Origin of the sequence: Streptococcus sp. HMSC068F04 (assembly GCF_001837455.1) — a bacterium.
GTDB lineage: Bacteria > Bacillota > Bacilli > Lactobacillales > Streptococcaceae > Streptococcus > Streptococcus salivarius_D.
On sequence record NZ_KV832457.1, the window covers coordinates 1 to 42,870 of the forward strand.

The 42,870-nt window shown below is 36.2% G+C and carries 42 protein-coding genes and 1 other annotated feature; of the genes, 12 read left to right on the forward strand and 30 right to left on the reverse strand.

Going from position 1 to position 42,870, the window contains the following annotated elements:
• Nucleotides 1–62: 62 nt before the first annotated feature.
• On the reverse strand, nucleotides 63–671 hold the full coding sequence (locus HMPREF2571_RS00485; protein WP_013991324.1) for an NUDIX hydrolase: 609 nt from the start codon (nucleotides 669–671) through the stop codon (nucleotides 63–65).
• 162 nt (nucleotides 672–833) lie between these two features.
• Here HMPREF2571_RS00485 and HMPREF2571_RS00490 point away from each other — a divergent pair, with 162 nt between their 5' ends.
• Genes HMPREF2571_RS00490 through HMPREF2571_RS00500 form a run of 3 tightly spaced genes read left to right on the forward strand, consistent with a single transcriptional unit; the run spans nucleotide 834 to nucleotide 2,573 of the window.
• The gene (locus HMPREF2571_RS00490; protein ID WP_013991325.1) at nucleotides 834–1,160 is read left to right on the forward strand and encodes a PadR family transcriptional regulator; all 327 of its coding nucleotides are present in this window, start codon (nucleotides 834–836) and stop codon (nucleotides 1,158–1,160) included.
• Nucleotides 1,147–1,731, forward strand: a complete 585-nt coding sequence (locus tag HMPREF2571_RS00495; RefSeq protein WP_013991326.1) for a DUF1700 domain-containing protein — start codon at nucleotides 1,147–1,149, stop codon at nucleotides 1,729–1,731. Before HMPREF2571_RS00490 ends, HMPREF2571_RS00495 begins: the two co-directional genes overlap by 14 nt.
• The gene (locus HMPREF2571_RS00500) at nucleotides 1,728–2,573 is read left to right on the forward strand and encodes a DUF4097 family beta strand repeat-containing protein (RefSeq protein ID WP_013991327.1); all 846 of its coding nucleotides are present in this window, start codon (nucleotides 1,728–1,730) and stop codon (nucleotides 2,571–2,573) included. The genes HMPREF2571_RS00495 and HMPREF2571_RS00500 overlap by 4 nt, the downstream gene beginning before the upstream one ends.
• Before the next feature lie 37 nt (nucleotides 2,574–2,610).
• On the opposite strand, the gene HMPREF2571_RS00505 is transcribed toward HMPREF2571_RS00500, so the two are convergent.
• Entirely contained in the window at nucleotides 2,611–4,980 is a 2,370-nt protein-coding gene (locus HMPREF2571_RS00505) for a YhgE/Pip domain-containing protein (RefSeq protein ID WP_070846949.1), read from the reverse strand.
• A gap of 128 nt (nucleotides 4,981–5,108) precedes the next feature.
• On the opposite strand from HMPREF2571_RS00505, the gene HMPREF2571_RS00510 reads away from it, so the two are divergent.
• The gene (locus HMPREF2571_RS00510) at nucleotides 5,109–5,648 is read left to right on the forward strand and encodes a TetR/AcrR family transcriptional regulator (RefSeq protein WP_002885702.1); all 540 of its coding nucleotides are present in this window, start codon (nucleotides 5,109–5,111) and stop codon (nucleotides 5,646–5,648) included.
• A gap of 76 nt (nucleotides 5,649–5,724) precedes the next feature.
• On the opposite strand, the gene HMPREF2571_RS00515 is transcribed toward HMPREF2571_RS00510, so the two are convergent.
• Nucleotides 5,725–6,087: a DUF1304 domain-containing protein gene (locus HMPREF2571_RS00515; RefSeq protein WP_013991329.1), complete on the reverse strand. Its 363-nt coding sequence runs from the start codon at nucleotides 6,085–6,087 to the stop codon at nucleotides 5,725–5,727.
• A gap of 115 nt (nucleotides 6,088–6,202) precedes the next feature.
• Here HMPREF2571_RS00515 and HMPREF2571_RS00520 point away from each other — a divergent pair, with 115 nt between their 5' ends.
• The gene (locus HMPREF2571_RS00520; protein ID WP_002885644.1) at nucleotides 6,203–6,391 is read left to right on the forward strand and encodes a hypothetical protein; all 189 of its coding nucleotides are present in this window, start codon (nucleotides 6,203–6,205) and stop codon (nucleotides 6,389–6,391) included.
• A gap of 647 nt (nucleotides 6,392–7,038) precedes the next feature.
• On the opposite strand, the gene HMPREF2571_RS00525 is transcribed toward HMPREF2571_RS00520, so the two are convergent.
• From HMPREF2571_RS00525 to HMPREF2571_RS00555, 7 genes are all read right to left on the reverse strand, one after another.
• Nucleotides 7,039–7,725 carry a DUF3800 domain-containing protein gene (locus HMPREF2571_RS00525; protein WP_070846950.1) on the reverse strand — a complete coding sequence of 229 codons (687 nt, stop codon included), beginning with the start codon at nucleotides 7,723–7,725 and terminating at the stop codon, nucleotides 7,039–7,041.
• Nucleotides 7,726–8,045: 320 nt separating this feature from the next.
• Nucleotides 8,046–8,645 (reverse strand): DUF2207 domain-containing protein, encoded by a 600-nt coding sequence (locus HMPREF2571_RS00530; protein WP_070846952.1) that lies wholly within the window; start codon nucleotides 8,643–8,645, stop codon nucleotides 8,046–8,048.
• A 2-nt stretch (nucleotides 8,646–8,647) separates the two neighbouring features.
• Nucleotides 8,648–9,709 (reverse strand): SPFH domain-containing protein, encoded by a 1,062-nt coding sequence (locus HMPREF2571_RS00535; RefSeq protein ID WP_070846954.1) that lies wholly within the window; start codon nucleotides 9,707–9,709, stop codon nucleotides 8,648–8,650.
• A gap of 573 nt (nucleotides 9,710–10,282) precedes the next feature.
• Nucleotides 10,283–10,753 (reverse strand): hypothetical protein, encoded by a 471-nt coding sequence (locus HMPREF2571_RS00540; protein ID WP_176745581.1) that lies wholly within the window; start codon nucleotides 10,751–10,753, stop codon nucleotides 10,283–10,285.
• Entirely contained in the window at nucleotides 10,743–11,018 is a 276-nt protein-coding gene (locus HMPREF2571_RS00545; protein ID WP_070846958.1) for a transcriptional regulator, read from the reverse strand. Before HMPREF2571_RS00545 ends, HMPREF2571_RS00540 begins: the two co-directional genes overlap by 11 nt.
• A 228-nt stretch (nucleotides 11,019–11,246) precedes the next feature.
• Nucleotides 11,247–11,528 (reverse strand): hypothetical protein, encoded by a 282-nt coding sequence (locus tag HMPREF2571_RS00550; RefSeq protein ID WP_070846960.1) that lies wholly within the window; start codon nucleotides 11,526–11,528, stop codon nucleotides 11,247–11,249.
• Nucleotides 11,529–11,544: 16 nt separating this feature from the next.
• Nucleotides 11,545–11,727 carry a hypothetical protein gene (locus HMPREF2571_RS00555; protein WP_003094720.1) on the reverse strand — a complete coding sequence of 61 codons (183 nt, stop codon included), beginning with the start codon at nucleotides 11,725–11,727 and terminating at the stop codon, nucleotides 11,545–11,547.
• 166 nt (nucleotides 11,728–11,893) lie between these two features.
• On the opposite strand from HMPREF2571_RS00555, the gene HMPREF2571_RS00560 reads away from it, so the two are divergent.
• Together HMPREF2571_RS00560 and HMPREF2571_RS00565 are read left to right on the forward strand one after the other, a co-directional pair.
• Nucleotides 11,894–12,379 carry a helix-turn-helix transcriptional regulator gene (locus HMPREF2571_RS00560; protein ID WP_003093519.1) on the forward strand — a complete coding sequence of 162 codons (486 nt, stop codon included), beginning with the start codon at nucleotides 11,894–11,896 and terminating at the stop codon, nucleotides 12,377–12,379.
• 63 nt (nucleotides 12,380–12,442) lie between these two features.
• Entirely contained in the window at nucleotides 12,443–13,609 is a 1,167-nt protein-coding gene (locus HMPREF2571_RS00565; protein WP_070846962.1) for a tyrosine-type recombinase/integrase, read from the forward strand.
• A gap of 95 nt (nucleotides 13,610–13,704) precedes the next feature.
• Here the strand turns inward: HMPREF2571_RS00565 and rpsD are convergent, their stop codons facing one another.
• The 18 genes from rpsD to yfmF form a co-directional block, all read right to left on the reverse strand.
• Nucleotides 13,705–14,316 carry a 30S ribosomal protein S4 gene (gene rpsD / locus HMPREF2571_RS00570; protein WP_002885833.1) on the reverse strand — a complete coding sequence of 204 codons (612 nt, stop codon included), beginning with the start codon at nucleotides 14,314–14,316 and terminating at the stop codon, nucleotides 13,705–13,707.
• A gap of 197 nt (nucleotides 14,317–14,513) precedes the next feature.
• Entirely contained in the window at nucleotides 14,514–14,816 is a 303-nt protein-coding gene (locus HMPREF2571_RS00575; protein WP_002885699.1) for a Veg family protein, read from the reverse strand.
• Nucleotides 14,817–14,845: 29 nt separating this feature from the next.
• A complete protein-coding gene (gene dnaB, locus HMPREF2571_RS00580; RefSeq protein WP_002885809.1) occupies nucleotides 14,846–16,207 on the reverse strand; it encodes a replicative DNA helicase in 1,362 nt (453 codons plus the stop codon).
• 43 nt (nucleotides 16,208–16,250) lie between these two features.
• On the reverse strand, nucleotides 16,251–16,709 hold the full coding sequence (gene rplI / locus HMPREF2571_RS00585) for a 50S ribosomal protein L9 (RefSeq protein ID WP_002885729.1): 459 nt from the start codon (nucleotides 16,707–16,709) through the stop codon (nucleotides 16,251–16,253).
• 1 nt (nucleotide 16,710) lies between these two features.
• Nucleotides 16,711–18,675, reverse strand: a complete 1,965-nt coding sequence (locus HMPREF2571_RS00590) for a DHH family phosphoesterase (RefSeq protein ID WP_013991330.1) — start codon at nucleotides 18,673–18,675, stop codon at nucleotides 16,711–16,713.
• A gap of 73 nt (nucleotides 18,676–18,748) precedes the next feature.
• Nucleotides 18,749–20,650 (reverse strand): tRNA uridine-5-carboxymethylaminomethyl(34) synthesis enzyme MnmG, encoded by a 1,902-nt coding sequence (mnmG, locus tag HMPREF2571_RS00595; protein WP_002885840.1) that lies wholly within the window; start codon nucleotides 20,648–20,650, stop codon nucleotides 18,749–18,751.
• A 177-nt stretch (nucleotides 20,651–20,827) separates the two neighbouring features.
• Nucleotides 20,828–21,442: a MarC family protein gene (locus tag HMPREF2571_RS00600; protein WP_002887106.1), complete on the reverse strand. Its 615-nt coding sequence runs from the start codon at nucleotides 21,440–21,442 to the stop codon at nucleotides 20,828–20,830.
• A 19-nt stretch (nucleotides 21,443–21,461) separates the two neighbouring features.
• The gene (gene mnmA / locus HMPREF2571_RS00605; RefSeq protein WP_070846965.1) at nucleotides 21,462–22,583 is read right to left on the reverse strand and encodes a tRNA 2-thiouridine(34) synthase MnmA; all 1,122 of its coding nucleotides are present in this window, start codon (nucleotides 22,581–22,583) and stop codon (nucleotides 21,462–21,464) included.
• 144 nt (nucleotides 22,584–22,727) lie between these two features.
• On the reverse strand, nucleotides 22,728–24,437 hold the full coding sequence (locus HMPREF2571_RS00610; protein ID WP_070846967.1) for a glycosyltransferase family protein: 1,710 nt from the start codon (nucleotides 24,435–24,437) through the stop codon (nucleotides 22,728–22,730).
• A 129-nt stretch (nucleotides 24,438–24,566) separates the two neighbouring features.
• Nucleotides 24,567–25,265: a transglycosylase SLT domain-containing protein gene (locus tag HMPREF2571_RS00615; protein ID WP_002887109.1), complete on the reverse strand. Its 699-nt coding sequence runs from the start codon at nucleotides 25,263–25,265 to the stop codon at nucleotides 24,567–24,569.
• A gap of 183 nt (nucleotides 25,266–25,448) precedes the next feature.
• Nucleotides 25,449–26,030 (reverse strand): aggregation-promoting factor, encoded by a 582-nt coding sequence (locus tag HMPREF2571_RS00620; protein WP_070846969.1) that lies wholly within the window; start codon nucleotides 26,028–26,030, stop codon nucleotides 25,449–25,451.
• A 300-nt stretch (nucleotides 26,031–26,330) separates the two neighbouring features.
• On the reverse strand, nucleotides 26,331–27,125 hold the full coding sequence (locus HMPREF2571_RS00625) for an energy-coupling factor transporter transmembrane component T family protein (protein WP_070846971.1): 795 nt from the start codon (nucleotides 27,123–27,125) through the stop codon (nucleotides 26,331–26,333).
• The gene (locus HMPREF2571_RS00630; protein WP_014632481.1) at nucleotides 27,118–27,960 is read right to left on the reverse strand and encodes an energy-coupling factor transporter ATPase; all 843 of its coding nucleotides are present in this window, start codon (nucleotides 27,958–27,960) and stop codon (nucleotides 27,118–27,120) included. Before HMPREF2571_RS00630 ends, HMPREF2571_RS00625 begins: the two co-directional genes overlap by 8 nt.
• Nucleotides 27,936–28,766 (reverse strand): energy-coupling factor ABC transporter ATP-binding protein, encoded by an 831-nt coding sequence (locus HMPREF2571_RS00635; protein ID WP_048790841.1) that lies wholly within the window; start codon nucleotides 28,764–28,766, stop codon nucleotides 27,936–27,938. Before HMPREF2571_RS00635 ends, HMPREF2571_RS00630 begins: the two co-directional genes overlap by 25 nt.
• A 12-nt stretch (nucleotides 28,767–28,778) precedes the next feature.
• Entirely contained in the window at nucleotides 28,779–29,321 is a 543-nt protein-coding gene (pgsA, locus tag HMPREF2571_RS00640; RefSeq protein WP_002885640.1) for a CDP-diacylglycerol--glycerol-3-phosphate 3-phosphatidyltransferase, read from the reverse strand.
• A 12-nt stretch (nucleotides 29,322–29,333) separates the two neighbouring features.
• Nucleotides 29,334–30,191 (reverse strand): helix-turn-helix domain-containing protein, encoded by an 858-nt coding sequence (locus tag HMPREF2571_RS00645; RefSeq protein WP_070846973.1) that lies wholly within the window; start codon nucleotides 30,189–30,191, stop codon nucleotides 29,334–29,336.
• Nucleotides 30,192–30,249: 58 nt separating this feature from the next.
• Nucleotides 30,250–31,527 (reverse strand): EF-P 5-aminopentanol modification-associated protein YfmH, encoded by a 1,278-nt coding sequence (gene yfmH, locus HMPREF2571_RS00650; protein WP_070846975.1) that lies wholly within the window; start codon nucleotides 31,525–31,527, stop codon nucleotides 30,250–30,252.
• Nucleotide 31,528: 1 nt separating this feature from the next.
• Nucleotides 31,529–32,779, reverse strand: coding sequence for an EF-P 5-aminopentanol modification-associated protein YfmF (gene yfmF / locus HMPREF2571_RS00655; protein ID WP_013991338.1), 1,251 nt, complete (start codon nucleotides 32,777–32,779; stop codon nucleotides 31,529–31,531).
• Between the two features lie 77 nt (nucleotides 32,780–32,856).
• Here yfmF and yaaA point away from each other — a divergent pair, with 77 nt between their 5' ends.
• Together yaaA and recF are read left to right on the forward strand one after the other, a co-directional pair.
• Nucleotides 32,857–33,234: a S4 domain-containing protein YaaA gene (gene yaaA, locus HMPREF2571_RS00660; protein WP_013991339.1), complete on the forward strand. Its 378-nt coding sequence runs from the start codon at nucleotides 32,857–32,859 to the stop codon at nucleotides 33,232–33,234.
• Between the two features lie 2 nt (nucleotides 33,235–33,236).
• The gene (gene recF / locus HMPREF2571_RS00665) at nucleotides 33,237–34,337 is read left to right on the forward strand and encodes a DNA replication/repair protein RecF (RefSeq protein WP_013991340.1); all 1,101 of its coding nucleotides are present in this window, start codon (nucleotides 33,237–33,239) and stop codon (nucleotides 34,335–34,337) included.
• A 181-nt stretch (nucleotides 34,338–34,518) separates the two neighbouring features.
• On the opposite strand, the gene guaB is transcribed toward recF, so the two are convergent.
• Both guaB and trpS read right to left on the reverse strand, forming a co-directional pair.
• Nucleotides 34,519–36,000 (reverse strand): IMP dehydrogenase, encoded by a 1,482-nt coding sequence (gene guaB / locus HMPREF2571_RS00670; RefSeq protein ID WP_070846977.1) that lies wholly within the window; start codon nucleotides 35,998–36,000, stop codon nucleotides 34,519–34,521.
• A 178-nt stretch (nucleotides 36,001–36,178) separates the two neighbouring features.
• Complete coding sequence (trpS, locus tag HMPREF2571_RS00675; RefSeq protein ID WP_014632478.1) at nucleotides 36,179–37,201, reverse strand: tryptophan--tRNA ligase; 1,023 nt, start codon at nucleotides 37,199–37,201, stop codon at nucleotides 36,179–36,181.
• 44 nt (nucleotides 37,202–37,245) lie between these two features.
• Nucleotides 37,246–37,485 (reverse strand) — a binding site (T-box leader).
• A 144-nt stretch (nucleotides 37,486–37,629) separates the two neighbouring features.
• Here trpS and HMPREF2571_RS00680 point away from each other — a divergent pair.
• The 3 genes from HMPREF2571_RS00680 (at nucleotide 37,630) to HMPREF2571_RS00690 (ending at nucleotide 42,835) form a co-directional block, all read left to right on the forward strand.
• Nucleotides 37,630–38,502, forward strand: coding sequence for a YitT family protein (locus HMPREF2571_RS00680; protein WP_014632477.1), 873 nt, complete (start codon nucleotides 37,630–37,632; stop codon nucleotides 38,500–38,502).
• Nucleotides 38,503–38,568: 66 nt separating this feature from the next.
• Nucleotides 38,569–40,191 carry an ABC-F family ATP-binding cassette domain-containing protein gene (locus HMPREF2571_RS00685; protein WP_014632476.1) on the forward strand — a complete coding sequence of 541 codons (1,623 nt, stop codon included), beginning with the start codon at nucleotides 38,569–38,571 and terminating at the stop codon, nucleotides 40,189–40,191.
• Between the two features lie 49 nt (nucleotides 40,192–40,240).
• The gene (locus HMPREF2571_RS00690; RefSeq protein ID WP_013991344.1) at nucleotides 40,241–42,835 is read left to right on the forward strand and encodes a YfhO family protein; all 2,595 of its coding nucleotides are present in this window, start codon (nucleotides 40,241–40,243) and stop codon (nucleotides 42,833–42,835) included.
• Nucleotides 42,836–42,870 lie beyond the last annotated feature (35 nt).

Here is a 42,870-nt window from a genome sequence, read left to right on the forward strand (position 1 = left end):
CATCAAAAACGATGTTTGTCTTCATTCTGAAAGATCAACAATAATATGTTGATCTTTTATTTTTACTCTAAATCTTTCAGAATGTCTGTAAACCTATGCGTAAACATAGCTGTCATTCCCCATATATTTTCTGTCAAGTTTCTGTAAAAAGGAATATGACGTTCACTATACCCAAAATTGTATTTTTCTCTGTTTTTTACCAGGAAAAATGGGAAATCTTTCGCATCACTCAAGATAGAAGTCACTTTATAATAAATCGGATCCCCTGTCAACAAGGTGTCAACATAAACTGTAAACAACCGTTTCACTTCTTCATTCGGATGAATATCCTCCCAATTTTCTATATTTATCTTTCCAACAAAGCAATGGGTGGTTCTCCCCTGATGAATCAGATAATCAATCTCTCCCCAAATGTCAATTTGATCAGGAATTAAGTTTAGTTCCTCACAAGTTTCTCGTATAGCAGCTTCTTTAAAAGTCTCACCGTCTTCGACACGCCCACCTGGAAAAGAGACCTCACCTGGTTGAGAAATATGCTCACTTCGTACTTGGTAAAGGATTTGATACTTATCAGTTTTTACATCATATATCAAGGGTAAGAGCACTGCATAGCGTCCTTTCTCCCCTAGTGGTTTCGGCTCGTAATGAGCTAGTTTATCTTTAATAGTCATAAGAACTCCTTGACTTCATATTATCATAAAAAAGAAGTTATCCCTATTATATAAAATTTTTATATATAAAATATTGACATATCTTTCTAAAAGAGATACACTCAATGTGTAAAATAATTATATATAATTTTTATACATATCCTAAAAGTAAAGGAGCAAACTATGTATTTTCCAACATCGTCAATCCTAATAGAATTCTTAATATTAGCTATTATTAATCAAGAAGACTCTTATGGCTATGAGATTAGTCAAACCATAAAGCTTGCGGCTAATATCAAGGAGTCAACACTTTATCCTATTCTAAAAAAGCTTGAAAAAGCAGGCTATATGACCACCTATAGCCAAGCGTATCAAGGGCGTAAACGTAAATATTACAGTATTACCCAAGAGGGAAAAAATCAACTTCAATTTCTTAATGAAGAATGGTTAACCTATAAAGAAACTCTGGATGGTATTGTAGAAGGGAGATTAAGACATGACAAGGACTGAATATATAGCCAAATTAACAAAATATCTACGAAAATTACCACAAAAGGACTACGAAGAGGCCCTCGAATATTTCATGGAATATTTTGAAGAGGCCGGACCTGAAAATGAAGCTCAGGTTATTGCAGAATTGGGTACACCTAAGGAAGCAGCACATGAAGTCATTAGTCGTCTTCTAGACGAAAAGATTATTGAGGATAAGAGTAGCTTACGTAATAAAACAACTATCCTCTGGATTGCGATTCTAGCTGTTTTAGCCAGTCCAGTCGCCTTACCAATTCTACTATTCTTCCTAGCTATGCTATTGACACTTCTTTTGATCATTTTTGCAGTCATAGTGACTGCCTTAGCTCTTACTTTTGCCTTGCTCATTAGTGGTGTTTACACTTTCTTTACAAGCTTCTCTCTCTTAAATGTTTCACTAGCTTCAACACTGTTTGGAGTGGGTCTAGGTCTATTGATATTTGGAGGAGCACTCTTACTGCTTTTGATTTCATTTGAAATCTGTAAACTTATTGTAAAGCTAATTACCCTATTGATTAAATGGCTCATCAAGAAAGGAAGAAAATCATGAAAACTTGGAAAAAGATTGTCCTCGGAGTGTCTCTTATCTCTCTATTTTTAGGAGGAGGATTAGTAGCTTGGGGTTATAGCCAAGGTGGCTTAACAGATTTACAAAATAAAACTATAAGTGAGCAAGATTATGTCAAGAAAGAAGTTAAGGACTTCAATAAAATTGATATTAAAAGTAGTAGCTACAATGTGCTTATAAAAAATGGTGACGTTGACAAAGCAACGCTTTCTTACTACCAAAAAACAAAAAATCCAATTGACACATCTGTAAAGGATGGTCAATTGACTATCAATGATAACAACTCTGAATTAGATTCAACTTCTAACAAACATATTAACTTTTTCGGATTAAAAGATTTAGTAAGGCTTTCTATTCTCAACGAGGAAGTCAGAAATAAAACCATTGTCATTACACTCCCTAAAAAACAAACGATTGATTTTTTAAAGGTTGATTTAGCAACTGGAAATCTAGATTTAAGTAATAGCACTATCAAACAAGCAGACATCAATCTAAATGTCGGGGACCTAACTTTTACTAAAATGATTGTCAGCAACCTAAAAGCTAATCTTGATGTTGGTAGTGTTGATAGTTATCATACACTTTTTACTAACTCAGATTTATCTATTGCAATGGGAGATTACTCTGGAGATAACCTGATTTTCAATAGTCACAATAAACTTGATGTTACATCCGGTAATATTGAAATAGCTCTTAAAGATTACACGCTCAATGTTCAAGCCGATAGTCATTCAGGAGAGGTGGACATCACAAATAACCTTAAGATTTCAAAGGATAACACACTAACCATTACCTCAGACCTCGGTGATATAACTGTTGAATAACATAAAAAGCCAGCTCACATTAGAGCTGGCCTTTAGTTTATTCATTTTCAGACTTTGGTCTATAAATAATAATACCTACAACTACAAAAATAAGTAAGAAAATGAATAACATACGTACTTGATCTGAGATCTGTCCTGTCATTGAAATAGTTTGACGAAGACCTGATACCGAGTAGGACATTGGTAAGAATGGTTGGACGACCTTAAAGAACTTAGGACTAAGTTCAATTGGATAAGTCCCTGCACTAGAACCTAGCTGCAAAAGGAGCATAATCATGGAAGCAAATGCACCATATCTATCATCCCAACCCACAAGGGCTGTAACAAGCGCCATTAAAGTCCATGCTGCAAGGAGAATCATACCAAATGTAGCTAATGGATGATTTGGTTCAACTCCCACAAATCGAATGGCAATATAAAGGGCAATTGCAGCCAAAGTCGTAATGATACCATTGATAAAGAACTTATTCTTAGCCCAATCAAAGCGGCTCGTAAAGTTCCTTCCTGTCAAGCTCTTAGCAAAGATAACATTAGTTGAAAGAGCGACAACCATAAGAGAAACAGAAATCATATATGGAGCCATCCCCACACCATTAGTGTCAACCTTATCCTTATCAGTTTTCTTCTCTTTAAGCGGAGCACTAACCATTTTTGCATTGTCTGAGTTTACAGAAACAAGAGATAGTTGCTGATTAGCCTTATTTAATGAATCAGACAATGTGGAAAGGTTAGTTGACAAACTTGTCAACCCATTTGTTAAGGTATTTCCTCCAGTTGCTAATTGTTGAGCTCCTGTATTGAGAGCACTTGTACCACTCTGAAGAGTAGCAAAACCAGTCATTAAACTACTACTGTTAGCATCTAGAGTTTGAGCACCACTGGCAATCGTTGACACTGCACCAGTATAAGTTGACAAACCAGTTGAAAGTGCACTTGCACCTGTTGCTAGAGTATTTTGAGCGGTTGATACACCTGAAGCCACTTGAGTTGCTCCTGGTGATAATTGATTGACAAGTACTGAATTGACATTAGCAATATTAGCTTGCATTGATGATACCGTTGATGAAGCTACAGGGAGAAGAGCATTCGCCGAACTTGCAATGCCTGAAATAGACGTTTGTAGAGAAGCCAAACTACTTGAATCTCCGCTACTAGTTGTTGTCGTACCTGTCAAGCTAGATAAAGCAGTTGACATACTTGACACATCAGATGCAATAGTTGAAGCATAACTACTAGCTGTAGAGCCTGCATTACTAATTGCCGATGTAATCTCTGCTTGTTGATCTGCGGTCAAGCTTTGATAAGCAGCTGTTCCTTGTACCGCAGCCAAATCATTTGCTTTATCAGTTGCACTAGCTGTAGCTATAGAGCTAGCTGCAGAAGAAATATTTGAAAGATAAGTCGCTATTGAACTTGTATCTACTGATGTTGTTGATGTTCCACTTGGTAATGATGTGTTACTTATCGCTGTATTAAGATTTTGAATTGCTGTATTTAAATCAGTTAAATTAGTTGATAGGGTTGACAACTGTGCTTGCTGTTCTTCAGATAAACTTGTTGCTGTAGCCATTTGACTGAGCGCTGTTGACAACGAATCTGCACCTGTAACTAAGGTATTCATGGCCTCTGCTCCTGATACAAATTGACCTGCAGCAGAATTAACAGCCTCAGAGTTCGCATTTAACTGTGACAAAGCGCCTGACAAAGTTGACACACCTGAAGTATAGGCAGACGCGCCTGAACTCAAGGTATCAACACCTGTAGCCAATGTTTGTGTAGATCCAGCAAGAGTTCCTAAGCCATTTGATAAGGTCTGACTCCCTGACTGAAGTGCGCCTGCACCTGCATATAATTGCCTAGCCCCATTCGCTGCAGTTCCCATACCACCCTGAAGTTGAGACATACTCCTAAAGACAGCTCCAACATAAGTTGATGTAATATTTTTAGAAACAGTATCCTTCAACTTAGACATGGCAGAATCGCTCATTTTTGAAGAAACGAAGCTATGTCCTGCTGTTGTTTGATAAGAAATTTCCAGTTTCTTAGGATCATTTGTCAAAAGACTTGCTGCATTACTTGAGAGGTTTTCTGGAAAAGTGATTACCATATAGTAATCACCATCCTCAATTCCTTTTTGGGCTTCATTTTCAGTCACAAAGTGATAGTCTAGATTTTTGTTTTTAGACATATTGTCTACCATATCATGACCAATATTCAGAATCTTATTCTGGAAACTAGCACTCTTATCTTTGTTCACTACTGCCACTGGTAAGTGTTTGACATTACCATAAGGATTCCACATAGAAGACAAAAAGATTAGATTATATAAAGCAGGTATCAATGAGACACCAATAATTGTTATCCAGAGCTTTGGACTTTTAAGAAGAGCCTTTAATTCTGCTAACATATTTCTCCTTTTTAGACATTGTGTTTATTTTTATGATATAATCAATTATAAACTCATTTACCTGAAAATCAATGTTAAACAATCGATTTTTGGACACATAGTCTAAAAGTGTATAAAAGGAGATTTGTATGTCAAAAGATCAAAGACGCGCGCAAACAAAAAAAGCTCTTTTAGATGCTTTAGTAATATGTCTTGAAGACCAAGATTTCAATGATATTACTACCATTCGTCTGGTTCAAACAGCTGGGATTAGCCGTTCGAGTTTTTATACCCACTACAAAGATAAGTATGAAATGATTGATAGTTATCAGAAAGAGCTTTTCCACAAGCTAGAGTATATCTTCGATAAATATGAAGGAAAGAAAGAGGGAGCCTTTCTCGAAATCTTTGAATTTCTCACTCGTGAAAAGCTCCTATCAGCTCTATTGTCTACCAATGGATCAAAAGAAATTCAAGATTTTCTGATACATAAACTTCAGCGTATGATAGCTGAGGACTTCATTGATCCCACTGCTGAAGAAAGAGCTCTTAAAGGATTCGAGAAAGACTATGCCAGTATTTATTTTGCACATGCTATTTTTGGTGCTTGTCAAGCCTGGATAAATAAAGGTAAAAAAGAATCACCTCAAGAAATGACAGACTTTCTTCTACGATTTATTCCACAATAAAATCACTTCAAAAGCATAAAAAAGCTGCAAACCATTTCAATAGTTAAAGCAGCTTTTTTCTTTTACAATAAAATCCTTAAAATAAGGAAATGATAAGTGAAAGCAAGGTCAAAATTGCGGGTCCGCCTTGCGTTAAAATAATTTTCTTATTGGCAGTTATAGCACCATAAATAGCAGCAAAGAAAACATTGAGTACAAAAACAGTTACAAGTAACTGACTATTTGTAAAAATCCCATATAAGAGGAATATAGCAATCAAACCATTGTAAATCCCTTGATTTTTAAATAAGTTTGTAATAGAATCACGTTGAAGTTCTTCTTTGCTCATATTGAAAACACGACTAGTCGTGTCTGAATGTGTCGCAAAAGTTTCCAAATACATGATATAGAGATGCTCCAAAGCAACAATCCCAGCTAAAATTAGTGTAATAATAGACATAGTAGCCTCCTTCTTAAATAACTTTGACAGTATATCAAAAGTGAACCTTTAAAACAACATGCATGCTTCATACAATTTGAAATATGGTAAAATAAAGAATGAAAGAGAGGTTCTTATGACAAAGACAGAAGTAATCCAACGTCTCCAAAAAGATCTGGGAATTCCTAGATTTCAGGCTTATATAGAGGATAAAGATTACTCCGAAGAGGAGTACGACCAACTAAAAAAAGATTTTGAAGCCTATTTCACCAACTACGTTTCAAATGTTTCAGCAGATTTTGAAGGCGGATTGGATAATAAATAATTTATACCTCAAAATCATCTATTATCATATTACGCCCCCTAGTCACTTGTATTAGACTAGGGACTTTTTTTATTAGAAAACAAACTTGTAACTAAACAAATAACTGAACAAACTCAAAAATCAATGATTTAAGATAAACAAAAAAGCCCATAACAACGGGCTTTTTGCAAAATGAATTTTAAAATTAAAGCATTTTGTTGTATTACTTAAAAACGATTACTTATATTCATCTTTGGTGTCCTTAATCCTTATTACATAAGCTTTTATGTCAAATATAAGTACCCTAACAATCATTAAAGCTCCTTAGTTGTTCCACAAAAAGGGGAACAAATTTGGACATATTTCAATGAGTTTAGCAGGCAAGAAATCAGTACCTTTCTAGGTGCTTTTTTGTAGATATTTTACCCTATAATTATGGATTCCAGTAATATATATTGAATCAACTTTTTCATTACAGCTACAATGTTTTTATTGTTAAGTTCCTAAATAATTCATTAACAAAAAAAGCACCTCACGGTGCTTTCCCATCTGAGTGCGACGTACTTAACATACGCTTAATTGCTTTAATCACAGTTCAGATGTTTGAACAGTGTACATATACCTGTAATTGTATTATACGCAATACCTATTACTTTTTCAAGCAAAAACTACGGTAAATATAAAAAAATATGATTAGGTATCCGCCTTAGTTTACTCTTCTGTTTCTCATAAGAGTTCCATATTCTATTAGCTAAGATATCTGCAGCCTGTATTAAGTAATCATTTTCAGATACACATGATTTAGTATGAACCATAAATTTTCCCTCTAAAATTGGAGGGTAATATGTTCCATAATTGAAATTAGTGATACCATACTTCAATTCTTCTAAGATACCATCTCCCAGTCCGTATAAACCATTAGTAGCAAAACCTTGCTGGTCAATGTTCACAAACAGTTCAATATCATCATTCTTACTAATTATTTCTTGCTCTATTAATTTTTTAAATAAGTTTTTTACTACTCTTTTGAGAGCATAGTCCTTAAAGCGCTGACGTGATTTTTTATCCATCATTATACTTGATTGAATACTTGATAATTCCACTGTCACAGAAAAGCTAATTTCACCTTTGAGAACCTTAAAAAGAGCATCTTTATGCTTCCTCTCAATTTTTGAAGCTTTTAGTTCCCCCTCAATACCTTTAGACTGTTTTATTTTAGTATTAAGGGAACGATAGCGTTTTTTAGCAGATATCTTATCTTCATCAGAAATAAAACAAAAACCTGCATAAACAAAATAATTATGGTTGGAGTGAAATACTCCTGAATCATCTATAAAAATTGAAATTTTTTTCAATTACTTGTCCTCGTCTTTTATCTATAAAGCTAATTATATCACAGCAATCCACCAAAATATAATCTAAAAAACATGATTTGTTTTATTTTCTATAGCTTGTAACTTTTTGTTTCTCATCCTATTTATCTTTTCTATTATCCTCAAACTCTCTAATCTTTCATAAATTAGCATGTAAAAAACAGTACACTAGTAAAGGTACTGTTTTCTTTAGATATTGATAGGATTACCAAAATTCATTTGCAAAGTTGTTATAACGGTAGCTACAAAATTTTCAGATATATAGTTATGATTCATAAAAAAGAGATATAACAACTATTGTTTCACTGCAATACCGTTCCACAAAAATCACATTCTTTTGTTTGACCAATAATCTCATTAGTAGCACCACAGTTAGGACAGAGCACGCGCCTTGCATCTTGTAAAATTACTTCTCCAATTAATGGTGAAGTAATTAGACGTCTAGAGTGATTGATGTATGTCTTCTCCAAAATTCCTCGGTTAATAAGAAATTCAATATCTGAAACTACAGTCTCATATGGATAACCAAGTGATGCCGAAATAGCATCCAATGAACCATTTTTACTATCAGCAATACAAGCAAAATAATTCGGTAAACGTTTATACATTGGCATTCTTGTAAGTTCAATAATTATCAATACCAATCCAACTACAGTAAATACTATACTTATAAGAATAGTAATCCAATTAAATGCTATAGCTAAAACACTTAGTCCCCAAAATATAATCAAACCACCAATAATTGCGAATATGCCTTTTAGATTTCTCGATTCATATTTTTTTTGAACTTTTAAGAGCATATCTGCCTTTTCTTTAGAAAAAAGATTAAATCCAAGAGACTGCCCCAAGTCTTTCATATTACCTGTTACTTCTGTTACTTTATTTTTCAAATCATCTAGCATTTTTATCCTCCTTGTAGATTTTGTCCACAGTTTGAACAGAATTTCATTCCCAGTTCAACTTTTTGCTGACATTGAGGACATGATAAATCTTGTTTTTGCCCACATTCTAGGCAAAATTTAGCTTCAATTTGTAAAGGTGTATGACATCTAATACAATTCTTAGTCGTTTGATTATCTACCTGAGAATTGAGAGTTTGAGAAAGGCTTGCAAAGTTATTTACCATATTTCCACCAAGACCTACACCCATTGCCATTCCTAAGCCTGCACCCATAATAGAACTTGCATCTGAACCTGTGTTTTTAGCAGCACCCTCCAATGTATCAAATGAGCGTTCTTGATGATAATCATATCCTAAAAGATTCATCTCGGCACGTTTTGAAAGCGCTGATTTTAATTGCTTAACTCCTTCATCAATCTCTGGAACACTGATATCATTAATATAGAAACTGATTAAACTAATACCGTAGTCCTCCAAGAAAGGATGAAGGTCAGCCTTTAGGAAGTTTGACAAATCATTCAAATGAGCATTTATTTCCAAAATACCAACATTTTTCTTTACAAGATATGAGGCAATAGTATCCTTTACTTTAGTAACATAAACTCCTCTAAAAAAATTAGTAACATTCGTAGCATTGAATACCGACAACGTTCCAACAAATTTTCTTAAAAACTTTTCTGAATCTGTGATTCTAATACCAAAAATACCATTAGCTCTGACTGGAGCAAAGATACCAAATTTAGGGTCTTGTAGTTGAATAGGTGAAGGAGTACCCCACTTAATATCTAGGCTATAAGCCTTATTAACATACCAAACCTCTGCCTTAAATGGTGACTCTCCACCAAAAGGAAGATTGATAATATTATTAAGAATTGGAATGTTTGCTGTTGTCAGTCTATACCTTCCTGCTTTAAAAATGTCTGCAAATTGTCCATCTTTCACTAAGATAGCTTCTTGAGACTCATTCACAATCAGTTGTGTAAAGGTACTAAGCTCATCACTTGGAAATTTCCAAGCAAATACATTTGGACCACCATTGTATTTTACAACATCAATTAAAGCCAAATTAAAATTCCTCCAAAATTAATTTATACAACCATACACTAAAAACCTTTTATATAAGCCATATTATGCTATTCTATCAAAATATAAAAGTTCTCAACAATATCATAATCTTGTATTGTCTAATAATTCGATTTATATGACAGAAATATTATAGCACAAAAGTTCTATAAATAGAATATTATGTAAAAAAGTTCCTATTCTAACTCCACTGATATTATAATTAACTAAAGGATAAAAGTAAGATGAATAAAGCAATCTATATTTGTTTATGATAATTATAACTTGAACAGAAACTATCATAAGAAAATTTATCGTAGATGTAATACTATCTATTAAATGCATGGTATAGTTAGAGAACTACAATTCCTTGTAGCTGTATCAAATCATCTCAAAGCAAAATTTTTTAGAAGTATTCAATAATGAAATAACAACCCTACCTATCAAATAAGTAGAGCTGTTTATATTTTGAACCATTGCACAACCTGTAGTTTATTATTTTCATAAATTCTACTGCTTAGACATGAGAGCTACATAAAGGTACAGATAAAATATATTGTTTTTAGTTTTGAAAACTCATTTAGCATTACTAAATTTTATCTTAAAACTAGTTTCACTTGTATCATCTTGCTTTTTCTTACTCTTATTTTGAATTTTATTATCTTTATTTATATTAGCCACGTCATTGCTATGCAAGTTACATGACTTTTCAGAGTTAGTGTTAGAACTTGAACACTCAGTTTCTGCAAGGAGGTTATGATAGATACTTGGATGATACCTTCTACCATCAATACTATTCTGCTCTCTGAAATCAACCACATAATAAACCAGTTCATTATTTAATTTCCTAATAAAGCGAGACTTCTCAAGTAAATCTAAGATATCCTCCCCCAAGCTCAAAAGTCTGAGATGAGGGAAGGCCTCTGTGATACCATCATCATCAGTATGTTGTAACATATGGAAGTACAAAACCTGTGCTTCTATTGGTAAAGTTAAAAAACGTTGTGAAGCTGTGATTGTTTTGCTCATCATTCTCCTATTTCCCATAATACCCTCCCAAAAATTGTAAAATATCAGTTTTTTTGTAGTAAATCTTTCGACTATCAACTATAGGTGGCTTGTATCTTTTTAAACCTGCTTTTTCCCATTCTGTTAAAGTTTTACGTCCTATTTGCAACTCTTCTTGTACTTGTTTAGGTGACATTAATCCCAATGTACTTTTGTGAGTTTCATAGTTATCTAAAAATGTAGAAACCAACTCAAGTATAGTTACTTTGATTTCTATTTCGCTTTCTCTACTTAAAGTAAACATACTACCTCCTTATATTTTTATCTTATAATAGCTTGCCTGCTGTTGTTATAATACGTTATTTGCTATAATCTAATTCTAGAGCTGTCATTACTTATGTCTCACTGAATAAGTAATGACTTTTTTTGTCCAATTTTCTGAACGATATAGATTGACAACCCTCTTTCTATAAGGTAATTAGGATATTAACTATATAATCCTAAATTTCACCTATTTCTAGAGTAACTTTTATTAATTATTCGATTTTAAACGATTAACTAAATCACTTTTTTCTTTACTAGATAACCGTTTTCTAACTTTTATAGAGGGGTTAAATGCAAATCTCTCCAAATCAGAAAGCTTTGCAACAATAGAGATTACCTTGCCATCCTCCTCCTCCTTTTCAATCCACTCAAAATAATCCTCTTTTTTAAGAAACTTGTTGATATGCTTTCTAACATTAGTTTGAATGCTCCAAGAATTCTCTTGTTCAGAAAATAATATAACTGTTTCTCTCTCTTCTTTAAAATACAATGTAAAACTCCTCCTCTTAATCTACTAACCATTCCATAACAGAATGATAAATCCGTTTTGACGTATCATAGTTACCTTGCTCAATTTTAGCAAGAGTTCTACGGTCAACATTTAGTACACTTGCAAGCTGTGTTTTCGTCAAACATTCAACTGCTCTTTTTTTGCGTACAGTAACTGCCATATTTTCAGAAATTAGCATATAGCTTCACCTCCTCTCTTTGAATCCAGACATTTTATGTCCGAACACGAGAAAAGTATAGTACGTTTTTTGTCCATTGTCAAGATTTTTTTGAACATAAATGGACTTTTTTTGTCCGTAAAAGACATTTTATGGTATAATATGTACCAAATAGAGAGGTGATTTGATGAATAATCTTAAAAAATTGAGACAAAGCATAGGTTTATCACAAAATGAACTTGCTAAAATCTTTAATGTTTCTGAAAAGACTATACTTAGATGGGAAAAAGGTCTCACAGATATAAAGTCTACAAAAGCTGAACAACTCGCAAAGTATTTTGAAGTATCTGTTCCTTACCTCCTTGGATTTAGTAATTATAAGAATAAATTCGAAGTTGAGATTGATAATGAAAATGGAATTCTTGATAATAAATTTTTAGAAAGAATAATTGAGGTAGTTGGTGAAGAGAGTATCCCAATTATCGAAAAAAATTACATAGAGGATTCAAACTCACCTGAACCTGATTATAGCGAATTAGCTTCATTACGGAATGCTGTGGTTAGCCTTCAGAACACTGATGAGGAAAAACTCTTATTGCATTTCGCTATTCTGTCAGAGAGTGATAAATCATTAGTTCTAGATTTAATTGGTAGATTATCCAATACTAGATAATAAAATCTAGCTATTATATAAACCTTAAACTAGCTTGCCTGCTGATGTTTAGAAAGGTTTATCATGAAATTAAAACAAATTACTAAGAAAGACGGTTCTACCGTTTATCGCTCAACTATTTATCTAGGTATAGACCAAGTAACAGGAAAAAAGGTAAAAACTAGCATAACAGGACGAACTCAAAAAGAGGTCAAACAGAAATCTCAGCAAGCTATTACAACATTCAGAGAAAATGGCTCTACCAGAGTTCAAGCCTCAACCATTACTACATATAAAGAACTGGCAAACCTCTGGTGGGAAAGCTACAAACATACTGTGAAGCCAAATACTCAGGACTATACAAGAAAGGTACTTAATACACATATTCTGCCACTCTTTGGTGATTATAAGCTAAACAAACTGACAACACCACTCATTCAGTCAATTATCAATAAGATAGCAGAAAAAACTAATAAAGGAGAACCTGGAGCATATCTCCATTATGACAAAATACACGCTTTAAACAAACGTATTTTACAGTATGGTGTAGTTATGCAAGCTTTACCATTTAACCCAGCTCGTGAGGTTATATTACCCCGAAACAGTCAAAAATCAAAGCATCAAAAGATTAAGCATTTTGATAATCAAGAACTAAAGACTTTCCTTGATTACCTAAATAGCTTAGATAGTAACAAATACCGTCTATATTATGAAGTAACACTATACAAATTTCTACTTGCCACTGGTTGCCGTATCAATGAAGCACTAGCTCTGTCATGGTCTGATATAGACTTTGATAATGCTATTGTCCATATTACTAAGACACTTAACTATAAGCAGGAAATTAATAGCCCTAAATCACACTCAAGCTATCGAGATATAGATATAGATATCCAGACCATAAATATGCTAAGACAGTACAAACTACGACAAACACAAGAGGCTTGGAAATTAGGGCGTTCGGAAATGGTAGTGTTTTCTGACTTTATTCATGAGTATCCAAATAACAGAACACTTCAAACTAGGTTAAGAACTCATTTCAAACACGCTAAAGTCAATAATATAGGCTTTCATGGTTTCCGACATACTCATGCTAGTTTACTGCTAAACTCTGGAATTCCTTACAAGGAACTACAGCACCGTTTAGGTCATTCTCAACTATCTATGACCATGGATATCTATAGTCACCTTTCTAAAGAAAATGCTAAAAAAGCTGTCTCCTATTTTGAAACAGCTCTAGAAAATCTTTAGAGGGGGAATAAAAAGGGGAATAAATTCAGAAATAATATTTTAGAACAAACAAAAAAGCCCATAACAACGGGCTTTTCGATATAATAATCTTAAAATTAAAGCATTTTGTTGTAGAATTCAACGACAAGTGCTTCGTTGATTTCTGGGTTGATTTCATCACGTTCTGGAAGACGTGTCAATGAACCTTCAAGTTTTTCAGCATCGAATGATACAAATGCTGGACGTCCGATAGTAGCTTCTACTGCTTCAAGGATAGCAGGAACTTTAGCTGATTTTTCACGAACTGAGATTACTTGACCAACTTCAACGCGGTATGATGGGATATCAACACGTTTACCGTCAACAAGGATGTGACCGTGGTTTACGAATTGACGTGCTTGACGACGAGTAGTTGCAAGACCGAGACGGTAAACAACGTTGTCAAGACGACGTTCCAAAAGAACCATAAAGTTGAAACCAAGTGTTCCACCTTTAACTTTAGTAGCTTGTACGAACAAGTTACGGAATTGTTTTTCACCCAAACCGTATGAGAAACGAAGTTTTTGTTTCTCAGCCAATTGCAAACCGTACTCTGAAAGTTTTGAACGGTTGTTTGGACCGTGTTGACCTGGTACGTAGTTACGACGTGCCAATTCTTTACCTGTGCCTGTAAGTGAGAAACCAAGGCGACGTGATTGTTTCCATGATGGACCTGTATAACGTGACATTAATAATGTCCTCCTATAAAAAATATTTTTAGGAAATAACGTTTTAGATAAACCTGATTCGTTCAGAAAGACTTCGCCCAAACAGCAAAGGTTACTTTTCTAGCCGACTTCCTGTTGACGAGCTTCATTTTATCCTGCTATTATTTCACATACTTTAACATTTTACCACGAAAAAAAGCCCAAGTAAAGGCTTTTTCTTATTTATTTTCGATTTCAGCTTGTTCCTCAGGACTCAAATAACGAATGAGAGTCTTCTCAGTCAAAATATCTGAATAAGTGTAAGATTCAACATAACTATTATTAATAGCTCCTGCTTGAGAACTGAAGTCTTGATATTCAACAATAAACAATGATGGATAAACTTCTGTCAATCGACCAATTTTATTCTTTTCACGTTTACGTCCATTCTCTAGGGTTAATTCTACTAGCTGACCTTCATGTGACTTAATAGCTTCCTTTATGTTTTTCATCTTCGCAACATCTGCAAATGCATCACTCATATGTATATATATCTCCTTAAATCTGAAAATTATGATTCCTCAAACTGAGCAATCGATGAAAATTTATTGTATTCTTTTTGGAATAGTAACTTGACTGTTCCACGCGCACCAGCACGGTTTTTTTCTAGGATAACTTCGATTGTATTATCTTCAATCGCATTCTCTGGTTCTTCACCTTCTTTTCGGTAGTAATCATCACGATATAAGAAGGCTACAATATCGGCATCCTGCTCGATAGATCCTGACTCACGAATATCAGACAAGACTGGACGTTTATCCTGACGTTGTTCAACCCCACGAGATAACTGACTCAAGGCAATTACAGGAACTTTAAGCTCCTTGGCCAGAATTTTTAACTGTCTTGAAATATCTGAAACCTCTTGTTGGCGATTTTCTGGTCGCGTCCCTGTAATCAACTGCAAATAGTCGATCACAATAAGACCGAGACCACCCTCTACTTCTTGTGACAATTTACGGGACCGTGCACGAATCTCAGTAATCTTTATACCAGGGGTATCATCTATATAAATAGGTGCCTCAGCCAATGCCCCTTGAGCAATCATCACATTATTCCAATCTTGCTCTGTCAATTGACCTGTACGTAAAGCATGGGAATCAATCATCCCTTCAGCTGCCAACATACGATCAACCAAGCTTTCTGCCCCCATCTCTAGTGAAAAGACTGCAACAGCTTTATTTTGCTTGGTGCCAACATTCTGAGCAATGTTCAACACAAAGGCCGTTTTACCAACTGCGGGACGAGCTGCTAAAATAATTAATTGATCAGGGTGTAAACCTGTTGTAATCTTGTCAAGGTCACGGAAACCTGTTGGTAACCCAGTAACATCTGATGTTTGCTGTGAACGCATCTCCAAAGTATTAAAATTGACATCAAGAACTTCAGATATTTTGCGGAAACCACTACGATTGCTATGCTCTGAAACATCAACTAGGGCTTTCTCAGCATTCGCAATAATTTCATCCGATTCAGTTGCACCCTCATATGCTTGGTTGACAGTCTCTGTCAATCTATTTATAATACGGCGAAGCATGGCTTTCTCAGCCACAATCTTAGCATAATACTCAGCATTTGCGGATGTTGGGACACTATTGACCAAATCTACAAGATAAGAAATACCCCCTATATTTTGGAGGTCATCTTGGTCATCTAGAATGGTGCGTACTGTCGTGGCATCAATGGCATCATTTCGATCCGACAGCGTTACCATTGCTTTAAAAATGACACGATGGGAATACTTGTAAAAGTCGTCTGCTTCGATAAATTCTCGAACTGTAATCAACTTTTCCGGGTTAATGAAAATAGCCCCTAGAACAGACTGTTCCGCTACTAAATCATGAGGTTGCACTCTTAATTCTTGAGCTTCTGCCACAATTATTCCCTCCTTTACAAGATTTACTTATAGTGTCAACGAATTACTCAGCACTATTTTTGATGTTAAGTTTAATTTGTGCACTCACTTCTTTATGAAGCTTTACAGGAACCTCAATTAGACCAATCGCACGAATAGGATGTTCAAGTTCAATATGGCGTTTATCAACTTTGATACCAAATTGTTTTTGAAGTCCTTCTGCAATCTTTTTGGCTGTAATTGAACCAAAAGTACGTCCGTCTGGTCCGACCTTCTCAGTAAATTGAAGACGATTTTCTTCTTTTTCAAGTTGCTCTTTAACTTGCTTCGCTTCAGCCAACAACTCTGCTGCATGTTTTTCTTCAGATTTTTGCTTACCTTTCAACTCACCGATAGCTTGGTTTGTCGCTTCCTTGGCAAGATTCTTTTTAATCAAGAAGTTTTGAGCGTAACCTGATGGTACTTCTTTAATTTCGCCTTTTTTACCTTTACCTTTAACGTCTTGTAAGAAAATAACTTTCATTTTAGTCCTCCTTGGGAGCCAATTCTCCCATAATAGTTTCAATCAATTTATTTTTTGCTTGAGCAACACTACAGTCTCGCAATTGGCAGGCCGCTAAGTTGAAATGGCCTCCACCACCCATTTTCTCCATAATACGTTGTACATTAATCGTTTTATGGCTTCGAGCAGATATATTCACAGTAGAATCACTGGTCCTAGCGACAACAAAAGTTGCTTCGATACCTGCCATGGCAAGCATCGTATCTGCTGCCTTAGAAATCACAACATTATTATAACATTTAGGATTATCACCTGAGGCAACAATGATATCATCTGTAATACGTTCACCTGCTAGAATTAGCTCATTGATACGTCGATACTCTTCAAAATCAGTAGCAGAGATCGTTTGGATTTCTCCACTATCACTTCCTAAACTACGCAGATAAGAGGCGACATCAAAGGTTCGACTAGTCACACGAGTTGAGAAATTTTTAGTATCCAACATGATACCTGCCATAAGGATAGAGGCTTGGATTTTACTCAAACGTTCTGGGGCACCTTGGAATTGCAACAACTCCGTAACCAATTCACAAGCTGAGCTCGCCCCACTTTCAATAAAGGTCAAAACAGCATTTTCAGGAAAATCATCATCTCGACGGTGATGGTCTACGACAATAACTTCATTAAATCGATCATAAAAATCCTTAGATAAAGTTAAATTGATTTTAGAATGGTCAACCATAATTAGTAACGAATGTTGGTTGACTAGCTCCTCAGCCTCTGAAAGTGTAATAAGAGGTGACTGACCATCTTCTTTTAAACGTTCGACTGCACGCTCAATATCTGCATTCATAGCCGTATCATCGTAAACAGCATAGCTTTTTCGAACAATTTGACTGGCAAAATGAGCCATACCGACCGTTGCCCCTAGAGCATCCATATCGAGATTCTTATGTCCGACAACAAACACTTTTTCGACTGTTTTCAACTTATCAGAGATTGCAGTCATCATGGCCCTTGTTCTTGTACGAGAACGTTTTACTGTTGAAACAGAACCTCCTCCAAAATAAAGAAGTTCCTTGTGATCATCGTTTTCCTTGACAACAGCTTGATCTCCACCGCGAACTAGTGCGATATTCAGATTCTGCAAGGCAACCTGACCGATTTGATCATGCTTAAGCGTACCAAATGAAATTCCCATGCTCAAAGTCAGTGGTAATCCACGCTCCTGAGCCTGCTGACGGAAGTCATCCAAGACTGAAAACTTTTGATCCATGAATTCTGTCAAAACACTGTAGTTGGTGAAGAAATAAAAACGATCGCCTTCAATACGTCGATAATGAATATGCTTGGCCTTAGCAAACTCAGAAATAAACCCTGCCACAAATGTATTGATTTTTGAAACATCGGCATCGGGTAAACTTCCCGTCACATCGTCATAGTTATCAACTGAAATAATCCCGATAACAGGACGAGTCATATTTGGATCAGCATTTTCATCTTGATCATAAACATTGTCAATAAAATATGTCAACTTATTGTCAAAATCCACAAAAGCGGCATATTTATTGTCACCAACGGTTATCACATTCGAAGGGGAACCTTTTCGTTTCTGGGAAATAAAATCCGCAATCAACTGTTTATTGAAATTTCCATTTTCATCCGAAAGTACTAGCTTCGCATAGGGGTTGAACCATTCAATATGATCGTTCTCATCAAAAGTAATAACCCCAACAGGCATCTTTCCGAGAAGAGTCTTTAAAGAATCTTCAACATCCTGATTCAGTTCATCTAATTGCTCTATTTCCAAGGACTCATATGTTGTCTTTTGGTAATGCAATAAGGCAACAACTACTACCATAATAATAAAAAGCGCAAAAATGAGTGCAGACTCCGATTTTAGTACGCGAACAAAAATAGTAGCAATTCCAAAAAGAATTAGCCCAATCATTACAAGATGAATCGTTGCAAAGTGAAATCTTTTCATATAAAACCTCTTAATCTAACAATTATAACATAAAAAAGCCTTAATTAAAAGGCTTTTAAACGTGTTAGCACCGTTAGTCTACTTTCCTGCGGGCCTTATTATTACCTTCAAGATAAACCATCAGAATTGAGATATCTGCTGGGTTGACCCCTGAAATACGACTCGCTTGACCAATGGTCTCAGGATTGATTTTCTTAAATTTTTGACGAGCTTCGGTAGCAATGGAATCAATAGCATCCCAATCAATATTTTTTGGAATCCTCTTTTCTTCCATACGTTTCATCTTAGCTACTTGATCCAAAGCTTTATTAATATAACCTTCATACTTGATTTCGGTCTCAAGCAACTCTATAATCTTAGCGTCCAAATCTTCTGCAGCTGGGCCCACAAACTGAGTAGCTGTGGCGTAATCAATCTCTGGTCTACGCATAAACTCTTTAGCTGTCATGGCATCTGTCAATGGCTTAAAGCCTAGAGCTTGAATTTTTTCATTCGTTTCTTTAATAGGTTTTAATTTTTCTTTTGACAGACGTGTCAACTCGCTGTCAAACTGATTTTTCTTAATTTCAAAGATACTCCAACGTTCATCGTCAACCAAACCAACTTCTCGACCAATAGGTGTCAAGCGCATGTCAGCATTATCATGACGTAATATGAGACGATACTCTGCGCGTGATGTCAATAAACGATATGGCTCCAAGGTTCCTTTTGTGACAAGATCGTCAATCATTACACCAATATAGGCATCACTACGTTTGAGAATAAGTTCAGGTTTACCTTGAACTTTAAGAGCCGCATTGATACCAGCAACTAGACCTTGACCTGCTGCCTCCTCGTATCCAGAAGTTCCGTTGGTCTGTCCTGCTGTAAAGAGACCTGAAATCAACTTCGTTTCAAGTGTTGCACGTAGTTGATGAGGGAGCACGATATCATATTCAATCGCATAACCAGTTCGCATCATCTCTGCCTTTTCGAGACCTTTAATTGAGTGAATCAACTCTTTTTGAACATCTTCTGGCAGACTAGTTGACAGGCCTTGCACATAGACTTCCTCAGTCTCTCTTCCTTCAGGTTCAAGGAAAAGTTGATGGCGATTCTTATCGGCAAATCGGACAATTTTATCTTCGATTGATGGACAATAACGAGGTCCTACACCCTTGACAATACCTGAAAACATTGGGGCACGGTGTAAATTGTTATTGATAATATCGTGGCTCTCTTGATTCGTATAAGTTAGCCAACAAGGAATTTGATCCTGAAGATAATCTTCATCCTTCGACAAGAATGAAAAATGATTCGGCTTTTCGTCACCTGGTTGAATTTCAGTTTCTTCATAATTAATTGATGATGCCTTGACACGAGGAGGGGTACCTGTTTTAAATCTTCCTATTTCAAGGCCAAGATCCCTCAAGTTATCTGCCAATGTAACAGATGCAAGACTGTTATTAGGACCTGAAGAATATTTGAGCTCACCTAGGATAATTTCACCACGCAAAGCTGTTCCTGTTGTGACAACAACCGCTTTAGCTCCATATTTTTGATTTGTGGCTGTTCTTACACCAACTACCTTACCATCTTCAACAAGAATTTCATCAACCATGGACTGACGGAGAGTCAGGTTTTCCTGACGCTCAACTGTATGCTTCATTGTCATAGCATACAAGGCTTTATCGGCTTGTGCACGTAAAGCTCTGACAGCAGGTCCCTTACCGGTATTCAACATTTTCATCTGAATATAAGTTTTATCAATATTTTTACCCATCTCTCCACCAAGGGCATCAATCTCACGGACAACAATCCCCTTGGCAGATCCCCCAATAGAAGGATTACATGGCATAAAAGCCAACATCTCTAGGTTAATAGTCGCTAATAAAACCTTACATCCCATGCGGGCTGCAGCTAAGCTAGCTTCCACACCAGCGTGACCAGCACCAACAACAATTACATCAAAATTTTCATCAAACTCGTAAGACATTTTTTAGATTTATGCAGTGATTTACAATCAGCTGCCCATCCTTTCTTTGTTTTTTCCTACAAAAATAGCCAAAACTCCAGAAAACTGTACGCAAAAACGCACAATTCTCATGAGCTTTGACCATCATGACTATTGTTAAAATTATTTTATCAAATCAAATCATTTTGTCAATGCAAATCACTGTTTGAGCAAGGTCTGCACACTGACGATAATCATCTGTATACCTATGGAGAATAGTAAAAGTCCCATCATTTTCGTTATAATTTTCATCAAATTTTCTCCCAAGAAGCCTGCAATTTGTTTTGCACTTCTTAACAGGAGATAAGTGATGACACATAGTAGAGCAAAAGCAACTACGGTTATCAGTTGATTCTGCAAACCTCCATTAGCCAGACTTAAAGCAGTTGTAATTGTACCTGGTCCTGCAAAAAGTGGCATTGCAAGAGGAGAAATAGCAATAGACATTGGATCTGAATTTACTGCTTGCTGCTCCATTCCTTTATAGCTAGGTGAATGATTACCATTAATCATATGGTAACCGATAACAGCCACTAATATTCCGCCAGCAATTCTGAAAGAAACAATTGTAATTCCAAATACTTTAAAAATGAAATCTCCTGAAAAGATAAAAACAGTTATAATAACAAAGGCAATCAAAAGACTCCTAAAAGCAATTTTTCGTGAAATTTTTTGACTATCATCTGCTACTAAAGCCATGTAAGCAGGAAGATTTGAAATTGGGTTCATTATAGCGAAAAATGCCATAAATGCATAAAAAAATTGTGAACTCATCGTTTTTACTCAACTCCAGTTAGATATACTGACAAACTTTTCCGTCTTTATACGCTTGGTCAATAACACCGCCGCCCAAACATTCCTGACCATCATAGAAAACTACGGCTTGACCTGGTGTAATAGCACGCTGAGGTTCAGCAAAAATCACCTCTGCTTTATCACCTTTAACCTTTACAGTAACTTTACTATCAGGTTGACGATAACGGAATTTTGCTGTGCACTCCATTTCAAATTCTTCTGGCATATCTCGAGTAAAGTGAATCATTGAAGCGTCAAGAGAAGTTGACATCAACGACTCATGGTGGAAACCTTGACCCACGTAAAGAATATTTTTAGAAAGATCTTTCCCTACTACAAACCAAGGAGCATTATCTCCGCCTTTTTGGCCACCAATACCCATACCACCACGTTGACCAATAGTGTAATACATGAGTCCGTTGTGTTCGCCCATATCACGACCATCGACAGTCATCATACGACCTTTTTGAGCTGGTAAGTATTGACTAAGAAACTCTTTAAAGTTTTTCTCACCAATAAAACATATTCCTGTTGAATCTTTTTTCTTGGCTGTTGCAAGACCTGTACGTTCAGCAATCTCACGAACTTCTGGCTTTTGTAGATGTCCTAAAGGAAACATCGTTTTCTGCAACTGCTCTTGCGAAAGTTGACTAAGGAAGTAGGTTTGATCTTTATTGTTATCTGCACCACGCAACATATGGACAATGCCGTCTTCATCGCGAACAACTTGAGCGTAATGTCCTGTAGCCACATAATCCGCTCCCAATGTCATCGCATAATCTAAGAAAGCCTTAAACTTGATTTCCTTATTACACATAACGTCTGGATTAGGGGTACGGCCTGCACGGTACTCTGCTAAGAAATACTCAAATACACGATCCCAGTACTCTTTTTCAAAGTTGACAGAGTAATAGGGGATACCAATCTGATCAGCTACTGCTGCTACATCTTTATAATCTTCGGTTGCTGTACACACACCAAATTCATCTGTGTCATCCCAGTTTTTCATGAAAACACCTATTACATCATAACCTTGCTCTTTTAAAAGTAAGGCTGTTACTGATGAATCAACGCCACCACTCATACCGACAACAACACGTGTTTTTGAATTATCAGTCATAGATAACTCCTCCCATCAAATAAAAATTAACATAGACTTGAAGGGTCTAGTTATTCAAATATCGATTTGAAGGTCGATTTTGAAGCGTAAAAGCACGCAAGCTTAATTATATCATGATTAAAGAATAATGCAAAAAGGTTACCACTAGGCAACCTTTTTGATACTTGTTTTCGTGTAAAGCCACTGTAAACCTATTACTCCTACGACTATTATTGGAATCAATAACGCTACAAATAGCCATCCTGGCTCCTTATAACTTAACACAAGTTTATTCTGTCCTTCTTGTGATGAAACGGTCGGTGTACCAATCGTTGACAAGCTATAGTCATCCTTGTCTAGTTCTTTATCATTTAGCGTCAAGATGGAATCTTTATAGACAACTATCGGTAGATTCAGTTCCTCCCCTTCAGCAGCTTGCCAAGTTAATACAAGATTACCATCTTCTAGTAGCTTTTCTGCCTTCTGATTCGTAACGATATTTTCGTAATAAAGATCATAAGTGTTCTGCTTACCTATTGTCCCATAAATAGGTACGTAATCTGGTGTGGGTTTGACAACTAAATTTAAAAACTGTGACAAGTCACTGTCATTCATGGTAAGACTTATCGTCTGATAATCTCCTTCAACGTAAGTATGTTTAACAATGGAAATAAGTTCACCATCTTGTGCCGCAGTTTTTACACGATCGGTAGTATCCATCATATTCTGAATGAGACCAACACCCGCAAAAGCAAAGAGTAAAACAGCAATACTTTTTCGCCAGTTTACAAATCGAGTGACCGTTAACCCCGTAATTGCTAAAAGTAAAATAGTGGCAGGAACAAAGAATCTAAATGGAAATTGAATCAGTTCAGCAAATGTATTTCCATTTTCTACTAGATACTGCCACGGAAAAAGACCTGTCGATAAGAAGAAGAAAATAAAATAAATAAAGTGCAGTATTTTTTTCCATCTAGCAAATTTCTTCCAATTCAAAACAGCGTAAAGAAACTGTAAAATGAGTAACACCATTAATGAAATTGGGGTATATAGCCAGTATCTTGCTGTCCCATCTATCCCATTCTTACCAATTTCTCTATTTATAAATGGATCTAAGAGATGATTAGTCCCTCTCAAATATAGGAGTACTAACCAGACATTGACAGTCAGTAAGAGGAACAGAATGACTGCTATACCTACTTGAACGAAGGTTTCCTTTTTCTTAGCGATAGGAGACTTTACAAAAGTGTAAAGATAAAAAGGAAGATACATCATCACTAATATCAAAGCACTAAGTACGTGAACCTGAAAAATCAATGCTATAGACAAGGCAAGTCTAATTGGTTCTACTTTTTGATAAAAGACATAGTGAATTGCTGGAATAAAACAAAAAGGTAGTAAAGCCGCTCCCCAACTAGAGAAACCCTGACGCATCGTCCAGTATTGGATAGAGAATGTTGTCGCATAGAGTAAACCTAGTGACAAGGCAATGTTTGTCTTAACTTTACACTGCTTGAGCAAGGCATACATTGAGGACTCAGCTAGTATATGTAGTAATACCCTTGATACAATCTGATAACGAAACCAGGTGCCACTTATTAAAATAAGCCCTCCTTGTAAATAGGCAAAAAAAGGACCGTAAAGAGCATTGACAATGCGGCCTGACTGTTGGAATCCATATAAAGATAAAAAGTAAGAAAGGTTACCATTTTTTAGTTGCATAGCAGCTTCATAGAACCTGTTATAGTGAAAGATGGAATCTGAACCTAAAATGACTTTTCTTGTAAATAGTTGTGGTGTAACCAATAATACAGCAAAAGCTATAATAATCAGAGAAACCCACAACTTTTCTCTTGATTTAAAAATTTGTTTCATTGCTATACCTTTCATTCCTATTATAACAAAAAGGCCATACCCTACCTAGTAATAACAAGTAGCTCTATAAAACAGATTACCTACATCCAAATTAAAAAGCTGAGAGTACGCTCCCAACTTCTATTAATATTAGTAATTCCAAGCTGACAAACCTTGTGCGTTATAGGCATTCAAGGCTGATTGAATTTGATCCTCAACTGTTGCAGTAGAGCCCCATCCAGGCATTGTTTGAAAAAGACCTGATGCACCTGAACCATTTGCTGCAGTATGATCACCATTTGACTCACGCGCAATAATTGACTCCCAAGTTGACTGAGGAACACCAGTAGCTGCTGCCATCTGTGCCGCTGCATAGGAACCAACTTCTCCTGCAGTGTTCCCATTTGAGAGAACAACCGACCCGCTACCAGTTGCAGCAACCGAAGGAGCTGTTCCAGTATTTTGAGTCGACGTAGTATCAGTATTCGTTGAAGCAGCGCTTGTAGTAGCAGTATCTGACTGAGACTTTTCAGCTGCTTCTACCGATTCTCCTGTTATTTCTGACTGAGGCTTACTTTCTTCAACATTTTCTTTATTAGCTTTATTCTCTTTACTTGAGCTAATTTCTGTTGATTTAACTAAATCTGCTGTCGATTCTGACGTTGTTGATGCTGTTGAAGGTGCTGGGGTAACAGAATCTGAAAATGCATTAACCAACCCTTTATTAATTAGTGTAGACAGTGATACTGCCAAAATTACAATAAAACTTGTTACAATTGCCACCGATACCGCCAATGATTTCTTCGCTGCTAATTTGATACGGCGTCCCTTATAACTTTTTTTAAACATAAATCCCTCCTAGTTAATTCTAGTTACATTCATCATAACTTAGTAATATTACTGCCGATTATTTGTATTATGTCTAATGTTACAATGATTTATCATTTTAATAAAAAAATGCCAAAAATCTGGCATTTTCCCCTTATTTGTATGAGATTTGACTAGTTTTCCTCATAAGTCAGTAATAATGATTTAGTACCAACCATTAGCATTCCAGAAAGCAAGAGCTGCTGTCCATGAACCATAACGGCTTGCTACATAATTGTCTGCTACCTTCTCTTGATTTTCAGGAGACAAGTCTCCGTTCAAATATGATGATGCTAATTGGTAACGTCCATAATATTGCCCATTTTGAGCTGTATAGCTACCGCTTGACTCACGTTGCGCGATTTCTTCTTTGGCAGCTGCCTCTGAAGAAGAAAGATTTGTATTGGTTGCTTGAGTATCTTCACTTTGTGTAGACTCTGTTGATTGTGTTGATTCAGCAGCTGCTTCTGTTGTAGCTGTTGTAGCTGAAGGTTCTGTAGTCTCTTCAGTTGTTTCATTAATTGTTAAGTTTTGACCAATAGAAATCTTATTGGCGTCTTGAATACCGTTTTTTGAAACGATTTCATCTACGGTCGTACCATTTTTCTTAGCAATAGCTGAAAGTGTATCGCCTTTTTGAACTGTGTAAGTTTCTGCATTAGCTAAAGCTGTTGCCCCAAGTGTTGCTACTGTAACAAGTCCCAAAAGACCTAATTTTTTAGTGTTAGATGTATTCTTTTTTTGCATGATGATGCTCCTTTATCTATTTATAGTCCAATCCATATTAGTCAAAGATTTTAAGTTATTTTATTGTTTATGACTAATAGGTAAATCAACTGGCTTACTCTATATAGGGATTTCTCAATCCAGATTAAGCTGAAGAACTATAACCATGTATCTATGATACCTTGGAAATATAACATCCCCTTGTTAGGGATATTAAAAATATTACAAGTAGGTTGGGATTAGACGAAAAAAGAACGCCTACGTGGGCGTCCATCTAAAACTTCTAGGTCTTAAGACCTAGTTTTTATTTATCTCAACGAATTAACTCTTAAGATAAAAAAGCATTAATCCTAAAGCTAAAATAGCAATAATTGATAAGGTATCTCGACCATTCCATGAAAGTCGACGATATTTTGTTCGTCCTTCACCACCTTGATAGCCTCGTGCTTCCATAGCAATCGCCAGAGCATCTGCTCGTTTAAAGCTTGATGCAAACAAAGGAATTAAAATAGGTATTATTGATCGTACTTTTTGAATAATATTTCCTTCACCAAAGTCAACACCACGCGCCTTTTGAGCATTCATAATACGAGTCGTATCATCCATCAAAGTTGGTACAAAACGTAGACTCAAAGATAGCATTAAACCAATTTCATGTGCTGGCACTTTGAAAACAGTAAAAGGTTTTAAAAGTGATTCAACTGCATCAGATAAACTTAAAGGTGTTGTCGTTAGAGTAAGTAGGGTGGAAAAACTAATAATGAGGATAAATCTAAGGAATATCATCCAACCTTGATTTAAACCGACTTCCGTAATCTTTAAAAAGCCGATAGACCAAAGCACACTCCCTTTTGTATTGAAGAAAACTTGAAATAGGGTAGAAAATAAAATAATCCAAATCATTGGTTTGATTCCACCTAAAAAGAAACCAAGTTTTATTTTAGACAAGAAAACCAAGAAAAGTGTAAATAAAGTTATTACAGCATAAGTTAAGGGATTATTAGCCCAAAAGATAATAACAATATAAATCAGCATAGCTAATAATTTACTTCTAGGGTCTAATCGGTGTATAAAAGAGTCCCCAACAATATAACGTCCAATAATTAACTTATCCATGCGACACCACCTCTACGAATTCCTCGATTGTAATAGGGAGACTTTCAAATTGATAACCTTTTTCTTGTAGCTGTAGCGCAAACTCTGTGATTTTAGGAACACCTAACTGCTTTTCTTTAAGAAAAGTAACCTTTTGAAAAACATCTTTAGGAGCTCCCGACAACACTAGTTGCCCTTTTTCCATAACATTCACAGCTGTCGCATAATCGGCAACATCATCCATCAAGTGAGTAACTAAAACAATCGTCATTCCAGAAAGATGTAACTCCTTAAAGAGAGACATCAATTCCTTCCGGCCCTGTGGATCTAGACCAGCAGTCGGTTCATCCAGCACTAAAATATCTGGTTGCATAGCTAGAATCCCTGCGATGGCAACACGTCGCATTTGTCCCCCTGATAAATCAAAAGGATTCTGTCCATGAAACTCTTCCGGGAGTCCAACTAATTTTAGACTTTCAATAGCACGTTGTTCTGCTTCTTCCTTAGAAACTCCGAAATTTTGAGGTCCAAAGGCAACATCTTCTAAAACAGTTTCTGCAAATAACTGACTTTCTGGAAATTGAAAAACTAAACCTACCTTCTTACGAATTGGTTTTATGTCCTTATTCTTTGATTGACTGGTTATAATCGTATCATCAACGTGAACCTGACCACTAGTGGGTAAATAAAGGCCATTCAAGAGCTGCATAATAGTAGATTTACCACTTCCTGTATGTCCAATAAAGGCCGTATATGAACCATCTTTTATCGTCGTCGTCATATCAAAAAGGGCACGCCCCTCAAAAGGAGTACCCGCTTGATAGATATAACTTACATTTTTGAGAGAGATTCCCATAGTTGTTCTACCAATTCCTTTTCTGTCAGATAGTCTTCACAATCTATCAGACCTTTATTTCTTAGCTTTTGAGTTAATAATGCACTAAAAGGGATATCCAAACCTAAGTCAACCAACTCTGAGCCCCTACTAAATAGTTCACGAGGACTTGAAACAGACTCCACTTTACCTTTTTTCAAAACCAAAACACGGTCACTCAAAGCGACCTCATCGAGATCATGAGTAATTGATAAAACAGTCATTCCGTACTCTTTACGAATAGCTTTAATAGATTGAATCAATTCCTGGCGACCTTCTGGGTCAAGCATGCTGGTTGCCTCATCCAAAATCAAAATAGATGGTCTCATAGCTACAATACCTGCAATAGCCACACGTTGTTTTTGGCCTCCAGATAATCTAGCTGGCTCTCTATCCTTAAATTCTGACATTCCCACAAATTCCAGAGCCTCTTGAACCCTTAAAGCCATTTCTTCATAGGGAACACCTTTATTTTCAAGACCAAAAGCAACATCATCTTCAACAGTTGCCCCAACAAATTGATTATCTGGATTTTGAAAGACCATACCAATCTTATCACGGATATCCCAGACATTGTCTTCTGTTAATTCTTGACCATCAACAATAATCTGCCCAGACTCTGCCACTAATAGTCCGTCAATAAGACGTGCTGTCGTGGATTTTCCAGAACCATTATGCCCTACAATGGATAACCATTCCCCACGTTTCACGTGAAACGATACATCATCAAGAATATAGGATGGTTGATCTTGATGATATTTAAACTTTAAATTTTTTATTTCAATCATTGATTTATCGTACTATTTGAAAGTATCCTTAAATAAGAAACCTGCACCTTTGAAATAATCATAGCCTGAGTAAATTGTAAAGAACAAAGCAATATAAAGCATAATTGTTCCTACAAAATGCAGATGACACAATAATAGAATAATAGATAACATCTGAGTCACTGTCTTAATCTTACCAGGCATAGCTGCAGCGAGAACTGTACCACCGTTCTCCACTAATAAAAGACGAAGACCTGTGACTGCAAGCTCACGACAGATAATAACTGAAACCACCCAGGCTGGCGCTTGATTAATACCGACTAACATAATAAATGCTGACATCACTAGCATCTTATCTGCCAATGGATCTGCAAATTTCCCGAAATTAGTAACAACATGCCATTTTCGTGCCAAATAGCCATCTAAATAATCTGTAATACTGGCAATAGCGAAGACAACCGCCGCAGCAATATGCATGACATTACTTGACGCAAGTGATGTCATCAGTAAAAAGATAGGAATCAAAACAATTCTAGCAAGTGTCAATAAATTAGGTAAATTTTCTTTTTTAAACATTTCTTCTCGATTCTATTGGATTCTTAATGTGAGGTAGCTAGGTGTATTTTTATCTAATTGAGATAAATCAAGTGACTCCCCATTTACCTTTAGAGTTACTTTTGAAGATTGAGCAATAATAATTTGAGTTGGTTTAGTTTTATCAGAAAAATCTAAAGAGTATTTTGAATTTTTCGTTTTTGAAAGGAGGTAACTCTCTGATGTATCTGAGTTATCTACTGAAAACCATGTGTCATCACTATCTTTTGATAACTCCACATCTAAAACTACTGAAGAATTTACATTGGAGAAATCAACCATTAATTGATTGCCTTGAGTTGTCGTTGTAACATTTGCCCCCGAAACGGTAACCTCAGAAATGCTTCGTGACGATTTAGCCTTACTAGCCGTTGACAGATGATTAACTGTAGAGATTGTATTTGGTTTTATCACCTGAGGTTGATTAGAAAGATGTCTAATAATAATATAACCTACTGAACAGATGATAAGTAACGAAACCGCACTAAGCATTAGTAAAGGTAGATAGTTAGACTTTCTTTTTTCTTCACGTTTATGCTTTAAAAAGCGTGACATAGGAGCTTTAGCAGCTAAGGCATCTTCCTTACGTTCAACTGGTTTCTTCTCTTTTTTTAGTTTTTGCTCATTCTGTCTCTGCTCCTCAAACAGACGTTTTCCATCTAAACCAACCGAAGTGGCATACTTTTCAAGCGCCCCTTGCTGAATGTCCTCTGGCAAAGCTTTAAGTTGATCCATTTCCATAGCCAGAAGAAACTGGGCTTCGACTCCAGAAATTTTTTCTACATCATACAAACTTAACTCTTTCTTTATACGCGCTGCACGTAATCGCTCACCTAGAGAGTGTAACTTCATTTTTCCCCTTTCTAATATTCTTCTTTGTTTTCGTGTCTCTATTATAGCAAATAATCACTTATTTAGGGAAGACAACAAAATCGGTAATCTCTATATTTGAGAGATAGTGATTCAAAAAATCCTTCAACTCCTTGGAAGTAATGCTCATCAGTTCCTGACCAAAATCAAAGTATGTTTTATCATTCTCAAAATAAGCTAAATATTGGCTTCCTAAATTCTGGATATTGTCTAGACTACGTAAAAATTCACCATACAAGGCTTTCTTTTGTAAATCCAATGCTTCTTCCGTCAACAATCGTTTTTTATCTGCCGATGTCATCACTTGACGAATTAAACTTGACATACGGATAGGCTCTGCAGTGTCCATAGTCATAATGACAAATGAATATCGATTAGATACCTCGTATTCAATTGACACAGACTCGTCTATTTTTCCTTCAGCATACCAATTTTGATAATAAGGAGACGTCCAGCCAAACAGTAAATTGAACAATAACTGTACCAGTATGTTTTCTCTCATACGATTATCAGTAAAAGGAACACTCTTAAAACCAATGGCTAGTTTTGAGATGAATATCTCCATTTGAAGACTATCTAATTTTTGGATATCTGACTCAATGGGGTGCTTTTCTTTCTCGACTATTCTCTCAGGTGGTGTAAACTTACTTTGTTTTTCATTGACAAAATTGTAAATATTTTCAACATCAAAATTGCCCACTAAGACGAGATGACAGTTTGCTGGCCTGTAAAAGCAATCAAAATTATCTTTTAAGTCCTTTACAGTAATTTCTTCAATGCTATCAACACTTCCAGCAATGTCTTGTCCTAATATAGTATTAGGATACAAACTTTGTAAACAACCTAGATAAACTCTGTAGTCAGGATCATCCTGATACATATTTATTTCTTGTTCAATAATTCTTTTTTCATGATTGACAGCATCTTCAGAACTTGTAAAGCTCGATGTAAACTTTAATAAAAGCTCTAAAGACTCCTCAAAGTGGTCAAGGGTAGAAAAATAATATGTTGTCTTCTCCAATGTTGTAAAAGCATTGACATCAGCTCCAAGCTTGACAAAATCCAATGTCACATCCCTTCCCTGCTCATCCTCAAATAGCTTGTGTTCAAGAAAATGAGCAATACCTGCAGGGTAAGATTGTGACTCACCATCAATATAAAAGTGATTATCTAGCGCCCCAAAATTTGTTGACAAAAAGGCGACTTTTTCTACAAATCCTTTTTTCTTAATGATTGATAAAGACATACCATTATCTAAAATTGCTGAATAAACTTCTTCATCAATTTTTGGATAATAACGTTTCTTCAAAGCAGCCATTTTAAGACACTCCTTCTAAAAAGAACAAACTCTGTAGCTTAACTTGACGTGCTACACGGCAAACATCTTTTTTAGTAACCTTCTCAATCTCATCTAACCAATTCTCCAATGAAAGACTTTTATCGCCAAAAATCACCTTATTAAAACGTTGTTCCACTAATGTTAAGGCATGATCTTCAGAGAGTAGAGCATTCATTCGTATGATTTTTTTGGTTTGATTCAGGAGAGAGCTTGAAAAACGTCCTAATTTAATGTAATTCAATTCTCTACTAATTCCTCGCATAGCCTGATCTCTATTAGATTTTTCAATTCCAGCGTAAACTTCTAGTAAACCTGTAAAGATATCAAATTGACTACTAATTGAATAAGCCAACCCTTCCTTTTCTCGAAGTGTTGTAAACAAGGCTGAATGGGCAAATTCACCGAACATTGCATTGAATACAATTAAAGCAAAGTAATCTTTATCTCCATATTGACACGGAAATTGGTACCCTAGCTGTAAAATAGATTGACTACTCTGTCTAGGTTCTATCTTTTCTTTCACAACATTGACATAAGGTTGACTATAGCTAAACTGTAAATCAACTTGACGTCCTTCCAAAGGAAAACGATGTAAAGCTTGGAGTACTTGATAATCATCAAATTCTCCAACCATAAAGATATCAATACGATCTCTTGTCAACATACTTTGAAATTCTTGATAAGCTGTAAACGAGGTCTCTGCTTCAACAAGTTCTGCTTGACCATATTTTGGAACTTTCAAGCCCTCATTTACAAAATAAAGCTCTCTTCCTTTAACTTCACTGTAATAGTAATTATTCTCCGTGTCAACATCCAGGTATGTCATTAAATTTTGTTTTTCTATGTCAAATACTTTATTTTGGTATTGGGCTACTCTTGACAGTGGCTTGTAAAGACACTCTTTCAAAAATCCTAGCACTTCCCAAAACAATCCATCATTCGTAGGGATAAAGGTATCTTTCAGATATGTCAACTCGATGTCAACGCTATGTGTCAATCCTTTAGTTGACACTCTAGTTGACAACTGTGTTCCATAAAGAAAAGCTAGTCTCTCTTTAAAAGACTGTACTGTTGGATACGTCTGATTGGCTGTAGCTAACATTTGTGAAACTAGGGCTCGTTTAGCAATTGTTTGTTTATTCAAAGATCCTGTCATTCGAAAAACAATACGATTAGTTTTATATTTTTGTGTTGGAATGAAGTGTACATAGACACCATCAGCAATTTTCATTGATAACCTCTAAAAAGTTTATGCTTCCAATTATACCATTTTTATGCTATCTTATCTCAAGAGAAAGTTGAGGTACTATGGAATATAAATTATTTGGTGAATACATCACACTGCAGGCACTTTTAAAAGAATTAAGTATCATTCATAGTGGAGGAGCTATAAAAGGTTTCTTGGCTAAGAATACCGTTTTATTCAACGGTGAGGATGAAAAACGTCGTGGAAAAAAACTTCGTTATGGAGATGTTATTACCATTCCGTCTGAGGAACTTGAAATAACGATTGTAGCTCCTACGACAAATGAAATTGAAGAACATCAAAAAGCAGTCGCTGAAAAAGCACGTGTTGCTGCCATTGTTAAAAAAATGAATCAGGATAATAAAAAGAAACAAAAAGCACATCCGTCAAAAGAAAGCAATAAAACTAAACGAAAACCCGTTCGTTTCCCAGGAACCTAACTATGTGGCTCGAAAAAATTGATATTCAACACTTTAGAAATTATACTGAAGCCTCTGTGAGCTTCTCACCTCATCTCAATATTTTTCTTGGTCGCAATGCCCAAGGAAAAACAAATATTCTTGAGGCCATCTATTTTCTAGCATTGACACGTAGTCATCGGACCCGTTCAGATAAAGAACTGATTCAATTTCAACAAAATACTCTCAAACTTAACGGCATCGTGCATCGTCATAGTGGGAAGCTACCTCTGGAAATCAGTTTATCTAATAAAGGACGCATAACAAAGGTTAACCACCTCAAACAAGCTAAATTATCCGATTATATCGGTCACATGACTGTGGTGCTATTTGCTCCTGAGGATTTACAACTTGTAAAAGGATCTCCAAGCCTGAGACGTAAATTTATAGATATTGATTTAGGACAGATTAAGCCTGTTTATCTCTCAGACTTATCAAGTTATAATCATGTACTCAAACAACGTAATGCTTATCTCAAATCTACTGACAATGTAGACATTAATTTCCTCTCAGTGTTAGATGAACAGCTTTCCGATTTTGGAACACGAGTTATCGAACATAGACTAGAATTTATCAAGCAATTAGAGGAGGAGGCAGATAGACATCATAGTAACCTCTCAAATCAGATAGAGCGCCTTAAAATCTCCTACGAATCTAATATCCCACTGGAAAATAACAAAGTTATTCGCGAATCATTTTTAACCACGTTAAAGCAAAATCACAAAAGAGATATCTTCAAAAAGAACACTGGTGTTGGTCCGCATAGGGATGATTTAACATTTTACATTAATGACATGAACGCATCTTTCGGTAGTCAGGGGCAGCAACGTAGTCTCATACTTTCTTTAAAAATGGCTGAGATTGCTCTGATAAAAAAAGTAACAGGTGAATTTCCTATTCTTCTCCTCGATGATGTCATGAGTGAGCTTGACAATCACCGTCAACTTAAACTGTTAGAAAGTATTGACGAAGAGGTTCAAACCTTCATGACGACAACTTCACTTGATCATCTGAGTAACCTACCACCTGATTTAAAGACCTTCTTAGTTAAGAATGGTGATATTTATGAAAAACAAGTCGATTAAATGACTTGTTTTTCTATTTTTCGTGATTGACACATGTGACAAGCGTTACCCAATAAGCTGTAAATCATTTTCGCCTAAACCCTTTTATCAACAACCATAATCACGTAAATACGTTGTAAACTTATTGTAAATATCTCTGTAAACAAAAAGTACTTATCTGAGATAAGTACTTTTATGTTTATTAATGAGCTGAGTAGTTAGGCGCCTCGTTGGTAATTTGAACATCGTGAGGGTGACTTTCAATAAGTCCTGCACCTGACATTTCAACAAACTGAGCTTTGTCATGTAAAACCTGAATATCTTCTGCACCTGTATAACCCATACCTGCACGGATACCGCCAATCAATTGGAATACAATATCAGCAGCAGAACCTTTATAAGCTACACGGCCTTCAATTCCTTCTGGAACAAGTTTATTCGCTTCATTAACTGCACCTTGGAAGTAACGATCGCTTGATCCCTTCTTCATCGCTGCAATTGATCCCATACCACGGTATGATTTATATTTACGACCTTGGAAAATCTCAGTTTCACCTGGTGCTTCATCAGTACCAGCAAACATAGAACCAAGCATTACAGCATTACCACCTGCTGCAAGAGCTTTTACAATATCACCTGAGTATTTGATACCACCATCAGCAATAATTGTTTTTCCGTATTCACGCGCAACACTTGCAGCATCGTAAATAGCAGTGACTTGAGGAACACCTACACCCGCAACCACACGTGTTGTACAAATAGAACCTGGTCCGATACCTACTTTAACGACATCGACACCTGCTTCATAAAGTGCACGCGCACCTTCAGCTGTTGCAATATTTCCTGCAATCAAAGTACGATCTGGGAAGTGGGCACGAATTTCAGCAATTTTACGAAGAACACCTGCTGAATGACCATGTGCAGTATCAATGACAATAGCATCTGCGCCTGCTTCAAAGAGAGCTTCTGCACGTTCAAAGGTATCAGAAGTAACCCCTACAGCACCTGCGACCAAAAGACGACCGAATTCATCCTTAGCTGCATTAGGAAACTCGATAACTTTTTCGATGTCCTTAATAGTAATGAGTCCTGACAAACGACCTTCTTCATCAACTAGAGGTAGCTTTTCAATACGATGCTCATGAAGAATACTTTCAGCTGTTTCAAGATCTGTTCCAACTGGAGCAGTGACCAATTTTTCAGAAGTCATGTGTTCTGAAATTGGAGTATCGTAATTAGAGATAAAACGCATATCACGGTTTGTGATAATACCAACCAATTTACGATTTTCAAGTGTCTCAACAATTGGAACCCCTGAAATACGGTAACGTTGCATCAACTCTTCAGCTTCAGCAACTTTATTTTCAGGCGTTAAGAAGAATGGATCAATGATGACACCATTTTCAGAGCGCTTTACTTTTCGAACTTCTTCAGCTTGTTCCGCAATAGACATGTTTTTGTGAATGACACCCAAACCACCTGCACGAGCAATTGAGATAGCCATCTTACTATCTGTGACCGTATCCATGGCTGCAGTGATAATTGGGATATTTAATGTCAAATTTTTAGCCAATTTCGTCTTCAAGTTGACGTTGTTTGGTAGAACATGACTTTCCGCAGGAATAAGCAATACGTCATCAAAAGTGTAACCTTTTTTCAAGAATTTAGTGTCCCAATTTGACATTATAATCGTCCTCTTTTCTCAAAGTTTTGAGGTACAGAAACCCCAGTCTATTTTTTAATTGATAATATCATATCATGCTAAAATGATTTGTCAACAGATTTCGCATAAGATTCTAAGAAAACCTTTTTCCAAATAAAAATAGGGCTCTAGATTATCTTGAGTCCCTACTTTTTATTTCTTAGAAATAATTAATTCCCATTGCTTCTTTTACTTCTGCCAATGTTTGTCCAGCAACTTCACGCGCTGCTTGACTACCTTTTTCAAGCATACGGAAAACTTCTCCCATATCCTTGGCATATTCTAAACGGCGTTCACGAATTGGAGCTAACTCACGTTCTAAGATTTCTAGAAGATAACGTTTTGTCTTCACATCTCCTAAACCACCTCGTTGATAATGTTCTTTCATTTCAGCAATTGTAGTAGCATCCTCTTCGCGACCAAAGATATCAAGATAATGGAAAACCATGTTACCTTCAATTTGACCTGGATCTTCCACACGAATATGATTTGGATCCGTATACATGCTCATGACTTTTTTACGAACAGTATCTTCATCATCTGAAAGGAAGATTCCATTCCCCAAGGATTTAGACATTTTAGCATTACCATCTAGACCTGGAAGGCGCCCTGCAGCTTCATTTTCAGGGTAGATTCCCTCTGGCTCAACCAAAATATCACAATTATAAGTATGATTGAAGCTACGTGCAATTTCACGTGTCTGCTCAATCATTGGCTTTTGGTCATTACCTACAGGAACATAATTTGCTTTAAAGGCCGTGATATCAGCTGCCTGAGAAATTGGATAAACTAGAAATCCTGTTGGAATAGATCCTCCGAAGCCTTTTTGAGCAATTTCCGTCTTAACCGTTGGGTTACGCTCTAAACGTGCCAATGAAACTAGGTTCATGTAATACATAGTCAACTCAGCCAACTCAGGAATCTGACTTTGAATGAAAATAGTTGACTTAGCTGGATCCAAACCTACAGAGAGATAATCTAAAGCAACATTCCCAATCGATTCTTTGATGATTTCTGACTCTTTTGCGTGATCCGTAAGAGCTTGCTGATCAGCCAAGAAGACAAACATGTTATATTTATCTTCGTCTTGTAAAAGGACACGATTTTTTAAACTACCAACATAGTGTCCTAGATGAAGTTTCCCTGTTGGACGGTCTCCCGTCAAAATAATAGGTTTCGTCATATAATTACCTCTCTAATACAAAAAAATCCCCACGCAAAAACATGCGTGAGGGCGTTAATCACTTTTGATACGCGGTACCACCTCAGTTGATAACTCTTTCTGCAGCTATCATCTCAAACCTTCTCAACAAAGAAGTTGCACGATAAGGGGTGCCAAACCTAACGTTTATGTGTTCACGTTAATCGTCAATTCTCTTCAGCCCATTCATTCCACCTTCATACTGATTTTCAGCAACCACCAGCTCTCTATAAAAAAGGATAGAATTACTCTTCTGATGACTATTATTCTACATTGTTTTATCTATTTTTGTCAAGATTATGTTTCTAGTTTCACGTGAAACACAACCTCAGATACAACCAAAATAGTCATTACTTGACGGAAACTTAAAAAGACTTGATAATAAGAATATCATTTCTAGGAGATATTATATGAAACGTCGAATAATAGACATACTTTTAGTTACACTCGGTTCTTTTATTGCTGCGGTTGGCTATAACTCACTTTTAGTTAAGAATAATATTGCTTCAGGTGGTGTCGGAGGGCTAGCCATTAGTTTAAACGCCCTTTTTGGTTGGAATAATGCTAACTTCGTCTTAGCAACAACCATCCCTTTGTTAATTTTATGTTGGTGCTTTCTTGGCCGCGAAGTTCTCCTAAAAACCTTCTATGGGTCTCTTGTCTTCCCAACTTTTATTAAATTAACTGAGGGATTACCTACACTCACCAAACAACCTTTGTTGGCTGCTATTTTTGGGGGAATTGTATTAGGGTTAGGACTAGGAATAGTTTTTTATGGAAATTCCTCAACTGGAGGAACTGGAATTATCACACAAATTCTCAACAAATATACGCCACTCCCACTAGGAATGGTACTACTTATTGTCGATGGAATCATTGTCGCAATCAGTGCTATTGCCTTTCCTCCTGATACTGTTATGTATTCCATTCTCTCACTTGGAGTTGTTTCTCTTACAATTGATAAAATGATGGTCGGACTCAATTCATCACGAAATCTTCTAATCATTTCGCAAAATAGTGAACAAATCCTAAACTACATCACTAGAGTGGCTGATCGAGGAGCAACAAAAATCCCAGTTCTTGGTGGACATACCGGACATGCACAAAATATGATTATGACTACCTTGTCAACTCATGAGGTTCCAAAAGTCCAAGAAGAAATCCAAAAAATAGATGAAACTGCCTTTATCGTCATTGTTCCTGCTTCTACAGTTATGGGACGTGGATTTAGCCTCCAAAAAGATTACCAAAGAGTTCCAAATGACTTTATTAATCCCTTGTAAAATCGATTGAAATAAAGTCTAATTTCTCGTAAAATAGTAGTTAAGAATAAAAATAAAGGATATTATATGCTTACTGTATCAGATGTATCGCTTCGTTTTAGCGATCGTAAACTTTTTGATGATGTTAACATTGCCTTCACGCCAGGTAATACTTATGGTCTTATCGGTGCTAATGGTGCTGGTAAATCTACTTTTTTGAAAATTTTAGCTGGTGATATCGAACCAACAACAGGACACATCTCTCTTGGTCCTGATGAACGTCTTTCTGTCCTTCGTCAGAACCACTTTGACTATGAAGAAGAACGCGTTATCGATGTTGTTATCATGGGTAATGAACGTCTCTACGATATCATGAAAGAAAAAGATGCCATCTACATGAAAGAAGATTTTTCAGATGAAGATGGTGTCCGTGCTGCTGAACTAGAAGGACTCTTTGCTGAATTAGGTGGTTGGGAAGCTGAAAGCGAAGCCTCACAATTGCTTCAGAATCTAAATATCTCAGAAGACCTTCACTATCAAAACATGAGTGAATTGGCTAATGGTGACAAGGTCAAGGTTCTCCTTGCAAAAGCACTCTTTGGTAAACCTGATGTACTTCTTCTTGACGAACCTACCAATGGTCTTGATATCCAGTCAATCTCTTGGCTTGAAGATTTCTTGATTGATTTTGAAAATACGGTCATTGTCGTATCCCATGACCGTCACTTCTTGAATAAGGTGTGTACGCATATGGCCGACCTTGACTTTGGTAAAATCAAACTCTATGTCGGTAACTATGACTTCTGGAAACAATCTTCAGAATTGGCTGCACGCTTGCAGGCTGACCGTAATGCCAAAGCAGAAGAAAAAATTAAGGAACTTCAAGAATTCGTTGCTCGTTTCTCTGCCAACGCTTCAAAATCTAAACAAGCGACTTCTCGTAAGAAAATGCTTGATAAAATTGAGCTAGAAGAAATCGTCCCATCAAGTCGTAAATACCCATTCATCAATTTCAAAGCAGAGCGTGAAATCGGTAATGACCTTCTAACAGTTGAAAATCTCACTGTTAAGATGGATGGTGAGACTATTCTTGACAATATTAGTTTCATCTTACGACCAGGAGATAAGACTGCCATCATCGGTCAAAACGATATTCAAACAACTGCATTGATTCGTGCTCTTGCCGGTGATATTGACTACGAAGGTACAATCAAATGGGGTGTTACTACTAGCCGTTCTTACCTTCCAAAAGACAATTCTAAAGACTTTGCATCCGGTGAATCAATTCTCGAATGGCTCCGTCAATTTGCCGAAAAAGGTGAAGATGACGATACCTTCTTGCGTGGATTCCTTGGGCGTATGCTCTTCTCAGGGGATGAGGTTAATAAATCTGTTAGTGTTCTCTCAGGGGGAGAAAAGGTACGTGTCATGCTTTCTAAACTCATGCTTTTGAAATCTAACGTCCTTCTTCTAGATGATCCTACTAATCACTTGGATTTGGAATCAATCTCAAGTCTGAATGATGGCGTCCGTGACTTCAAAGAGTCTGTTATCTTTGCCAGTCATGACCATGAATTTATCCAAACAATAGCGAACCACATCGTAGTTGTTTCTAAAAATGGGGTTATTGACCGTATTGATGAAACTTATGATGAGTTCCTTGAAAATGAAGAAGTGCAAGCTAAAGTCAAAGCACTATGGGCTGATTAAACTATAAAAAGATGCAGGTTGGGATATCCCAACCTGTCTTAGTATCATTATGACAAATAAAAAATACCATACGACTTTATTATTTTATCTGGCTGCTTTTTTCTTGCCAGTACTAATCATGATAGGGGTGCTGTATAGCCAAAAAATCTATCCTGGTAGTGAGCGGACTATTTTAACAAGTGATGGATTTCATCAGTATGTGATTTTTGCAACTGGACTTCGGAATATACTTCATGGAGATGGGAGCCTCTTTTACACCTTTACAAGTGGTCTAGGGCTTAATTTCTATGCTTTAACAAGCTATTACCTAGGTTCCTTCTTGTCTCCACTTTACTATTTCTTTACTGTCAACCAAATGGCCGATGCTTTTTATTATATAACACTAATTAAATTCGGGCTTATTGGGTTATCAGGAGCTTTTAGTTTTAAGCGGCTCTTTACAAAAGTGTCAAGAAGTTTCATCCTATGTCTTTCTACAGGATTTGCTTTGATGAGCTTCGCTACCAGTCAGTTAGAAATTAATACCTGGCTAGATGCCTTTATTCTAGCACCTCTAATCATATTAGGTTTACATCTCTTACTAAGATTCAATAAACGGGGCTTATACTTTTTTAGCCTAACCTGTCTTTTTATCCAAAATTACTATTTTGGTTATATGATGGCTATTTTCCTAACCCTTTACACCATAGTACAATTGATAACTATCAAGGGATGGAAGAGTAAGATTCTTCATTTCATAGACTTTGGAATTGTCTCTATACTCGCTGGTTTAAGTAGTGCTGTCATGTTACTACCTACACTACTTGACTTGACCACACATGGTGAAAAGTTTACAGGTGCGTCAAGTTTGTTGACAGAGTCCACCTATTATTTTGACTTCTTTGCGAAAAATCTCGTTGGAGTTTACGATACTACTAAATTTGGATCAATCCCTATGATCTATGTTGGAATCTTACCTTTGATTCTTTTTCTACTTTTCTTTATTAGTAGGGAAGTCAAGCTATCATTACGTATAGGTTATCTCCTATTAGTAGCTTTCTTTATCGCTAGCTTCTACTTACAGCCTCTTGATTTGTTTTGGCAAGGCATGCATGCACCCAACATGTTTCTCCATCGCTATTCTTGGCTCCTATCTCTCCTAATTGTTCTTTTGGCAGGAGAAACACTCAACCGAATTAAAAACTTTTCTTTTAAAAGACTCCTCCTATCTTTCTTAGGATTGAGTACCGCTTACTTACTAACTTGGATTTTCCAATCTCACTATAGCTTTATTGAATCTGTCTCCTGGCTATTAAGCTTAGCATTTCTTCTAGCCTATGCCATTCTATTTATTAGCTATTTTAGACAGCAAATTCCTGGGAGTGTTTTTCGCTGTTTCACCTTCTTATTCTGCATTTTTGAGCTTGCATTAAGTACTTACTATGTTGTTGGAGCTCTGGGAAATGAGTGGGTATTCCCAACTCGTGAAGGCTATCTACGAAATATGTCTGCCATTACAAAACTAGTTTCAGATACTAAGCAAGCGAATAAGACTTTTTACCGTACTGAAAGGTTAGAGGCTCAAACCGGTAACGACAGTATGAAATTCAACTATAATGGTATCTCTCAGTTTTCATCCATTCGAAATACTGCTTCAAGCTCAACACTCGATAGGTTAGGCTTCAAATCTGAAGGGACTAATTTAAACCTACGTTACCAAAATAACACCATTATCGCTGATAGTCTCTTCGGAATAAAATATAATTTATCGAACTTTGACCTTAATAAGTATGGTTTTAATCACGTAACTTCTGAAAAAACAATAGGGCTTTATCAAAATAATAATGCAAGCCAGCTTGCTATCTTAACTGATAGTATTTACAAGAATATTGACTTCACTGTCAATACGCTTGACAATCAAACTAGCTTGCTAAATGCTCTATCTGGACTTAACTTAACATATTTTAAACGAGCTCCATCTCAACTATTTGATCAAGATGCTAAGTCTTTGAATCAGCGCGTGGCTAAAAACGTTAGCAACTCGAATAAAGATTTTGTAACAATCACCTATCGAGTTATCGCTCCACCACATAGTCAACTCTATGTTAGTATTCCTAACATTTCTTGGTCCGATGACAATAACCACTCTCTGTCAATTACTGTAAATGGTGTGACAAGGAATCAAGTTACTGACAATACCTTTGATTTCTTCGATCTTGGCTACTTTGAAACAGAATCAATGGTTACCATCAAACTTAGTTTTCCTGGCAATAAAGCAATATCCTTTGATAATCCTAGTTTTTATGCCCTTGATACTCAAAACTATCAGATAGCTATGGATACTATTAATGAACGTGATAGCAAGGTTACGACGTCAAATAATAAAGTGTTCGTTGGTTATAGTAGTAAAACGAATGCCTCACTATTCTTCACCATTCCATACGATAAGGGGTGGACAGCGACCATAAATCATAAAAAAGTTAAGATTCATAGAGCTCAAAAGGGGTTCATGAAAGTCGATGTCCCTAGTGGGAAAGGTAAAGTTGTTCTAACCTTCATTCCCTATGGTCTTAAGACAGGTTTATTGATTAGTCTATTGGCAAGTATCATATTTTGTTGCTACGCTTATTTCATCAGAAAAATAACCGTTATTCAAAAAAGCTGATTATCTTAAATCATAACCACCCGTCTAACGGGTGG

What these genes read in the sequence shown, in the direction of transcription:
- HMPREF2571_RS00495 (WP_013991326.1), top strand. Translation starts at nt 1,147, where the DNA reads ATGACAAGGACTGAATATATAGCCAAATTAACAAAATATCTACGAAAA.
- HMPREF2571_RS00615 (WP_002887109.1), bottom strand. Translation starts at nt 25,265, where the DNA reads ATGTTTAAAAAAAGTTATAAGGGACGCCGTATCAAATTAGCAGCGAAG.
- HMPREF2571_RS00500 (WP_013991327.1), top strand. Translation starts at nt 1,728, where the DNA reads ATGAAAACTTGGAAAAAGATTGTCCTCGGAGTGTCTCTTATCTCTCTA.
- HMPREF2571_RS00560 (WP_003093519.1), top strand. Translation starts at nt 11,894, where the DNA reads ATGAATAATCTTAAAAAATTGAGACAAAGCATAGGTTTATCACAAAAT.
- HMPREF2571_RS00610 (WP_070846967.1), bottom strand. Translation starts at nt 24,437, where the DNA reads ATGAAACAAATTTTTAAATCAAGAGAAAAGTTGTGGGTTTCTCTGATT.
- HMPREF2571_RS00515 (WP_013991329.1), bottom strand. Translation starts at nt 6,087, where the DNA reads ATGTCTATTATTACACTAATTTTAGCTGGGATTGTTGCTTTGGAGCAT.
- HMPREF2571_RS00590 (WP_013991330.1), bottom strand. Translation starts at nt 18,675, where the DNA reads ATGAAAAGATTTCACTTTGCAACGATTCATCTTGTAATGATTGGGCTA.
- HMPREF2571_RS00630 (WP_014632481.1), bottom strand. Translation starts at nt 27,960, where the DNA reads ATGGGAATCTCTCTCAAAAATGTAAGTTATATCTATCAAGCGGGTACT.
- HMPREF2571_RS00540 (WP_176745581.1), bottom strand. Translation starts at nt 10,753, where the DNA reads ATGGGAAATAGGAGAATGATGAGCAAAACAATCACAGCTTCACAACGT.
- yfmH (WP_070846975.1), bottom strand. Translation starts at nt 31,527, where the DNA reads ATGGCTGCTTTGAAGAAACGTTATTATCCAAAAATTGATGAAGAAGTT.
- mnmA (WP_070846965.1), bottom strand. Translation starts at nt 22,583, where the DNA reads ATGACTGATAATTCAAAAACACGTGTTGTTGTCGGTATGAGTGGTGGC.
- yaaA (WP_013991339.1), top strand. Translation starts at nt 32,857, where the DNA reads ATGGAATATAAATTATTTGGTGAATACATCACACTGCAGGCACTTTTA.
- HMPREF2571_RS00485 (WP_013991324.1), bottom strand. Translation starts at nt 671, where the DNA reads ATGACTATTAAAGATAAACTAGCTCATTACGAGCCGAAACCACTAGGG.
- rplI (WP_002885729.1), bottom strand. Translation starts at nt 16,709, where the DNA reads ATGAAAGTTATTTTCTTACAAGACGTTAAAGGTAAAGGTAAAAAAGGC.
- HMPREF2571_RS00620 (WP_070846969.1), bottom strand. Translation starts at nt 26,030, where the DNA reads ATGCAAAAAAAGAATACATCTAACACTAAAAAATTAGGTCTTTTGGGA.
- HMPREF2571_RS00575 (WP_002885699.1), bottom strand. Translation starts at nt 14,816, where the DNA reads ATGAGTGATGCATTTGCAGATGTTGCGAAGATGAAAAACATAAAGGAA.
- HMPREF2571_RS00625 (WP_070846971.1), bottom strand. Translation starts at nt 27,125, where the DNA reads ATGGATAAGTTAATTATTGGACGTTATATTGTTGGGGACTCTTTTATA.
- HMPREF2571_RS00685 (WP_014632476.1), top strand. Translation starts at nt 38,569, where the DNA reads ATGCTTACTGTATCAGATGTATCGCTTCGTTTTAGCGATCGTAAACTT.
- pgsA (WP_002885640.1), bottom strand. Translation starts at nt 29,321, where the DNA reads ATGTTTAAAAAAGAAAATTTACCTAATTTATTGACACTTGCTAGAATT.
- HMPREF2571_RS00690 (WP_013991344.1), top strand. Translation starts at nt 40,241, where the DNA reads ATGACAAATAAAAAATACCATACGACTTTATTATTTTATCTGGCTGCT.
- HMPREF2571_RS00545 (WP_070846958.1), bottom strand. Translation starts at nt 11,018, where the DNA reads ATGTTTACTTTAAGTAGAGAAAGCGAAATAGAAATCAAAGTAACTATA.
- HMPREF2571_RS00490 (WP_013991325.1), top strand. Translation starts at nt 834, where the DNA reads ATGTATTTTCCAACATCGTCAATCCTAATAGAATTCTTAATATTAGCT.
- HMPREF2571_RS00520 (WP_002885644.1), top strand. Translation starts at nt 6,203, where the DNA reads ATGACAAAGACAGAAGTAATCCAACGTCTCCAAAAAGATCTGGGAATT.
- recF (WP_013991340.1), top strand. Translation starts at nt 33,237, where the DNA reads ATGTGGCTCGAAAAAATTGATATTCAACACTTTAGAAATTATACTGAA.
- HMPREF2571_RS00555 (WP_003094720.1), bottom strand. Translation starts at nt 11,727, where the DNA reads ATGCTAATTTCTGAAAATATGGCAGTTACTGTACGCAAAAAAAGAGCA.
- HMPREF2571_RS00505 (WP_070846949.1), bottom strand. Translation starts at nt 4,980, where the DNA reads ATGTTAGCAGAATTAAAGGCTCTTCTTAAAAGTCCAAAGCTCTGGATA.
- HMPREF2571_RS00530 (WP_070846952.1), bottom strand. Translation starts at nt 8,645, where the DNA reads ATGCTAGATGATTTGAAAAATAAAGTAACAGAAGTAACAGGTAATATG.
- guaB (WP_070846977.1), bottom strand. Translation starts at nt 36,000, where the DNA reads ATGTCAAATTGGGACACTAAATTCTTGAAAAAAGGTTACACTTTTGAT.
- HMPREF2571_RS00680 (WP_014632477.1), top strand. Translation starts at nt 37,630, where the DNA reads ATGAAACGTCGAATAATAGACATACTTTTAGTTACACTCGGTTCTTTT.
- HMPREF2571_RS00635 (WP_048790841.1), bottom strand. Translation starts at nt 28,766, where the DNA reads ATGATTGAAATAAAAAATTTAAAGTTTAAATATCATCAAGATCAACCA.
- mnmG (WP_002885840.1), bottom strand. Translation starts at nt 20,650, where the DNA reads ATGTCTTACGAGTTTGATGAAAATTTTGATGTAATTGTTGTTGGTGCT.
- HMPREF2571_RS00510 (WP_002885702.1), top strand. Translation starts at nt 5,109, where the DNA reads ATGTCAAAAGATCAAAGACGCGCGCAAACAAAAAAAGCTCTTTTAGAT.
- HMPREF2571_RS00565 (WP_070846962.1), top strand. Translation starts at nt 12,443, where the DNA reads ATGAAATTAAAACAAATTACTAAGAAAGACGGTTCTACCGTTTATCGC.
- rpsD (WP_002885833.1), bottom strand. Translation starts at nt 14,316, where the DNA reads ATGTCACGTTATACAGGTCCATCATGGAAACAATCACGTCGCCTTGGT.
- HMPREF2571_RS00645 (WP_070846973.1), bottom strand. Translation starts at nt 30,191, where the DNA reads ATGAAGTTACACTCTCTAGGTGAGCGATTACGTGCAGCGCGTATAAAG.
- yfmF (WP_013991338.1), bottom strand. Translation starts at nt 32,779, where the DNA reads ATGAAAATTGCTGATGGTGTCTATGTACACTTCATTCCAACACAAAAA.
- HMPREF2571_RS00600 (WP_002887106.1), bottom strand. Translation starts at nt 21,442, where the DNA reads ATGAGTTCACAATTTTTTTATGCATTTATGGCATTTTTCGCTATAATG.
- trpS (WP_014632478.1), bottom strand. Translation starts at nt 37,201, where the DNA reads ATGACGAAACCTATTATTTTGACGGGAGACCGTCCAACAGGGAAACTT.